The sequence below is a fragment of the Bacillus sp. AY2-1 genome (assembly GCF_008368965.1).
GTDB lineage: Bacteria > Bacillota > Bacilli > Bacillales > Bacillaceae_G > Bacillus_A > Bacillus_A thuringiensis_S.
In genome coordinates this window covers 1-41,518 of sequence record NZ_QPEL01000039.1, presented here as the reverse complement: position 1 = coordinate 41,518, position 41,518 = coordinate 1, and the positions used below count along the sequence as shown (strand labels likewise).

Genomic DNA, 41,518 nt, shown 5'->3' with positions numbered 1-41,518 from the left:
AAATGGATTGTTTTTTTATTGGAATAATATTATTTGATATGTTGAAAGCATGAATAGCAGAATAAACATTACCTGTTTTATTTCATGCAACTGAACAAATATGATGAAAACTATGTGTATAGTTTTTTGCTTGCTTTTTCAGTAACTCTAATGAAATCATGGTCTTCATTGTTTAAAGGCAGTATTTTTAACATTATTGCTATTCAGCATTAAGCACAAAAAGGGATATATAATATTGTTATGTAAACTTAAGGTTTTAAAAGGAAAATGTAATAATTAATAGAACATGTAGAAGGAGATGCTTAAATAGTTTGAAGGATGGGAGATTATTATGGAGCATTTACAATCAATAGCACAAGCTGTTATAAGTGGTCATAAGGAAAAAGTAGTGAAGTTTATAAAGGCGAGTCCAAGTATTGTTAACGAATGTAGTGAAGATGGCTGGACACCACTTCATTTAGCAGCTTATTTTGGACAAAAAGAAATAGCGAGTTTTCTTTTAGAAAGCGGTGCAGATATACATAGTAGAGCGAAAAACGAAAATGAAAATACGCCTTTGCAAGCAGCAATCGCGAACAAGCAAAGTGAACTTGTTGCTTTCTTAATTGAAAAAGGATCAGATGTAAATATTATGCAAAGTGGTGGCTGGACAGGACTTCACGAAGCGGCATTATTAGGAAATGAAGAAATAATTATGTTACTCCTTAAAAATGGAGCTAATAAGATGATAAAGAAAAATGATGGGAAAACAGCGTATGATATTGCATTAGAAAAAGGATATGATCACCTTTTACATCATTTGAAACAGGAAGTGAACTTATGATGAATAAATGGAGTGTTGGTATATTTTTATTTAATGAAGTAGAAGTGTTAGATTTTGCAGGACCATTTGAAGTTTTTTCTGTAACTGAGGTGAATGAAGAAAAACCATTTACTGTTTATACAGTTAGCGAGAATGGAGAAATGATTACAGCAAGGAATGGATTGAAGGTACAGCCAGATTATAGTATTGAAAATTTACCACCAGTGGATATTTTAATAATTCCGGGTGGGCTAGGTGCTAGAAAATATGAAATAAAAAATGAAATAGTAATAAAATGGATTCGCCAACAAATGAAAGAAGTAAAGCTGATGACTTCAGTTTGTACAGGAGCGTTATTACTGGCGAAAGCAGGTTTACTGGAAGGGTTAAAAGCAACAACACATTGGGCTAGTATTGAAAAGTTTAAAAATGAGTTTCAAAATGTTGAAGTTATAGAAAATGTAAAGTTTGTAGATGAAGGACATATTATAACATCTGCCGGAATTTCAGCTGGAATTAATATGGCATTTCATATTGTGAAAAACTTGTTAGGTGTGCATGTTGCGGAGGACACAGCGAAGCGAATGGAGTATGATATTAGTTTGCCAAATTAAAAAGCCCGGATTGGGCTTTTTATATTGAATGAATATAGTTAAGCTCTTCATCACTCAAAATAGGGCGAACAGATGCATTTGCATTTTCTTGTGCTTGCGTTCCTGACTTCGCACCAGGAATTACAACACTTACTGCCGGATGAGAGAGTACATAGCGAAGTGCAAGTTGCCCTAGGGTCTGATTTTTTTTTGAGAGCAACCGAAGTTTCTCTACGGTTTGTAAGTCTTCTTGAAACCAAGTTTCATTTGGCCAATCTTTGCGTAAATCTCCATCTGGAAAAATTGTTTTATTTGTAAATTTTCCAGTTAAAATGCCCATTTTTAATGGACCACGAATAACAGCCCCTAGATTTTTCTCTTGTAAGAATGGTAATATATCTTTTTCTGGTTTTCGATTTAATATATTGTAATCAAGTTGTACGATATCAATTTCGTTGTTGTTATTGAAATGATGAATGTATTGTAAATCATGAGTCGAAACACCGACTGCTCTTACTTTGCCATCACGTTTTAATATGTCAAATGCACGTAGAAATGCTTCTGTTTCTCTACGATTATGCCACCAAATATGACAAAAATAAAGATCAATATAATCTGTTTGAAGACGTTGTAAACTTGTTTCAAATACGGCGATGATTTTTTCAGGAGTATCATATACAGGAACGCCATTAGGGTCATAGTGATGTCCGATTAAACCACCTTTCGTTGATAGTATAATATCATTACGATGTCCTTTAATCGCGGTAGCCACCAACTTTTCACTATGTCCTAAACCATACACATCCGCAGTATCAATAAAATTCACACCACACTCAATGGCTTTTTTTATAGCAGTTATAGATTGTTTATCGTTAACAGGTCCCCATTCATCACCACCGATTGCCCATGCCCCAAAACCTATTTCAGAAACAGTTATTCCAGTGTTACCTAATGTGCGGTAATGCATATTTTCCCTCCTTGTAAGCATGTTATAACATGGATATGTAGGGAAGGAATTTTGTGTGTGAAAAAACTCTTCTACAATAGTAGAAAAAGAATTACAGAAACTACTATTTTATAGCAGCATGTATAAAAAAAATCGGTGTAAATATGGAAATGTCGTCGAATGCTATCTTTAATTGGTTAATTTATGGGATATTTTTGTGAAGGAGTTTATTTTATAAGAATAGAATTTAGTTTAGTAAGAAAACGTGCCGATGGTAGTGAAAAATATGGGTTAGGGGGATTTGAATGAGGAAACTCAAACGAGTAAATGTTCCTAATATACCAGAGCAGTTATCACAACCTAGTGACAAGCGTAGGATAAATAAAAAGAAGTTAAGGCGACTTATTTTAATGGTCCTTTTTATTGCAGCAACTACTCTGTACGTTCAATATATTTTAACGAAACAACAAGAAGTAATTGATAAGAAGAAAGGTACGATTACGGATCAAAAGGAACAATTAGTATCTTTAAAGAAAGATAAAGATTCTTTAAAGACTAACATAGAAAATTTAACAGACGATGAGGAAGAAATTTTGAAGTTTGCGAGAAAAGAGTATCAATTTTCTAAGTCAAATGAAACTATATTTGTGATGCCCAAGTAATGAAAAAAATAGTTAGCCGTCGCTAACTGTTTTTTTATGTATGAATGTAATGGTACAAGGAATAATCACATATTGTAAAAATGAAGAGTTTAAGCTATTTTCATAGATATGGAATATGCACTAAAATAAATGTTGTTAAAATTCTGTCAATTATATTATAATACAAGGTAAGCGGATACATTTTTTAATCAACGTTGAGTTCCTCGCTCATACGACTATTAAGAAACCCGTTATCCTCGTATACGAAAGGAAGATAGCTGTGTACGCTTCAAATACAATTTATATCGTAGGGGATGCGAAAGCACCTCAAAATAATCCCATTACTGAAAAGTTTAAAAGCTATTTCGTAGCATTTGTACTTGTTAAGGATACAGGGGAAATTGTAGATGCAGACTGCTCAGCGACAATTGCATTAACATCTCAATTTGTTAAATATTTATTTCTACATAAAAATATAAATGACCCGGCGTTAGTAATGGAAGTAAAGAACCGATATTTCGGCTCTTCTCAAAAAGCGTTACTTGTAGCGCTAAAAGATGCACAGAAAAAATATAATCAGATTGCTGCTTTGTCTACTCAATCATAGACAAAATCCAGCCGTAAGAATCATTCTTATGGCTGGATTTTTTTATTTCACATTATCATCCTACATCAAAAGTAAACGGAAACAAAGTAGAGAGATAGGAGAGTAAATGCCCAATAGGTTTACTTAATAATCTGTGGGTATAAATCTCCGGTGGATTAAAATTTCACTTCATTGGAGAACGAAAGGATGAACAAAATGAAAATTACAGATGTAAAAGTAAATCGTAGACGTGTAAAACTTCATACACCGTTTAAAACCGCGCTTCGTACTGTAACAGAAATTGAAAGTATAGATGTTTATATTCATACAGATGAAGGAGTGATTGGTAAGGGAGCTGCAGCCGCAACGCCAGTTATTACGGGTGATTTCACCAGTGGAATAGAAGAAGCGATTTTAGGACCGATGCGTTCATGTTTAATTGGTCAAGATATCATTCAGTTTCAGCAGTTACTACAGCGCATTCAAATGAGTTGTATTAGAAATTCAAGTGCGAAAGCAGCGGTAGATATCGCTTTATATGATGTATATTGCCAATATCAAAAGGTGCCGTTATATGCATTGTTAGGCGGGAAGAAAGAAATTTATACGGATATTACAGTGAGTGTGGATGAGCCTGTATTAATGGCAAAAGAAGCGAAGAAACATATAGAAAAAGGATTTCAAACATTAAAGATTAAAGTGGGTAAAGAGGCGCATTTAGATTTGGAACGTATTGAGGCAATTCGAAATGTGGTACCAAGAAATACGACATTACGTTTAGATGCGAATCAAGGTTGGAGTCCAAAAGAAGCGGTCTCTATCATTCAAGGGATGGAAAATCGTAATTTAAATATAGAATTTATTGAACAACCAGTACACGCGAAAGATTGGGATGGGTTAAAGTACGTCAAAGATCGTGTGCAAACGCCAATTATGGCCGATGAAAGTATATTTTCAGCAAGTGATGCATTAAAGCTCGTTCAAGGAAGATATGCAGACTTAATTAATATTAAATTAATGAAATGTGGTGGCATACGTGAAGCATGGCGTATTGCAGATATCGCAGAAACAGCTGGTGTGAAGTGTATGGTGGGAAGCATGATGGAATCTTCACTTTCCGTTAGTGCTGTTGCGCATTTAGCGGCAGCGCATCCTAATATTCATTATTTTGATCTTGATGCACCGCTTTGGTTAATGGAAGAGCCGGAAGGAATGACTTATTCTGGATCAAAGGTAAACCTTCAATCGACAGTGAATAGTAAGTCTTAGGAGAAGAGACTAGTAAACTATTTTTTTAAGGGGGATATATATGAAAAAAGTAGGAACTGCATTTTTAACAACTTTATTTATATTTTCATCGTTTACATCGGCAAATGCTGAAGAAAAGAAGGATAATAAAGCATTTATAGATGTATCTGCTGCAACGTTATGGACAGCACCTGATGCATTAAGGCCAATCGATACACCGAGTGCAACAAATCCAGTGGATCTATGGAAATGGACGAAATCAATGACACTTGACGAGAAACTATGGTTAACAAATGCAAATAAATTAGAAACACAAGCGTTACTCGGTCAAGAAGTAACTGTTATTGATAAGAAAGGCGAGTGGGTGAAGGTATTAGTGCATGGACAGCCAACGCCACGAAATGAAGAAGGTTATCCGGGCTGGATGCCTGAAAAGCAATTAACATATAATCAAGAATTTGCAGATAAAACAACTGAACCTTTTGTGTTAATAACAAAGCCAACAGCGATTTTATATATAAATCCTTCTGAAAAACATAAATCACTTGAAGTCAGTTATAATACAAGACTGCCGCTATTAAGTGAAGACACAATTTCATACCGTGTATTGTTGCCAAATGGTCAGAAAGCATGGCTACGAAAAAATGATGGAACAGTTTACCGCTCTCAAACTGATATTCCAAAACCGACCGCTGATGATTTAATTAACACAGGGAAAATGTTTTTAGGTTTACCGTATATATGGGCTGGTACAAGTGGTTTTGGATTTGATTGCTCTGGCTTCACGCATACGATCTATAAATCGCACGGCATTACAATTCCGCGAGATTCTGGACCGCAATCAAGAGCAGGGGTTGCAGTTGATAAAGAAAACTTACAAAAGGGAGATTTAATTTTCTTTGCACATGATCAAGGGAAAGGTAGTGTCCATCACGTTGCAATGTATATTGGTGATGGCAATATGATTCACTCACCAAGAGCTGAAAGGTCGGTAGAGATTATACCACTAAATACACCAGGATATATAGAAGAATACGCTGGTGCTCGTCGTTACTTACCTTAAAAATAGAGGGGGTTTTTAAATGAAAAAAGTTGTTCGTTACTCATTAGTTAGTACTCTATTAGTTTCTTCATTTTTAGTTGGCTGCGCAAAAGAAAAAACTACAACAAAGCCGAAAGATGAAAAGAAAGTATTACAGTTACTAGAAACGGGTGAAATTCCGTCGTTAAACTCAGTGAAAGTCACAGATGCAATCTCGTTTAACGTTTTGAATAACGTAATGGAAGGACTATTCCGTCTATCGAAAAATGATGAAGTAATTGAGGCAGGCGCACAAAAATATGAAGTGAGTAAAGATGGAAAGACATATACATTTCATTTGCGTGATGCGAAATGGTCAAACGGAGATCCAGTAACCGCTCATGATTACGTATACGCTTGGAAGCAATTGATTAATCCAGATACCGCTTCTCAATATGCATACATTGCGTACGATGTGAAAAACGCTGAGAAGATAAATAAAAAACAACTAGGTCTAGATGAATTAGGAGTAAAAGCGAAGGATGATAAAACGTTCGTCGTAGAGCTAGAACATCCTGTACCGTATTTTACGAAATTATTAATTTTACCATCCTTCTATCCAATTAACGAAAAATATGCGAAAGAGCAAGGTGATAAATACGGATTAGAAGCAAATAAAGCGGTATATAATGGACCATTTACATTATCAGAGTGGAAGCATGAAGCTAGCTTTACAATGAAGAAAAACGATAAGTATTGGGATAAAAAAGAAGTGAAGTTAGATGAAGTAAACTATCAAATTGTAAAAGAAATTTCAACTGCGGTAAATTTATATGAAACAGATAAAGTTGATAGAGCTGTTATTTCTACAGAATTCGTGGATAAATATAAAAATAATAAAGAGCTAAAACAATATACAGATCCAGTTATGTACTTCTTCCGATTTAATGAAAATGTACCGATTCTTAAAAATAAAAATGCACGTCTTGCGCTAAGTACAGTTTTTGATAAGAAAGGACTTGCGGATTCATTTTTAAATGATGGTTCGGTTGCTGCAAACTATTACGTACCAAAAGGATTTTTAAAGGGACCAGATAAAAAAGATTTTAGAAGTACGGCAGGTGAGTTTAATAAAACTGATGTAAAAAAAGCGAAAGAATATTGGGAAAAGGCAAAGCAAGAAACAGGTACAGATGAAGTGACGTTAGAACTATTAAATTATGACTTAGAAAACTTTAAAAAAGTTGGAGAGTACATTAAAGAGCAGCTTGAGAAAAATTTACCAGGTTTAAAAGTGAATGTGAAATTGCAACCACATACGCAAAAATTAGCACTAGAGAAGAAGAAAGAATATGAAATGTCGTTATCACGCTGGTTACCGGATTATCCAGATCCAATGACTTACTTAGAAGTATTCCTTTCTGGAAGTAGTGTTAATAATACAGAATATGCAAACCCAGAATATGATGCGTTAATTAAGAAGATTAAAACAGAATTAGGTAATGATGAAAAGGCTCGCTGGAAAGCAATGCAGGATGCTGAAAAAATGCTACTTGATGATGCAGTAATTGCACCGGTATTCCAGCGCGGATTATCTTACTTACAAAAACCATATGTGAAAGATTTATATGTACATCAATTTGGTCCAGCTACAAGTTTAAAATGGGCAGATGTACAAAAATAAAAGAATGGGGAAACAGACTTCACGTATGTGATAGTCTGTTTTTTTGTACAGTTCCGAATGAAATATAGACATTTCATATGTTTTTTTACGACTTAAAAATAAAATTATTACTAAAATTCCAGTGTGAAATTTATGTAGAATCTTGTATAATTAACGTGTTTCTATGGAAACATTTTCTTGCGCTATTTCTATAGGATTTAATAGAACAAGGAAGGAAATACATACATGTATATAATAGACAAATAGAATGGAACATGTATAGAGAAAAAGGAGAGAAAAGATGGCGTGTCAAAGACAAGGGTTACAAGTTAATAACGATAGAAAGAGGGACAGAAGATGAAAATGAAGCATGCTTTTGGTCCTATAATTTTAGCGTGTGTGCTTTTTTTCATTATCATTCTAATCCCATCGAAAAGTTTAGTATCGCTTATTAGTGATAAGAAGGTAGAAGATGCGGCTACTTCTTTACAAAAAGAGAAATTACAAAGTGTTTTCTTACAGCAAAAAATGTTAGATAATTCACAGTATTTACCGATGTACGGTTCATCAGAATTTTTACGAATGGATGCATATCATCCGTCTAATTATTTCAAAGTAAATCCAGCTGGTTTTACACCGTTTTTAATTGGAACTGGCGGTACACAAAGTTTAGCTCATATTTTAAATATGACATCTACTATGGATGAATTAGAAGGTGAAAAAGTAGTCTTTGTTCTTTCACCACAATGGTTTACAAAGACTGGTGTATCACAAGGGGATTTCACTAATAATTTCTCCAAACAACAAGCATATCATTTTATTTTTAATGATGAGATAAATCCAGAAATGAAGAAGCAAATCGCGAAACGGCTATTAGATTATAAAGTTGTTCAAGAAGATGATATATTAAAAAATTCATTAGAAGGTATTGTATATAATGATACGAAACATAACATAAAAGCAGGTTTAGTTAAACCACTTGCTTATATGCATCGAAATATTTTAGATCATAGAGATTTATTTAACTCTTTATTTAAAATCGAACCGATGAAAGAGAAAACAAATAGCGGACTTCGTTCAATTTCTTGGGAAGACGCACGTAAACACGCAGAACAAGAAGGGAAAGCTGAGTCTACTACAAATACATTTGGAATTGAAAATCCGTATTATCATAAGAATAATCTGAAGAAAAAACTTAAAGGTTTAAAAAACTTTAGAGCAAATGAAACATATGATGAATCACCAGAATATAATGATTTACAAATTATTTTAGATTTATTTAAAGAGAAAAATGTCAAACCGCTCTTTATTTCTGTACCTGTAAATGGGCCTTGGTATGATTATACTGGATTCCCGAAAGAACGCCGTGAAGTGTATTATAAAAAAGTTCGAGAACAGGTTGAGAAAGCAGGATATCCAGTAGTTGATTTCTCTGGCCATGAATATGATAAGTATTTCTTAAAAGATACGATTCATTTGGGCTGGAAAGGTTGGATTTATTTTGATGAAGCAGTGCAGAAATTTTATTCTGAGAAATAAAGTATAGAAATCGGAATGGCTATGAGCCGTTCCGATTTTTTTAGTATAGAGGATTTTGGTGAGGACAATTTGGGAATGCATGTATATCTTGAACCTGTCTATAATCATAATGTTTCATTGCGAACTGAGCTTGATAAAGGTATTCATACACATATAATTGACCATCATGCGCTGAACATAATACGCCGGAAGTTCCTTGCCCATTTATGAAGGAAATACCGATAGGGCGTCCGATTAAGTATGGTATTTTTTGCTGCCAATGCATAGGGGAATCACTCCTTTTTGAGATAATATACGAAAAGAATGATCGAATGGTTGCTTATCCATGTAAATGTAGATGGAAAGGTGTTATATAATTCCTGAAGATTAATTCATATATAAATAAAAAACCGCTATAACTTCGAATGAATTTATAGCGGTTTTTATTATATTCTTAAGCAAGATTTTTGCGCTTTTTTGTCCATTTTTTTATAACGAAGTATAAAAGTATAAGTACGACGCCACCAATTGCAAATGATTTCACATACGGACCAGCAATATCGTTTATATTCTCCCAATTTTCACCTAGTTTTTCACCTAAATAAATGAAAATAATAGACCAAGGGATAATCGCAAGTGCTGTTAATGTAGTGAAACGTAGTAAAGGCATTTTTGTAATACCAGCAGGAATTGAAATCGCATGACGCACTACTGGAATGAAGCGTGCTGTAAAAATGACGCCAGTTCCGTAACGATTAAACCAATCTTCTGCAGCATCTATTTGTTTTTTATGTATGAAAATATATTTTCCATAACGTTCTAATATAGGGCGTCCGCCGTATCGTCCAAGCCAATAAATAAAGATTTGGGCAATAACACCGCCAATTGTACCGAATACAACTGCGCCTATAAATGAGATACTACCATTGAATACTAAGTATCCTGCATAAGCAAGGACAATTTCACTTGGGATAATCTCAATCATAAGTCCAAGCATAATGCCCCAATAACCTAATCCTTCAAAAAACGTTAATACTGAATGAATAAAACTACTTAACATTGTTGCACCTTCTAATTTATGGATTTTTGAATATATGCCCCTTTACTTAATAATATAAAAGGTTCACTATATGTATATTATACCTTATTCATATAGGGGATTGCTATTTCAATTCTTTTATGTCTCCCATAAGTATTATAGTAAAGGATATAAGCCACGTTTTCATGAAGGGTTAATGAAAAGATTATTAAAAATTTCTTATATATCAATGATAATAAACTGAAAATTAAGTATAATGGTATAGGTCTTTCATTTACAAAAATAGGAGGGAAACGTATGTATATTACAGATCCGATTTATGGACCAATCTCTATTCGTGATAGAGATATCCTTCGTTTGATAGATACAAAAGCATTTCAAAGGTTGGCGAATATTAAACAACAAGGACATACTTATTTTTTACATAAGAACGCAATACATACGAGGGAAGAACATTCGATAGGTGTATATGTGCTAGTAAATAAAGTAATAGAACATCTTACTGAGATTGGTGACATACATTTATCGAAATATGAACGAAAGCTAGTATCTACTGTAGCCCTTCTACACGATGTTGGACATGGGCCATATTCACATTGTTTTCAGCAAATATCGGGTGAAGATCATGGTGAGTGGACGGTACGAATCATTCAAGAGGACGAAGAAATACGTACGATTTTAAATCAAACACCTAGATTATTAGATGATGTAACGAAAGCTTTAACAGAAGATGGATTTTTTCCAATTATAGATGAGCTCTTATTTAATTCATTAGGAATGGATCAATTAGATTTTTGGAATAGAGATTTATATTACTCATCGCTTGAATTAGAAGGTTTACAGATAGAAGAATTGATTGCTAACATGCGTTTAATTAACGGTAAACTTGTTATTGAAGAATCGGGAATCCCCTTCATCGAACAATTAATGAAAATGAAAGAAGGGCTTTACAATAATGGATTTGGCCATCCGTTTGTGATAGGAAAAGACATATTGCTGCAAACAATTTTTAAAATGATAGAGGAGAAAAATCTTTCGTTCTATACTCCTGAACTTCAAAACTTCTTTCATAAAGGAGAGAAGTTAGAAGTAGAAGACTTTCTTCCGTTACAAGATGAAATGATTTTATATGAAATACAGTGCTTTGCAAAATCAGATGATGTTGAAATAGTATCTTTAATTCAACTTTATATTTCACCAACCAAAAGTTTATCATTTCAAAAAAGACTGGAGGGTGATTTTAAAAAGGAAAATAACAGTTTAACGATAATAACTGAGAAAAAGGCGTACAGTTCATACGTAGGGGGGATTTACGTTTATAGTGAGGGGCAGTTAGAGGATATTATAGAAAAATCCCCTTTTATTCAACAGATAGTGAGATTACCTAAAAAAGAATATGCATATTCTTTTTAAATTGGTTTGAAAACATAAAATAGATGGGGTGGAAATGTGAACTGGGAAGAACGTCTTCTAGAATTGGATGATTTACCAATTATATTAGAATGGTATAACGACGAAGAATTACATAACATAGCAGATGTGAAACCATTTAAGCGATATACAATAGAAGAACTTCGGGAGTATTGGACTAAAAAATTAGCGCGGTCTTATGCAAGTTATCATGTAATAATAGTGAGAGATGAAGTAATAGGAAGAGTCGGATTAAAAAAGACGAAATATGATGATACCTATGTGATGGAATACTCTATTCTTATTGGCGTTTCGAATTTATATTCAAAAGGACTTGGAACAGAAATTACAAAGTATTTCATAAGTAAATCGTTTTTAGATTCCGATATACAAGCAGTTGTATTACAGGTAAGGGAAGATAACAAAAGGGCAATTCGTTGTTATGAGAAAGCTGAATTTAAAAAAGTAAAATCATATATAGAGAATGAAGTGAAAGTGTATGATATGCATAGAATTAAGAATGAGAAAATAGCACGGTAAAAAAACAGTTAATTCTGAATGTAATGAGGGTTAGAGGGATATTCGGAACCTTAAATGACACTACTTGTAGATATGCGTAATACTACGGCTTTATATGAAATGAAACTTAAATTTAAATAAATCAAGCAAGCATTTGTTGTATATTTGGAACAGATGCTTGCTTGTTTCCGTTATAAAAAAATAGAAGCATTTCTGCTCCTATTTTTTAAGGCTTCACATCTAAGTTCTGTAAAAATAACGTTGCTGTTACGTAACGTTTTGCTAACATTTGTACATAAGCGGTATGTACAGAAAGGGTCGCAATAATAATAGCGTTACGAATTGCTTCGCGTTGTTCGTTATTAATTTGATCGAACTTGCTTGCGATTTTATCAGCTTTTTCTTTTACGATGTTTTCAATTGTATGAACTGTATCTGTTGCATTTAGTTGTAAGCAATTCCCTTGATTGAGTTCTTCAAATAGAGAAGAGTATGCTACATATAAATGAACAGGATTGATTAAATCATCACTTCGATCGGCTGGGTCATTAACGATAAGGCGTAATAGCTTACGAATTGATTCAAAATCAAGTGCTGTTTTTAAATCTTCGACAATGAACAGTAAGGCTGCTTGTTCAATCGAATATTTTTTCCCTTTTTGAGGAGAGCCAATCATTTCTTTTATATCTCGTTTCACCCAGTTTTGCATAGCAGTTACAGAGAAACTTGTGTTTTCAATCTGATTGCCAAGCGCAACTATTTCATTTAAAGAAAAACCGACATCAGTATCGTCAATTTTAATCAGCTTTTCAAAAATAGGTGAAAGTGCGGTAGTAATAAAAGCTGTAACGCTTTGTCCGCTTTCAATATCTTTTTTATGTGACTTTGCCCAAGCTTCTTGTAAAATACCGAGAGGCTTTTTCGTATTCCATCCTCTTAGTGATAGAAGAAGGGTAGCCATTTCGTTTCGTGTGAGATGAAATGTTTCCATCTTTTCACCTCCAAAATAATAAAAAGTTCTTATGAACTTATAATATGTTTTGTTTCATTTAAAGTCAATTCTGTTTTGCTTAATTTTTCCTTTGTCACCAAACTGTCGGAAGTAAATAATACTTGCATATTTCGACAAAAGTTCATATAATAAGTTCATAAGAACCTTTAAAATGTTCTTAAAAACAAATCTATCATTCTGAATTTACTAGAAAGATAGATTTCACATATATCTATATAAAAGGAGAATGGATATAATATGTTGAAAAAACTTGTAGCAGTAATGACAGCATTTATGGTTATCTTTGGGGCTAGCAGCTTTATGTTCGTAGATCATGCGGCAGCGAAAAGTTACAAATCTGGTAAAAAATCATTTACACCAAGTTCAGGTCAAAAGTCAAAAGTTGATTTAAACAAAAAAGACTCAAATGTAAATTCTCAAAAAACGACTCCAGATTCAAAAACGAAAGCAACAAACACAGCACCAAAAAGTAATAAAGGAAGCTTTATGAAAGGTTTATTACTAGGTGGTCTTGGTGGTTTACTAATGGGTAGCTTATTTGCAAATATGGGAGCTCTTGGTTCTGTATTAGCGTTTATGGTAAATATGTTAGTAATGGCTGGTATCGTAATGTTAGCAGTTCGTGCATTTAAATACTTCAAAGACCAACGTAAAAAGAAGGCAGATGAAGTAGCATGGAAACAATAAAAATTTCTGAACAAGAATTAATAAATGCGCTTTGCGTATATATAGCTGAAAAAAGACAAGTGGGTCCAGAAGAAGTGTTAGTTGAACTCATGTATGACGATGACTACGGTTTCTCTGCGGAAGTAGAGGTAAATGGTCGCCAGCAAATTTTAATTCAAGCAAACTTAATCGAAGCATTACGCTTATTGCTTGACAGAGAATATAATGTCAATTCATTCGCAGCGAGATTACAGCTTGAATTAGATGATGAAGAAGGTATTTACGCATTAGCGAAATTTAATAACTCGGATGAGTAGAGAAAAGAGCTGTTGAGAATAATCTCAGCAGCTCTTTTTAGTATGTGCATATGTAGAAGAATAATCACGCCAAATTTCATTCATCTTTCGTCTACCGATATCTACCATCGGATTAAACTGAATTGCAGCTTTCTGACGAACAGAGTGAACGTTTTGAATGGCGTGATATAATTGTTGGTCGACTATATCATGTTGTTCACCTGCATATTTAGCAATTGATAGACCTGCAACAGTTCCTTGCGCCATCGCAATTTTTCCGCTTTCAATGCCTGTAATATTGCCAGCTACAAATAAACCTGGAAGAGGGGTTTCCATTGTTTCGGAATGGAGAGGAACGTGTCCACCTAATTCTGAAATGTAATGGAAGGGACAACCAGCTACAGCTGCAAGTTCGGCAAGTGGGTATAATCCCCCGGCAATACAAACAAAATCTGCTTCATATATTTTCTCTGATCCATTAATAACATTTCCTTTAGAGTCAATATTAGCAATACGTACACCTTCAACTTGATCTGTTCCGATAATTTCAAGAGCTGCTTTCCGAAGGTGAAGTGGCGTTCCGTTTATTTTCATTCCGCTGTTTGGATAGAATGTTAATCCAGCTTTTCGAATCCAATCATATTTCATAAAGTGGCTACCTATTCGTAAAATAGCAGAAGGAGCGAGATGTGCTGCATTTAAAAGAGAGTTTAAAACTTCTTCAGGTTCACCAGCTTTTTGACTTAACTCGCTTTTTTCAGGGAGTACAATATGATCTACTTTAATTCCCGCTAATTGCAATTCACTTAAAATGGCGAAAGACAAAATGTTAGCACCAATAATGATTCCTTTTTTTCCAACTTGCACGCGATGAACATTTGTCATAACTTGAGCTGCTCCAATTGACATCACTCCTGGAAGTGTCCAGCCTGGAAGGGGAATAGAATATTCCGCAGCACCAGTAGCAAGTAGTACGAACGGTGCTTCTAACGTACCGATATTAGTATGTACAAACCAATTGTTTTCATCTTTATCTAAATTATAGACCGAAACACCGCACCTGATATGTACTGAAAGTGATTCTGCTTCTTCATGAAGTCGCTTCGATTCTTCTATTCCGTTCCACCATTCTCCAGTAGGCTCTTGATGCAACTGTCCTAACAATCTCCCGCCCGGCTTCATAAATTCATCAATAACGAGCACTTTTAGTCCGAAACGAGCACAAGAGATAGAAGCAGATAATCCCGCTGGTCCTGCACCAATGATAATTACATCACTCATCGTTTTTTCACCATCTCTCTCACGATATTCGGATGCTGTTTCCCGCTTTCAACAACCATGTTTTCTTCTACAACAGTTAAGCATGCGCGTACATTTGTTTGATTATTTACTGTCACGCGGCATTCGGAACAGTGCCCGATATTACAATAAATACCTCGCGGTGTCCCGCTATCTTCATGAACTCTTAATGTCCGTATTTCATTTGCTAACAGGGCAGCAGCTATCGTTTCATGTTCATATGCTTCGTATTGATGACCGTTAAATTGAAAAGTAATACGCTCACTACTTTGTAAAGTACCTAAAATAGGGTGATGTGTAATTCTATTCATTTACTTTCACCTACCGATCCAAAAGTAACTGCACGTATTGGTGGTTGATATTTTAACGGTAGTTCATTAAGAGTTACGTCAGGATTCGCATTTTCTATCATTCGATCTATCATTATTCTGCATGTGCGACCACCGCAAAATCCCATGCCAGCACGTGTTCTTAGTTTTAATTCTCTTGCCGAGCAGTTATATTCAGCAATTGTCGATTGAAGTTGTCCATATGTAACCTCTTCACAACGACAAACGATTAAGTTGTTTTTATTTGTCATATGTATTCCTCCTCTAGTTCGGTTTGCACAAATTATATATGCAAAAATCATGCCAATATAGAGGGGAGAGGGCTACCTATAAACGCCTGATTGGTGCATACTGATTCTTTATTGAAGTCCGAGTTTCTTTAAACGGTTATATAAAGTAGCCCTTGTTACGCCAAGTTGTTTTGCGCATTCTAATTTATTCCCATTTAAAATTCGTAAAGCCCTTTCAATAACTTTTTTCTCATGCTCATCCATCTCTTCTTGTAAAGAAAGGATTGTATTATTGTTGCTGAGTAATAGGGAATGAGCTGTATGGTTGTCTAAAGTTTCAGTCGTATGAAATGGTAAATATTCTTGTTTTATAATTCCGTCTGTTGCGAATACCACAAGCCGTTCAACAACGTTTCGAAGTTCGCGAATATTACCTGGCCAATTGTAATGAAGCAGTTCATGCATAATGCTTGAAGGTAGGTCACGAATTGGTCGGTTATAGTTGATCGAAAAATCGTTTAAGAATGAGTATGTGAGTTCGATAATATCCTCTCGTCTTTCACGCAGCGGTGGAATATGCAGGCTAACTACATTTAAACGATAATATAAATCTTCTCGGAAAGTTCCTTTTCTCATTTCTTCTTGTAAATCCCGATTTGTAGCAGCGATAATGCGGAAATCAATATTAATTTCTTTTTCTCCGCCAACTCGGTAATACTTTCGTTCTTGTAGTACACGTAACAGTTTTACTTGCATATCGAGCGGCATTTCGCCAATCTCATCGAGGAATAAAGTACCGCCTTGTGCGAGTTCGATTTTACCTTTTTTCCCTTTACTATTCGCTCCAGAAAAGGCCCCACGCTCGTAACCGAATAATTCACTTTCAAATAAAGCTTCTGGAATTGCCCCGCAGTTAATCGAAATGAAAGGCGCCTTCGCTGCTTCACTTGCTTCATGAATTGCTTTCGCAAATACTTCTTTTCCAACTCCGCTTTCCCCAAGTATTAAAACAGTTGATTTCACCGAACAAACTTTTCTAGCTAATTGTATCGTTCTTTGTATAACAGGACTTTTCCCATTCATCGCAAGGAATGGATCGGATTCATCTTTATACTTTGCCACTTCTTGTTCTAAACGGTGCATTTCATGTGACATATTAAATAGTTTTTCATTTAAAGCGACTTGATTTGTAACATCTGTTTCTGAAACGACTGCTCCTATAATTTCATCATTACAATAAACTGGATTTGAATTAATTAATACGAATAAATCGGGACGAGGCTGATGGAACTGAGCGACTATATTTTTTCCATCATGTAAAGATTGTAAAATTTCCAAGTCTTTATAATCAAAAAAACGAGTAATCGGTTGCCCAATAATCTCATTATGGTTGACTGAAAATATTTTTTCAGCACCATCTGTCCAAGTTCGAACGCATTCTTTACTATCAATGACTGTAACAGAAGAGTCAGTTGTTTGTATTACGGTGTTATAAAATGACTGTAGTTCATTGTAGGACTTATAAAGAAATGGAATCATTTGCTGAGAGGTTATACAGAATATCGGCTCATCGTTTTCGTTAAGGATGATAACAGCTAATTCATAAGAAAAAGCGTCAATTAATGCAGTGAATGAGTCATCTACATAAATAATGGCGCAATTATATTCTTCTGTAGTAGAAGGGAGATAATAAAACCTTCCGTTTACTTGCTTAATGTGATTAAGGCTACATGTATGATCGATTAAAATACTTTCCAAAAACTCTTGTATAGTCGGAAATGAAAATGCCATAATATCCTCCCGTTATGTATAAAAAATTTGACAGTGATAAAAAAATAATACACCTATTTACTATAAATTTGAATTATTTTTACAAATAAAAATATTGTTTATGGAAATTGTATATGTGCAGAATTGGCACGTCAATTGCATAAAAGAAAGTGAGAGGTTTAGGGAAAGGAGGAGTATATTGTGAGGCACTGCGACGTTTTAATTATAGGTGGTGGAATAATAGGGTGTTCTATCGCTTATTACACTTCAAAATACGGAAGAGACGTAACAATCATTGAAAAAGGAGAATTTGTCAGCGGGACGTCTTCACGGTGTGATGGGAATATTTTGGCCATTGATAAAGACCCAGGGTTTGATAGTCAAATGTCTTTAGTAAGTCAAAAATTAGTAACTGATTTAAGTGAAAAATTAGAGCATTCATTTGAATATAGGGCACCAGGAAGTATTCTCGTATGTGAGTCAGACGAAGAGATGGAAGCTGCGCAGCAATGGGTAGATCGGCAAAAAGAAGCTGGATTACCGTTTCGAATGCTTGATAGGCAAGATATAAGAGAAGAGTCGCCTTTTTTTGCTGATGATTTATTAGGCGGTTTAGAATGTGCGACGGATTCAACTGTGAATCCATATCTCCTTGCTTTCTCGCTTCTGTCAGAGGCACAAAAGTTTGGCGCAAAAGCCTTTAAGCAGACCGAAGTAAAGAGTATGAAAATAGAGACGAATGGTTCATTTGTTGTAGAAACTACGAATGGTACTTTTACAGCAAAACAAGTTGTAAATGCAGCCGGTGTGTGGGCTCCTAAGATTGGTCAGATGTTAAATGTAAATATACCAATTGAACCGAGAAAAGGGCATATTATAGTAGCATCAAGGCAACAACATGTAGGATGCCGTAAAGTAATGGAATTCGGTTATTTAATTTCTAAATTTGGCGGAAAAAGAAAAGTAGATGCTTTAACTGAAAAATACGGGGTTGCGCTCGTATTTGAGCCTACTGAAAGTCAAAATTTCTTAATTGGAAGTAGTCGTGAATTTGTAGGGTTTCATACGAGAATAAACAATGAAGTCATTAAATGTATCGCAAATAGAGCGATTCGCTTTTATCCGAAAATGGCAGATATGATGGTAATTCGTTCTTACGCTGGTTTACGTCCGTGGACAGAAGATCATTTGCCGATTATTTCACGAGTGGAACATATTCCGAATTATTTCATTGCCGCTGGACATGAAGGGGATGGGATTAGTCTTGCAGCAGTTACTGGGAAAGTAATTGAAGAGTTATTAAATGAAAAAGAGACAATTATTCCTATTGAACCACTTCGTTTGAGTCGTTTTACAGAAAGGGTGTTAAACGGATGAGGTCACAAAGAGTCTTTACGACTATTGATACACATACGGGCGGGAATCCAACGAGGACATTAATTAGCGGACTTCCAAAGTTGATTGGAGAGACGATGGCAGAGAAGATGTTACATATGAAAAAGGAATATGATTGGATTCGAAAATTGTTAATGAATGAACCGCGTGGTCATGATGTAATGTCAGGGGCATTATTAACAGACCCGTGTCATCCTGAGGCTGATATAGGTGTTATATACATAGAGACAGGTGGATACTTACCAATGTGCGGTCACGATACAATCGGTGTATGTACAGCGTTAGTTGAATCAGGTTTAATTCCAGTAGTTGAACCGATTACTTCTTTAAAACTAGATACCCCGGCTGGCTTAGTGGAAGTAGATATTGCTGTTCAAGATGGAAAAGCAAAAGAGGTATCTTTCTGTAACATACCAGCTTTTTTATTGAAAAATATTACTGTACACGTCAAAGACATTGGAACTGTAGAGGCTGATATTGCGTATGGAGGGAATTTTTATGCCATTATTGATGCGAAGTCAGTAGGCCTAGAATTAGTACCAGAAAATGCATCTACAATCATCGATAAGGCGATTCATATAAGAAACACAATTAATGAGAAGTTTGAAATCATTCATCCAGAGTATTCGTTTATTAGAGGATTAACACATGTTGAATTTTATACAGATGCTACTCATGAATGTGCGCATGTGAAAAATACAGTTGTTGTACCACCAGGCGGAATAGATCGATCCCCATGCGGTACAGGAACATCTGCGAAGCTAGCTGTATTATACGCTCAGAAAGAAATCAAAATTGGTGAAGAGTTCATTCATGAGAGTATCGTTGGTTCTTTATTTAAAGGATATGTCGTGAATACGACACATGTTGAAAATATTGAAGCTGTCATAACGAAAATTACGGGATCAGCTTGGCTTATGGGTATGCATAAATTTTTTTACAATGAAATGGATCCACTCAAAGAAGGATTTTTGCTAATTCCGCCGATGGAACATGAAACGGAGGATATAAAATGAACATTCAAAAAATGTATACAGCAGTAGACGTACATGTAAATGGCGAGGCATTTCGTGTAATGAAGGACGTACCATGCAAATACTATTACAGTTTGGAGCAATTAAATGAACAATTTTCAGGTGAATTAGCAGAAGAGATGAAGCTTTTATTAAATGAACCACGTGGTTTTATTGGTTTGAATGGGTGTATTGTCGTTCCATCTATCCATAATGAAGTAGATGCAGCTGTATTATTTTTTAATCATGAAGGTTCGATTCCGCTTCATTATGGGGGCATTGTTGCGGTAATAACGATGTTACTCGAAAGTGGGTATTTAAAAAAGAGAGAGTCCAATCAATATAAAATTGAAACGTTATCTGGAATATTTTTAGTTCATGCGTATGTAGAGAATGATGAAGTTATATCTGTTTCGTTTGAAAGCAAACTTTGCTATTTGATTGAGGAAAATTTACAGGTTGGTAATGTAAGTTATTCTCTCATACAAGCAGATAAAGTATATGCAGTTGTAGAAAAAGGTGCGTATTCGCCAGAAATTCGTGTTGAAAACATTCCAGAATTGAAAAGATGGGGAGAAGCTACACTGCAGGCTATACAAAAACAGTCGCTAATAAAAAGGCTTATTTTAGTAGATCCTTCGCAAAAAGAAAAGAACCATATAAAGTCGATTACATTTCATGAAGATAACTTTATCGTACGTTCGCCAGGTTTTGTTTCTACTATCGTTTCCTATGTTCATGCGTTATTTAAAAATGATTATACGGCGGATAAACCTTTTAAAAATGAAAGTATATTTAATAGTTTTATAACTGTGGAAAAAGTGAAGAAGGAGGAGCTAGGATACATTTTCCGTTTTGAAAGTAGAGGATTTATTACAGGAATGCAGACGTTTCTATTAGACCCTACGGATCCATTTCCGGCAGGGTTCTTATTAAAATAAAATGTGATAAGGAGAGATAAATATGCAAAAAATTAAAGGGGCATTTCCAGTATTAATAACACCGATGGATGAATTTCAGGAAATTAATTGGGATGGGGTAAAACAAAATGTAAATTACTTTATCGAACAAAAGGTTGCAGGTGTCATCATTAATGGAAGTACAGGAGAGTTTGTAAGTTTATCAAAAGAAGAGCGATTTAAAATGGTAGAAACCGTGTTGAAAGAAATTGATGGCCGTATTCCAGTCATTGTTGGAACTGCAGCAGAGACGACGAAAGAAACAATTGAATATACGAAACATGCAGAAGCACACGGAGCGGATTGTGCATTAATTATAAACTCTTACTATTGTAAACCGAAGGAAGAGGAGATTTATTTTCATTTTAAAGAAATCTCAAACTCTGTAAATATACCAATTATGTTATACAATAATCCATTTACTTCTGGTGTTGATATGAGTACAGAGCTAATGCTCCGTATTGGAAAAAATTGTGAAAATGTTACACGTATTAAAGAATCTAGCGGAGATATTCGAAAAGCGAGAGATTTAGTAAGACAAAGTGAAGGGGCTTTCCAAGTCTTCTGTGGTTCTGAAGATTTAGTTATGGAATCATATTTAGTTGGTGCCTCGGGATGGGTTTCAGTAGCAGGAAATATCGTTCCTGGTCTCGTTACAAAAATGTATGAGCATTTTCAAAATGGTGAATTAGAAAAAGCATGGGAAATAAACGATGCTATTTTACCACTTTGCGAGTTTCTTGAAGGGTCAGGGAAATATGTTCAAATCGTTAAACGTTCCATGGAATTACATGGGCAAGCGGGAGGACCTTCTCGCTATCCAAGACTAGGATTAACTGTTAACGAAGATCAAAAGCTTCAAACGATTTTATCAAATATTGCAGCTCATGCAGCTGTTTAAATAAGGAGGAGAACATAATGTTAAAGACAAATATTGAGCTGAAACCAAAAGTGGAAGCGTTTTTAAATGAAGAAATTAAAATGTTTATTAATGGCGAATTTGTTTCTGCTATTGGCGGAAAGACGTTTGAAACGTACAATCCAGCAACAGAAGATGTTCTAGCAGTCGTATGTGAAGCGCAAGAAGAGGATATTGATGCTGCAGTAAAAGCAGCAAGATCTGCATTTGAATCTGGTCCGTGGGCAGAAATGACTACTGCTGAAAGAGCACATCTTATTTATAAATTAGCAGATTTAATTGAAGAACATAGAGAAGAATTAGCGCAACTAGAAGCTTTAGATAATGGGAAGCCGTATCAAGTAGCACTTGAGGATGATATTTCAGCGACTGTAGAAAATTATCGTTATTACGCAGGATGGGCTACAAAAATTATTGGGCAAACAATCCCGATTTCAAAAGATTACTTAAACTATACGAGACATGAACCTGTAGGTGTTGTAGGTCAGATTATTCCGTGGAACTTTCCGCTCGTTATGTCTTCTTGGAAAATGGGAGCTGCACTGGCGACAGGTTGTACGATCGTATTAAAACCAGCAGAGCAAACACCTTTATCCTTACTATATACAGCAAAACTCTTTAAAGAGGCTGGATTTCCAAACGGTGTTGTAAACTTTGTACCAGGCTTTGGTCCTGAAGCAGGAGCGGCAATTGTAAATCATCATGACATTGATAAAGTTGCTTTTACAGGATCTACTGTTACAGGAAAGTATATTATGCGTCAGTCTGCAGAAATGATTAAGCATGTAACGTTAGAGCTTGGCGGCAAATCACCAAATATCATTTTAGAAGATGCGGACTTGGAAGAAGCAATTAGTGGTGCATTCCAAGGTATTATGTATAATCACGGTCAAAATTGTAGCGCAGGATCACGTGTATTTGTTCATCGTAAACATTATGAAACTGTAGTAGATGCACTTGTGAAAATGGCGAACAACGTAAAACTTGGAGCAGGTATGGAGAAAGGAACGGAGATGGGTCCACTCGTATCTAAGAAACAACAAGAGCGTGTGTTAAATTACATTGAGCAAGGGAAGAAAGAAGGTGCTACAGTTGCGGCTGGTGGTGAACGTGCGCTTGAAAAAGGTTATTTCGTTAAGCCAACTGTATTCACAGACGTTACAGACGATATGACAATCGTTAAGGAAGAAATATTTGGACCAGTTGTTGTTGTACTTCCATTTGATTCGACAGAAGAAGTAATTGAACGAGCGAACAACTCATCTTATGGCCTTGCTGCGGGTGTATGGACGCAAAATATCAAAACGGGTCATCAAGTGGCAAATAAATTAAAAGCAGGAACAGTGTGGATTAATGATTATAACTTAGAAAATGCAGCTGCACCATTTGGTGGATACAAACAATCTGGTATTGGCCGCGAATTAGGTTCATATGCGCTTGATAATTATACAGAAGTGAAAAGTGTTTGGGTAAATATAAAGTAATAGGGCGTTTTACTGACAAAAATTGAGGGATGAAATAATGAAAGATGCGGACAACTAGAAAGTTTGATAATAGTTGTCCGTTTTCTTATATACAAAATTGTTTTTCAAAAGAATGATAAGGGGGATTTGGATGGAGAATTTAGTAGAATGGTTAGTAGGGCAAGTGTGGAGTATCGGTTTAGTTGTTTTTGCATTAGGGGCAGGCGTATATTTCACGATTGCAACACGCTTTTTGCAAATTCGTTATTTTAAAGAGATGATTAAACTATTATTTGAAGGAAAGAGTTCAGAGACGGGAATATCATCTTTTCAGGCATTTTGTTTAGCCTTATCAGGAAGAGTTGGAATTGGTAATATCGCAGGGGTAGCGACAGCAATCGCTTTCGGCGGGCCTGGAGCTGTATTTTGGATGTGGGTAATGGCTTTGTTAGGGGCAGCGAGCGCGTTTGTTGAATCAACATTATCTCAAGTATACAAAAGTAAAGTAGGGAATGAATATCGCGGCGGTACTCCATATTTCATTGAGAAAGGTTTAAAAATGAAATGGTTTGCAGTCATTGTAGCGGTAGTTGTAACACTTTCATATGGCGTGTTATTACCAGGTATTCAATCTAGTAGTATCGCAGTTGGATTTGAAAACTCTAATGGTATTAACAAATATATAACTGGTATATTTTTAGTCGTGTTACTAGCAGCAATTATTTTTGGTGGTGTAAAGAGAATAGCTGGCGTTTCTCAAATGCTTGTTCCATTTATGGCAATTGGTTATGTAATTGTTACATGTATCATATTAATTGCGAATGTAACGGAGATTCCAAGTATGTTTGCTTTAATTTTCTCTAGCGCATTTGGTGTAAATGAAATGTTTGGTGGAATTGTTGGTGCAGCTATTGCATGGGGCGTAAAACGCGCTGTATTTTCAAACGTTGCTGGTGTCGGAGAAGCGACGTATAGTTCGGCTGCTGCTGAAGTATCGCATCCTGCAAAACAAGGATTAGTTCAAGCGTTTTCCGTATATATCGATACAATTGTCGTATGTACAGCGACAGCTCTTATGATATTAATTACAGGTATGTATAATGTTATACCTGAAGGGAAACGCGCTATTGTAAAAAACATAGGAAATGTGGAAGCAGGTCCAATTTATACGCAACAAGCAGTTGAAACTGTGATGACAGGGTTTGGTCCAATATTTATTTCAATTGCAATTTTCTTTTTTGCATTTACAACGTTACTCGCTTATTACTATATCGCTGAAACGACGCTTACTTATTTAGATCGTCAATTGAAGTATGGCTGGTTAAAACCAGTTTTAAAATTTGGATTTTTAATTATGGTTTACATCGGTAGTGTTGAATCAGCGTCGCTTTTATGGAATCTCGGAGATTTAGGAATCGGTAGTATGGCATGGTTAAACTTAATCGCGATTCTATTATTAAGTAAAATCGCATTAAAAGTGTTAAAAGACTATGAAACGCAGAAAAAAGAAGGGAAAGATCCAGTATTTAATCCTAAAAATGTGGGGATTGAAGGATTAACATTTTGGGAAGAAAGAAGTAAAGAGGTTGAAAGAAAAAGTTCTAGAGAAAAAGTTATTGTAGATGATAATTTAAAATTATAACGTAAATTAACTGAAAATTCTTAATTTAAAAGAAGGTATATTGCCTCCATTTCATCGCATACTACAATAGGTATGGATAATATGACTGGAGGGAATAAGATGGAACATGAGCAACATAGTTCGATAAATGATATTCTACATCATTATAAAGAAGGTATAGGTAGTTTTACAAATCAAATTCCTGAAATCGCTGAGACATATAATGCGTTTACGCAAGCTTGTTTTCAAGAGGGTGCTTTAACAAAAAGAGAAAAACAACTTATTGCATTAGGAATTAGTTTAGCAACGCAAGATGAGTATTGTACAATTTATCATACAAAAGGTTGTCTTGATCAAGGATGTTCGGATAAAGAGATTCTGGAAGCATGTGGTGTTTCAGCAGCATTTGCTGGCGGAGCTGCGATGAGTCAAGCGGTAACTTTAGTGCAAGAGTGTTTAACAGAACTGAAAAATCAAAAGCATTGAATAAAAAAACGTTTTAAACTTTATGTTTAAAACGTTTTTTTATGTGAAATTAAATTTGTATTCACTTTAGTATTCTATATCTTCATAAATCGAATTCTCTACATCAGGAAGAACTGTGTATATACTCTTACCGATTAAAGCTTCTAATTCTTTCTTAATTGCATAAAACCCTTTCCAATGTAAAGATGTATGAGATGTTGTACCATGACGCAAACCAACGGAAATTAATCTTCTTTCCAGCGTAGTAAAGCCATCCGCGTCAGCAAGAGCGTCACAAAGAGTAATTACTTTATTGTATAAGTCGTAGTTACTATGTTCATTCAATATTGCAACCAACCGGCTTTTCATATGGTCAGGAACGAGATGCCATTCCGCTGCGATATCTATATGTTCATTTTTACAGGGAAATGAGTGTGTCACACAAATAATGGCGTTTCCTGCATATCCTAAATCATTCATATACATATAACCATCATAGGAATGAATGACCGATTTGGTAAAACCTTTGTATCTTCCGATATCATGCAAAAGGGCAGCGTTATATGCTATGTCAGCATCTAGGTCATACCCTTTTTTTATAAGTTCTATAATTATGTTTTCAGTTGCATGAGCAACATGTAGTGAATGTTCAAACCAAGGGCCCGGGTTTTGTTCATATGCCCATTCGAGTAGTTCTTTTGCGTACGTTCTATCTAATATATATTTCATATCGTTATCCTCTCACAAAAAATCATATCTTAATATAAATTCATCTTATTATTTCATTATTCCTTCTTTAAAAATTGTTACAATGAAACAAAAGGGGGAAAAGTAATGCGAAATTTAGTAATTGAAGAAATTAAGCAACTAGAAAATGATATGGAAGAACTTTCGAAACTTTTGAAAACGGTTGTAAATGATGGGGCATCAATTGGTTTTTTGCCTCCACTGGAACAAAAAGACGCAACAAAGTATTGGCAAACAGTCATAGCGCCAGAAGTGATATTGTATGTAGCTAAAATAAACAACGAAGTAGCAGGGAGTATTCAAATACAATTAGTTACAAAGCCTAACGGAATTCATAGAGCCGAGATTTGCAAATTAATGACTCATCCAAACTTTAGACGTAACGGTATTGGACGATTGCTTATGCAAAAAGCAGAGGAACGAGCGAAGCAAGAAAACAGGTCTCTTTTAGTATTAGATACTAGAGAAGGAGATCCATCCAATAAATTGTACAAATCATTAGACTACCAAGAAGTTGGAACAATACCAGGATATGCAATTTCTCCGAATGGAAAGTTAGATGCTACGGTTCTTTATTATAAATGCATATAAATTGTGATTAAAAGGTTATCATACTGAATAATAAGAAACTATTTTAACACCGTCTATATTTTTCTGGCGGTGTTAAATAAATTTATTGATATAATCCATTTGCACTAAATGAATTTGAGAAAGTTTTTAGAGGGTTCTTTTAGTAATGATTCTCGTCTTATAATAAATGTAGAGAAGATGACTAGCCAACTATAGTTATTTTCGCTTTATTATCGGAAGGGGATGAAAGAATGAAAAAGAATAGTTTACAAAAGATGAAGAAAGTTATTTTAAGTGGTGGCGTATTACTTACGGGATTATTAACATTTGGATTTTCAGAAAAGGCTTCAGCTCATGGTTATGTAGAATCACCAGCGAGCCGATCTTATTTATGTAAGCAAGGGGTAAATGTAAATTGTGGACCGATTCAATATGAACCACAAAGTGTAGAAGGGATAGGGGGATTTCCGCAACTAGGACCTTCTGATGGACAAATTGCAGGGGCTGGTCATTTTCCTGCTTTAGATGTTCAAACTGTGGATAGGTGGAAGAAAGTTACGTTAAATGGCGGGACGAATACATTCAAGTGGAAACTAACTGCTCCTCATAGTACGAAAGAGTGGAAATATTATATTACGAAAAAAGGCTGGAATCCAAATAAACCTTTAACGCGATCAGATTTAGATTTAGTGCCATTCTATGTGAAAAATGACGGTGGGGCTAGACCAGGGACAACAGTAACGCATGAAGCAAATGTACCAACTGATCGTAGTGGATACCATCTTATTTTAGCTGTTTGGGAAATTGCAGACACTGGAAATGCGTTTTATCAAGTTATAGATGTAAACCTTGTGAATAATGGCTTAGCTTCAAATTTCGCTTTTAACAACGTAGTGCAAGCTCCTACACTATTTTAATTGAAACATATATTTCGATCATCTAATTCATTTTAGATGATTTTTTTTATGAAAATGATGAAAAATATAGAAGAAAGTGCAATTATTTATAAAAAAATATGCTTTAAATATTGTCATATTTGCTTCTTTAAGATATCCTTTTCATGAAGAGGTGGAAAACATGGAAAAAGTACTAGTTTTCGGGCATAAAAACCCAGATACAGATGCAATTTGTTCTGCAATTGCTTATGCAGAATTGAAAAAAGAATTAGGAATGAATGCTGAGCCTGTACGTTTAGGCGAAATCAGCGGTGAAACTCAATTTGCGTTAGACTATTTTAAAGTAGAAGGACCGCGTTTTGTTGAGACAGTAGCAAGCGAAGTGGACAACGTTATTTTAGTTGACCATAACGAGCGTCAACAAAGTGCTAACGATATCGAATCAGTTCGTGTGTTAGAAGTTATTGACCATCACCGTATTGCTAACTTTGAAACAAGCGATCCTATATACTATCGTTGTGAGCCAGTTGGATGTACAGCTACAATCTTAAACAAAATGTACAAAGAAAATGGCGTTACAATTCGTAAAGAAGTTGCAGGTTTAATGTTATCTGCAATTATTTCAGATTCTTTACTATTCAAATCTCCAACTTGCACAGAACAAGACGTAGCAGCTGCTCGTGAATTAGCGGAAATCGCTGGTGTAGATGCTGATAGCTACGGCTTAGAAATGTTAAAAGCTGGTGCTGACTTAAGCGGAAAAACAATGGAGCAATTAATCTCTCTTGACGCTAAAGAATTCCAAATGGGTAATGCGAAAGTTGAAATCGCACAAGTAAACGCTGTTGATACAAACGACGTTCTTGTACACCAAGCGGAACTTGAAAAAGTAATTTCTGCAGTAGTAGAAGAAAAAGGTTTAGACCTATTCTTATTCGTTGTAACTGATATCTTAACTAACGATTCTGTCGGTCTTGCGATCGGTAAAGCAGCAAACGTTGTTGAGAAAGCATACAACGTATCACTAGAAAACAACACAGCTACATTAAAAGGTGTTGTATCTCGTAAAAAACAAATCGTACCAGTATTAACAGAAGCATTCCAAGCTTAATTTTATTGAGTACACATAAACAGCAAGGACAAGTAGTCAGATTGGCTACTTGTCCTTTTTTATCTCTAAAAAACAGAAAATTAAATGCAGGGTTTAATAATTATAGTGAGTATGCCTTTAAACAAAAAAATAGAGATTACAGTATTGAAGATTGTTTTAAGTTTCATGAGTCGATAGAAAAGTGTGTTGTATCAATTTGGAAACAGTTAGGAAGTTTTCTTAAAAAGAATCTTGATGTAAAAACGTATCGTCCCTGGGATCTTGCTCCTTGTAATTTGCAAAAATATCCATTTGAAAATTACATTGATTTATTGGATGGAATTGAAGAAATGTTGCGGAAGACAGATTCATGTTTTCATGAGGAATTTACTCGTATAAAGGAAAGCGGGATTAATTGACGTACAAGAACGGAAAAATAAAGCACCAGGAGCTGCTTGCTTTACCTTATCTCATAGTAAAGACGTTTTTGTTTATTCTAATTTTAGTTCTTCATTTTATGCGATTCATGCATTAATACATGAATTGGGGCATGCATTTCACTTTTATAAACAATTTAACAATGAAAGTAGTATGCAGGAAAGATACCTTCGTGAAGAGGTGGCGGAACTTTATTCCCTTAGTCTTGAATTACTATTAATGGATAAGCTTAATATTTTTTATACGCAAGAGGATGATTATAAAGAAGTACAGCAAGCTCAATTATATCGTACTTTATCGTTATTAATATCGTCAGTTTCAGGAGATGTATTCCAGCACTGGCTTTATACAAATCCAAACCATTCACCAGAAGAGCGAGATGAGAAATATATTGAACTATGTAAAAGGTATCAATATTCATCAGTTGATATTGCAGGAGTAGAGAATGAAATTGGTTCGAGTCATTTCACTTTGTTCAGTTTCCTTTTTATAAAATTGAATATGCAATTGCGCAAATAGGAGCGATGCAATTGTTTCAAATTTATCGAGAGAATCAGGAACAAGCGATTGCTTTCTTTAAAGAGGGAGCGAGTTCAGATTGGAATTTACCTATACAGGAAATATATATAAATACAGGTGTTGCGTTTGACTTTTCGGAAGAAAGGATACAAAGTACTGCAAGGGCTATTTTAGATTTGATTAACGAATTAAAATAAGGATAGCGTTAGCTATCCTTATAATCGTTTATTCGTAAGATTTTTTCTTGTTTATATAAAATGTGATTATCGCAGTAATGAAGAAAATAGGTATCGCATACACTTGCCCAACAAATAACTTCCAGCCGACATAATTATAGCCTTCAGATGCTGGGATGATAACGGAAATAACGCAAACGATAAAATAGACTAATAGTGCAGGGATAATATTTTTCATTTTTATGAACCTCCTTTTTAATTATATCTATACATCCTTATGTTAAAATTTATATTTAATATTTTGAAGAAAAAAAGCAAAAATTTTTATGGTATTATAATATTTGCAATGAGAGTGATCCATAGTACGTATATGGTAAAATGTGTAATTTTAGCTTTCGGAATTATTATATAGTATTTCGAGAGAAAAATGTACAAAATAACGAATTTTATTTACAGAAGTAAAGGGAGTAGAAATATATATGAAAAGGCTATGTATAATTCCTTGTGGAAAAAAGAAAATTTGGGATAAGCATTCAAACTACGGACCGATGGAAGCAAAAGATGTATATATTAGTCCGTTCGGAAAAGCATGTCAGGCGTACGCAACTATGTTTTTCGAAAACTGGGTTATATTATCAGCGAAACATGGATTTTTAAGACCAAATGATATTGTATTAGAAAACTATGATCTTGCATTTGATTCAAAAAGCGATGAGGTAATAAGTATAGAGCAATTACAAAAACAGATGGTAGATAAAAGTTTATTACAGTTTGACGAAATCGTCTTACTAGCAGGAAAAAAGCATGAAAAAGTAGTGACAAAGTTATATCCAGAAGAAATGATTACATATCCGCTAGAGGGGTGTAAAGGGATTGGGTATATGTTGCAGAGGTTAATAGAAGCTGTGAAGGAAGGGGAGGAAATATAGGTGAAGTTTCAGTGATTTTAAACTCTATTTATTTAGGGAGCTTAGGCATCGCCGAAAGGGTGATGCTTTTTTGTTCGTACCGTCAATTTTAGAAAATGTAGGGTGTATGGGTACAGTTAAGATTGTAAGTGGGAATAGCAATAAGACAAGTTTTGAATAGAATATTAAGAAAGGAGATGTTGATGAATAATGGCTAGATATAGTTTGCACGGAGGACATAATAGTATTGTTCAAGGTGCTAATTTCGGGAATCGGAAAGAACACGTTCTGGATAGGCAAGTTAAAGATGCCGTGGCGGCTAAGTTAAGAGCCTTAGGACACACGGTTTATGACGATACGGACGAGGTAGGGACAACTCAATCACAAAATTTAAATAATATCATTCGTAAAAGCAATTCCCATGCTGTGGATTTAGTTATTTCTTTTCATCTTAATGCAAGCGATGGAAATGGACAGGGTGTTGAGGTTCTGTATTATGATCAGAAAGACTTGGCGGCTAAAATCTCAGCTCAACTAGCAAAAGATATTGGATGGCGTGATCGAGGTGCAAAACAGCGTACAGATTTAGCGGTATTAAATGGGACGAAAGCACCTGCCATTCTTATAGAATTAGGATTTATTGATAATGAATCTGACATGGCAAAATGGAATGTTGATAAAATTGCTAATTCTATTGTGTTTGCTCTTACAGGACAAACTGGAGGAGGTACAGTGGATTTGCTCAAAGTAAAAACTGGCGGTGTAGCATTTAGTAATTTACAAGCTTTGGCTCAAGCGATGGTTGATGCGGGTATTGATGGACAAATTGTCGTTCAGAAAGATGGCATTGGTTATGCTATAACGAATGGCTATCCAGCTGGAAATATCGATAAATTTACAGCTTGGTTAGATGCGCGTAAATGGTACTATGAGTACGTGAGATAAAACGAAAATTGGTTTGATTAAAAACTAAAAATTGTCTTATTTTTAGTTAACAAGTATATTAAGTAACTATAAAAATATGGACAATTTATATGTAAATTAGTACACAAAACCACCTGTCAGAAAGGTGGTTTTATTTATCAAGCTATTTGCGGGAAGTAAAATTCTCACCTCAAAATTCGAATGAAGCTAAGAAATTAGGTGGGAATTACACTGCTCGTAGCCTCCTACTAATTATCGTTCCACTTTATATAGTTTAGAGTTTTGTAAATCTTTACTTATTAAACCCGTAATAATATTTTGTTTTCTCAATACATAAGCCGAATTTTAAATTATTACCCAATAATATAATACCTCTCATACTATTTATTAGTTGATAATAACAAAAAAACAAGCTTTGAATATAATAATGAAAAAGGAGATGTTAAATAATGGGTTATATTATAGATATTTCTAAATGGAATGGCGACATTAACTGGGATATCGCAGCACCACAATTAGATTTCGTAATTGCACGTGTGCAAGATGGTTCAAACTATGTAGATCCTTTATATAAAAATTATGTACAAGCAATGAAAGCAAGGAATATTCCGTTTGGTAATTATGCGTTCTGTCGTTTCGTTTCAGTAGAGGATGCACGGATAGAAGCGAGAGACTTTTGGAACCGTGGTGATAAAAATGCAACAGTTTGGGTAGCTGACGTAGAAGTAAGAACAATGAAAGATATGAGAGCGGGTGCACAAGCTTTTATTGATGAATTACGCAGATTAGGAGCTAAGAAAGTCGGTTTATATATTGCTCATCATATGTATGCTCCATTTGGAATGGCAAATGTCAATTGTGATTTTGTATGGATTCCTCGTTATGGTGGTAACAAACCGGCGTATCCATGTGATATTTGGCAATACACAGAGACAGGCAATGTGGCTGGTATCGGCAAATGTGATTTAAATAAGCTGATTGGAAATAAGCCGTTAGCTTGGTTTACAAATCAAATTGTTGAGCCGATAAAAAAACAAGAAGGGGTTGGAATTATAGTGAATAAATATAACAAAGTAGTTACTTATGAATTTGGTGTAAATTTAATTTCTGACATGATTCAAATGATGGATAAGCTTGGATATACTTCTAAAATAATATCTCGTGGAGATAACCAAGGGCTTGTGTATTTCGAAACAGATTATCGTCAAGGGAACGAACTGGACAAAGCAACTGTTTGGTTAGATACGAAAGGAATTAAATATTTTTATACAAAAGAGTAGTGTGCTAAATAAAGAGCCGTCATGTGACGGTTTTTATTTTTATTTAATCTTTTAACTCTACTTATAATATGGAGAAAATAGACTAATAAATAAGCCTTTGTATACTTTCAAACATAGAATATGATGAATTCTATTAAGGAGGAAGCATATTTATGAGAAATACTTGTCATTGTGGACATTTTCAAGATTGTAATAAATTTTGGGATGATTTAATGTTTGGGAGATGTAGATGTAAGCGCAATGATTTTCACGAGTGTTGTTGCAAAGAGAAACCGAAGTGTGAGTGTGAAAAATGTCATTGTAAAACAAAAGCGAAATGCCATTGTAGGCATGAAGAGGAAGGGTATTAATAATAAAAAAGAGTACGATGCGTACTCTTTTTTGGGGTGATTATATTCCATCTTGAACAGATTTCTTTACAATTACCCATGTGTCTTTCTTTTTAACCGTTATAGCTACATTAGTTCCATTAGATTCCTTATAAAAGATATATCCATTGTTTGAGTTTACATATGTAACTGGTTCACCTATGCAATCTCGCGAGCAGGATTTGTTGACTAGTTCAATTAAGGATAGTTCACTTGGATCGGTTTTACTGGCTTCTATAACAGCATCAAGGGTTGTTTTTCGATAACCTTGCAAGTTTATATGAAAAAGCTGCTCTATTTCTCCTGTAATGCTAGTGTTCATTACTTCTACTGAATTCTTTTTTTCTTGAAGAAAGCCGTTTTCATAAAGTAATTTTGTATAGCCAATCCATGCTATTAACACTAGCATGAAAAACATACCCGTCATTTTAAGTATTCGAAGTCGTTTGCTTATAGTTGTTTCTGAGTATTTCATTCACTCTAATCCTCCAATGTTTTTAATTTAAAATATGCTTGGATACATACTTTTAGAAGAGGATGAAAGTTAATGAGTTTTTAATAAAAAAGAAAACATCCAGGGTTAGATGCTTTCTTTTTTTGGTATTTTTGGCTATCTGTTAGTTACTTGTTTCATAAGTGGTCTTATTTCTTTAACTGGTGGTTTCTTATCATAGGCATCAACGTAAGAAAAGTAGTAGTTTAAGTTTCTTAGAAGACCTTTTCCTATTTTTGCACTTAAGAAAGGAAAGACTTGTCCGGTATAATCATCGAGAGATTTACAGTAATATTTTTCATCTAAATATATACTGTATTTACATGTTAGTTCTACTAAAGGATTCCCTTCATCATCAAATACTTCTTTAGAATCAATAATATCTATTAGTGCAAATTTTTCATTTAAGTAAACTTTCTTTTTTTTCTCGTGTTTATTTGTAAGTATAAAAACGAGACCAATCGCGTTAATCAAACTATTTCCTCCTATAAAAAACGGATATTAATAAAATATATCGATATAAGCTAAATGTAAAGAGGAGAGGTGAAATATCATGGAGAGAAAACTAAATAAGCCGATTGGTGAGAGCTGATAATCAGTGGGGGATGAACAAACCCCTCACTGATTAAAGTTTCACTTTATTGAAATACTTGCGGGAATTGTTTTACGATTGCGTTTGTTATCATGTCAGCCATTTCTAATGCTTCTTTTTCAATTTTATCGTAAAGTTTTACTCCTGCTTCATAATCTTTATTTAGGAAGGCAAGTGCTTCTGCTTTCGTTAGTGCTAAATGTTCATAAAACATTTTTCGAAATTCTTCTTTTCCTATATATGGGTTGATGTTATTAAGAAACTCAACGATTTCATCACCATTAGCGTACCATTTTTTCTCTATAGCGGCAGCTGCATTTTGATCACCAGTTTTTGCGGCTTTAACAAGATCTGCTGCAATGACTAAGTGATCCTTAATTAATGCACTATATTTTTTTACTGCATCTTCACCGTAAAATGGTTCAAGTGATAGTCCCATATGTGTTGCGTTTTGTAGAAGTCGTCCAACAGTAACGTTAACATCGGGTAAATTAAATACAATACTTATAATAGCCAATCTCGTCCAAGCGACGTGTTGTTCCCATAAAGAACGCATATACCCTTTTAAAAAATTCTCGTTTTTACTAATTCGGTAGTTACGTACGGATAAATCATAGTTTACATAAGGGTTATGGTAGGGGGAGTAATACGATTGCCAATAAGAATACATAAATAGTAACACTCCTTTGAACATGTATAACTCAAAGTATGATATAGATTTATGTTTAGTTACGTGTCCTAGATTATTTTTAGGGAATTTGAATTGGAGAAATTAGGTGAATGATCTTGTGGTATATATGAATAAATTGAATATAAAGTAAAAGAGGGTCTGCAAGGGAAGTTACAGACCCTCAAAAGGGTATTGCCGAGATGTCGGACTCGACTACGTAATGTTATCATAAAATTCTTTTGAAAAAACCTGGTAAATGTGTCCAAATGAAATTGGGACCTTAATAAAGTCAAAGAGACCTGCTTCCCGCGGCAGGCCCCATTAACTAGATAATGTCGATGAGCAAAAACTCATCTGGAGTACTTTCATAGTAACAAGTAAAATGTGTTTTGTGTATTGAGAAAGAAGAATTGCATAATTATATGTGAACAATTAAAATCCCAACAATTTATGATTATCATTAATTGTTGGGATTTAAATATGGTTATAAAATGGAAAAAAGACTTGGAAGTGAGATTGAGGTGTAGAAGTAAGTAATCATGAAAAAGACCTGCTAATATAAGCAGGTCAACTTAAGGGGTTTATCCAACAGATTATTATATATGGTAACAACTGAATTGTAGTAAGTCTATACATTTAATATTGAGAAAAATTCTGCGAATGATATATTTTTTGCGCATATATTAACATCTAAAAAGTTGAGAAAGAAAATTAAAAAGCTTTTTATAAGAGAATAATGGTTGGTACTTATAGTATGATTCATATTTCCACGCATCATTATTAGAGAATTGGAGTTGTGTTGTTTTCTTTTTTGCCGTGATGGAACTCATATTATGATGTTTCATATAGAAACCTCCTGAATTTATATGTATACGATTAGTAGTATTCAAGAAAGGGAAATAAAATGAATATTTAAATTGAAACTCTTTCTTCATGTTTACTGGATTTACGTTATAAATGTTGTAAAACATATAAAACATGGATGCTAATTCATATTAAATAGGTGGAGAAACATAGAATAATGAAAAAATAATAAGCATCTATTCATCTCTTTCAAGTCGCATAAGTGATTGATATAATAGAAGTAGATGAAAGATAAAGAAAAGCAGGTGACTCTTTTTTGTTTACTAAAGCACAAGAACTTTTAGCGTCCTACTTTGGTTATTCTTCGTTTCGAAGAGGACAAGATGAAACAATTAAAAATGTACTAGATGGGAAAGATACAGTATGTATTATGCCAACGGGTGGCGGTAAGTCGATTTGTTATCAAATTCCGGCATTAGTATTTGAAGGAACGACGTTGGTTATATCGCCTTTAATATCACTTATGAAGGATCAAGTAGATACATTGGTACAGAATGGCATTTCAGCTACATATATTAATAGTTCTATTTCTATTGCCGAAGCAAATCAGCGAATTCAATTAGCGAAACAAGGACATTACAAATTACTTTATGTCGCGCCTGAGCGTCTTGATTCGATGGAGTTTGTTGACCAACTTATCGATATGAAAATCCCTATGATTGCGATTGATGAAGCACACTGTATTTCACAGTGGGGACATGATTTCCGTCCAAGTTATTTACATATACATCGCATATTAGATTATCTTCCAGAAAAACCGCTCGTATTAGCATTAACAGCAACAGCAACACCGCAAGTACGTGAGGACATTTGTAACACACTTGAAATTAATCAAGAAAATACAATTATGACAACGTTTGAGCGTGAGAACTTATCGTTTTCTGTCATTAAAGGGCAAGATCGAAATGCATATTTGGCGGATTATATTCGTCAAAATCAAAAGGAATCTGGGATTATATATGCAGCTACTAGAAAAGTAGTCGATCAGTTATATGAAGATTTAATGAAGGCTGGAGTTTCTGTATCAAAATATCATGCTGGTATGAGTGATAGTGATCGAAATGAGCAACAAGAACTCTTTTTACGAGATGAAGTAAGTGTAATGGTAGCAACATCTGCATTCGGGATGGGTATTGATAAATCGAATATTCGTTACGTAATTCATTATCAGCTTCCAAAAAATATGGAAAGTTACTATCAAGAAGCAGGACGTGCTGGTCGTGACGGATTAGATAGTACATGTATATTGTTATATTCTTCTCAAGATGTACAAGTACAGCGTTTTTTAATTGATCAATCAACTGGAGAATCACGTTTTTCAAATGAACTTGAAAAATTGCAAAATATGACCGATTACTGTCATACAGAACAATGCTTACAATCATTCATTTTGCAATACTTTGGAGAAGAACCGAAAGAAGATTGTGGACGCTGTGGTAATTGTACAGACGATCGCGAGAGCATTGATGTGACAAGGGAATCACAAATGGTTTTATCATGCATGATTAGAACGAACCAACGCTTTGGGAAGCAAATGATAGCGCAAGTATTAACGGGGTCGAAAAATAAGAAAGTTATTGAATTTAATTTTCATACTTTACCAACGTATGGGCTTTTATCGAACCGTAGTGTAAAAGAGGTCAGTGAGTTTATTGAGTTTTTAATTTCAGATGAGTTAATTGCAGTTGAACATGGCACTTATCCGACGTTAAAAGTAACAGAAAAAGGGAAAGAAGTATTACTTGGTAAAGAGAATGTTTTACGAAAAGAACGAGTAGAGACAAGACAAATTGTACAAGACCATCCTTTATTTGAAGTGCTTCGTGAAGTACGTAAAGAAATTGCACAAGGAGAAGGTGTACCTCCGTTCGTTATTTTCTCTGACCAAACATTAAAAGATATGTGCGTGAAAATGCCGCAAAGTGATTCCGAATTGTTGACGGTAAAAGGTATCGGAGAACACAAACTTGTGAAATATGGCTCGCACTTCTTACAAGCAGTTCAGCATTTTATTGAGGAAAATCCAAATTACGCTGAAACGATTAAGACAGAAGTAGTTGCAGAGCGTAAAAAGTCAGGAAAAGCGTCCGCAAATTCTCATTTAGAAACGTATGAAATGTATAAACAAGGTATTGATTTGAATGAGATTGCAAAAGAACGTAACTTATCAAGACAAACAATTGAAAACCATTTAATTCGCTGCTATGAGGATGGAATGGAAGTAGATTGGCAAAGCTTTGTTCCAGCAGAGTATGAATCTCTTATTGAAACTGCCGTTCAAAATGCAGAGGGTGGGCTGAAATCTATTAAAGAACAGCTTCCGAATGAAGTGAGTTACTTTATGATTCGTGCTTATTTACAAATAAGAAAGTAGAGACATATAAAGGGGATAAGAATTTATGTATCATGTGTTCGTTTATGGCACATTAAGAAGAGGACAAACGAATGCTCATTATATGCAAGGTGCAACATGCATTGCAGACAGAGCTTGGACATATGGAAAATTATTTGATACGAATGAAGGATATCCGGCTATGACTTATTCGATTGAAGAAAAGGTGTATGGAGAAGTTTATGTAGTAAATGATGAGATATTGTGTAAGTTAGATGAACTAGAAGAATATACAGGTAATGCGGAGACTGATTTATATGATCGAATCACGCAAACAGTATATGTTGCTGATAGGGAAATTGAGGCATATGTGTATATCGCTCAGAATAAAAAGATGTTAAAGAAAGTGATAGACTCTGGTGACTGGCTTATGTATCAAAAAATATAATAAGGTAGTTTTAAAAATTGGAAAGCAGATAATGACGAATTCATTATCTGCTTTTTATTGTGTGAATAATTGTCGTTCTCTTTTTATTCTTATAGTTCTTAGTACGATTCCAATTCCGAGAAATAAAACAGTAGCAGCGACCCCGCTAGTAGGATTTAACCAAAAATCACTACTGTTTGTAAGAGTAATAATCCCTGTTATTGTAACTAAAACAGTAGGAACAGCATCCTCGATTGCATGCATGATAACACATGGCCGGACGGATTTTGTAAGTCTATATATTTCAACATACATAATTGACCAACAAACCATAAGGATACAGCCAGATAGAAGCATATTTAATCTTGAGATAGATTCAAAATATTCATTTGAAGAGCCTCCTTTACTTTTATTTATCCTACTATTTGTGGGCAGTAAAACGCCCATTGATTAAAGTCTTTAATTTTTACAATATTTGTTAATAGATAAATTAAATAGGAGACAAATAGAAAGTAGTATCTTTTGTATGCATCACTATACTATATGTGTATTTGTGTGATTTAAATGTTGCATATTCTTTTTAAATTAGAAAGATGAAAAGTAAGTTTTTTCGGAAAATTTAAATAGAAACTATTGACTTTATGATTGGATTTTTAATACAATGATACTTCGACTGAAAAATTAGAACGGACAGGAGGGAATCGTCGAAATGAGCAACATATTTGAAGATGAGTTACAAAAAATGAAGGATACTTTGCATACGATGGATGAGCAATTGGATAAGCTTGAAAAAATCCCAGTTTATTATGGAGAAGATTTTAAGGAGCAAATTCTTGAAAGTATGAGAGAGTCTAATAGACAAAATTTACGTATTGGTGTGCAAGAGCCGTACTTTGGAAGGTTAGATTTTCAGGAAGATGGAAAAGAAGAAGTTATGCCGATTTATATCGGAAAAGTAGGGGTTTCGGATATGGACACGATGAAGCCAATCATTATTGATTGGCGGGCACCTGTCGCAAGTATGTTTTATTCATTTACCGGTGGAGAAGAATTAGCATTTTATCAATCACCAGATGGGTTAGTAGAAGGTGATGTGTATTTAAAACGAAACATTTCTATTCGAAAAAGAGAACTTGAACGTGTTGTTGATACATATGTAAAAGGAAATGAAGATGTATCACATGCCGATGATTTTCTTCTATATCGATTAGGTGAGAATAAAGATAATAAACTAAAGGATATTGTTTCAACGATTCAATCGGAACAAAATGATATTATTCGTGCGGAAAGAAACTTGCCATTATTAATTCAAGGGGTTGCAGGGAGCGGAAAGACAACAATTGCTTTACATCGCCTTGCTTTTTTGATTTATGAATATCGTGAGCAGCTAGAAGCTGAGAGAATGATCGTATTTGCGCCGAATAGTCTGTTTTTAGACTATATTTCGAGTGTACTTCCTGAATTAGGTGTAGGGAATATTAGTCAAACAACGTTTCCGGATTGGGCATTACGTACGTTAGATGATTCAGTGAAACTAAAGCAGACAGAAGAAAAATTGAAAGAAGCATTTTCAATTAATCGTGATGAAGAAAAGGTTATGCTCGGTAAATTGAAAGGTACACTGGAATTTAAGTTCTTTATTGAAGAGAGAATGATTCAATTTGAAAATGAATTAATACCAACAAGTGATTTTGAGGCATGGGACAAAGCTATTATTCCAGTAGAAGACATAAAAAAATGGATGCAAGTTGAATATAAACATTATCCATTAAAGAAAAGAAGAGAAAGATTAGTCGGCCGAATGAAGCGCTGGATTGAAATTGAACTGAAAAAGTATGGAGAAACAAACGAGAAGAAATTGTTAAAAAAAGAAGCGACAAAGAGATTGAACACTTATATGAAGTTTTGGCCGAAAATGAGCCCACTTTCACTATATAGTTCAATATTGAAAAGTAAAGAAATACTCGAAGTATTGCCTGAAGAACTTGTGAAAGAAACTGAAAAGAGTTGTCGTAAAAAAGAAGTGTATGTAGAAGATTTACCAGCTTTAATTTACATACATCACCGCATAACAGGTATTGAAATCGGACAGAAATTCCATCACGTCGTTATTGATGAAGCGCAAGATTTTCCACCATTCCAAGTTTATGTATTAAAAGAAATTACACTAGGTAATTCTTTTACTATATTAGGTGATTTATCTCAAGCAATTTATGATTATCAAGGAATTGAAGATTGGAGTGCTTTTAAAGAAGTATTCCAAGAAACAGGTTATTATGAACTGACGAGAAGTTATCGTTCTACAAAAGAAATTATAGAATTTGCGAACGAAATAATTAAAAATGCAGAGATTCCAGTTGGGCTCGCAACACCAGTTTTTCGCAGTGGTGAAGATGTTAAGGTAATCCATGCAGAAGATCAATTTAATGAGATTATGAAGACGTTAAAACATCTACAAAACGAAGATGTGAAAACCATTGCGGTAATAGGAAGAACAGACGATGAATGCCGCGATATATATGAGAAATTAACAAAAGCAGGATTGGCTGTAAACGTTATTGAAGCAGATCAAAGTAAATATGAAGGTGGTATTTCAGTAGTACCTGTCTATTTAGCGAAAGGTTTAGAATTTGATGCGGTGCTTTTAATTGATGTGGATGAAGAACATTACAAAAACACAAAACATGATGCAAAGTTACTATATGTCGGATGTACGAGATCACTTCATGACTTATGGATTTTCCATAGTGGGGAAGCGTCACCTTTAATTAAAGGATTAAAATAAAGTGAAACTATAATCA

General features: G+C 34.5%; 42 protein-coding genes and 2 pseudogenes. 30 read left to right on the top strand and 14 right to left on the bottom strand.

Translation table 11 applies throughout. The features are described 5' to 3' along the window. The first annotated feature begins 331 nt into the window (after window positions 1-331). Both DN403_RS10720 and DN403_RS10715 read left to right on the top strand, forming a co-directional pair. Window positions 332-823 (top strand): ankyrin repeat domain-containing protein, encoded by a 492-nt coding sequence (locus DN403_RS10720; RefSeq protein ID WP_000400675.1) that lies wholly within the window; start codon window positions 332-334, stop codon window positions 821-823. Continuing rightward, on the top strand, window positions 820-1,416 hold the full coding sequence (locus DN403_RS10715; protein ID WP_000981426.1) for a DJ-1/PfpI family protein: 597 nt from the start codon (window positions 820-822) through the stop codon (window positions 1,414-1,416). Before DN403_RS10720 ends, DN403_RS10715 begins: the two co-directional genes overlap by 4 nt. A 19-nt stretch (window positions 1,417-1,435) precedes the next feature. Here DN403_RS10715 and DN403_RS10710 read toward each other — a convergent pair whose 3' ends face one another. Next, window positions 1,436-2,362: an aldo/keto reductase gene (locus tag DN403_RS10710; protein WP_000559370.1), complete on the bottom strand. Its 927-nt coding sequence runs from the start codon at window positions 2,360-2,362 to the stop codon at window positions 1,436-1,438. A gap of 284 nt (window positions 2,363-2,646) precedes the next feature. Between DN403_RS10710 and DN403_RS10705 the strand changes: the two genes are divergently transcribed. The 6 genes from DN403_RS10705 (at window position 2,647) to dltD (ending at window position 9,039) form a co-directional block, all read left to right on the top strand. After that, window positions 2,647-3,003 carry an FtsB family cell division protein gene (locus tag DN403_RS10705; protein WP_001228728.1) on the top strand — a complete coding sequence of 119 codons (357 nt, stop codon included), beginning with the start codon at window positions 2,647-2,649 and terminating at the stop codon, window positions 3,001-3,003. Between the two features lie 259 nt (window positions 3,004-3,262). Beyond that, window positions 3,263-3,589: a DUF3870 domain-containing protein gene (locus DN403_RS10700; protein WP_000271314.1), complete on the top strand. Its 327-nt coding sequence runs from the start codon at window positions 3,263-3,265 to the stop codon at window positions 3,587-3,589. 186 nt (window positions 3,590-3,775) lie between these two features. Further along, a complete protein-coding gene (locus DN403_RS10695; RefSeq protein ID WP_001038454.1) occupies window positions 3,776-4,837 on the top strand; it encodes a dipeptide epimerase in 1,062 nt (353 codons plus the stop codon). 40 nt (window positions 4,838-4,877) lie between these two features. After that, window positions 4,878-5,879, top strand: a complete 1,002-nt coding sequence (locus DN403_RS10690) for a C40 family peptidase (RefSeq protein WP_000755415.1) — start codon at window positions 4,878-4,880, stop codon at window positions 5,877-5,879. A 19-nt stretch (window positions 5,880-5,898) separates the two neighbouring features. Continuing rightward, on the top strand, window positions 5,899-7,521 hold the full coding sequence (locus tag DN403_RS10685) for a peptide ABC transporter substrate-binding protein (protein WP_000758265.1): 1,623 nt from the start codon (window positions 5,899-5,901) through the stop codon (window positions 7,519-7,521). A 336-nt stretch (window positions 7,522-7,857) separates the two neighbouring features. Next, window positions 7,858-9,039: a D-alanyl-lipoteichoic acid biosynthesis protein DltD gene (dltD, locus tag DN403_RS10680; RefSeq protein WP_149185456.1), complete on the top strand. Its 1,182-nt coding sequence runs from the start codon at window positions 7,858-7,860 to the stop codon at window positions 9,037-9,039. A gap of 40 nt (window positions 9,040-9,079) precedes the next feature. Here dltD and DN403_RS10675 read toward each other — a convergent pair whose 3' ends face one another. Next, window positions 9,080-9,304 carry a hypothetical protein gene (locus tag DN403_RS10675; RefSeq protein WP_000558692.1) on the bottom strand — a complete coding sequence of 75 codons (225 nt, stop codon included), beginning with the start codon at window positions 9,302-9,304 and terminating at the stop codon, window positions 9,080-9,082. A 168-nt stretch (window positions 9,305-9,472) separates the two neighbouring features. Continuing rightward, window positions 9,473-10,078 carry an undecaprenyl phosphate transporter UptA gene (gene uptA / locus DN403_RS10670; protein ID WP_000952913.1) on the bottom strand — a complete coding sequence of 202 codons (606 nt, stop codon included), beginning with the start codon at window positions 10,076-10,078 and terminating at the stop codon, window positions 9,473-9,475. Window positions 10,079-10,354: 276 nt separating this feature from the next. Between uptA and DN403_RS10665 the strand changes: the two genes are divergently transcribed. Both DN403_RS10665 and DN403_RS10660 read left to right on the top strand, forming a co-directional pair. Further along, on the top strand, window positions 10,355-11,470 hold the full coding sequence (locus DN403_RS10665; protein ID WP_044782796.1) for an HD domain-containing protein: 1,116 nt from the start codon (window positions 10,355-10,357) through the stop codon (window positions 11,468-11,470). Between the two features lie 36 nt (window positions 11,471-11,506). Next, window positions 11,507-12,007: a GNAT family N-acetyltransferase gene (locus DN403_RS10660; protein WP_016081261.1), complete on the top strand. Its 501-nt coding sequence runs from the start codon at window positions 11,507-11,509 to the stop codon at window positions 12,005-12,007. Window positions 12,008-12,212: 205 nt separating this feature from the next. Here the strand turns inward: DN403_RS10660 and DN403_RS10655 are convergent, their stop codons facing one another. After that, window positions 12,213-12,977 carry a DUF1836 domain-containing protein gene (locus DN403_RS10655; protein WP_000447231.1) on the bottom strand — a complete coding sequence of 255 codons (765 nt, stop codon included), beginning with the start codon at window positions 12,975-12,977 and terminating at the stop codon, window positions 12,213-12,215. 258 nt (window positions 12,978-13,235) lie between these two features. Here DN403_RS10655 and DN403_RS10650 point away from each other — a divergent pair, with 258 nt between their 5' ends. Beyond that, window positions 13,236-13,685 (top strand): hypothetical protein, encoded by a 450-nt coding sequence (locus DN403_RS10650; protein ID WP_000914478.1) that lies wholly within the window; start codon window positions 13,236-13,238, stop codon window positions 13,683-13,685. Continuing rightward, on the top strand, window positions 13,673-13,981 hold the full coding sequence (locus tag DN403_RS10645) for a YxcD family protein (RefSeq protein ID WP_000447759.1): 309 nt from the start codon (window positions 13,673-13,675) through the stop codon (window positions 13,979-13,981). The genes DN403_RS10650 and DN403_RS10645 overlap by 13 nt, the downstream gene beginning before the upstream one ends. A 24-nt stretch (window positions 13,982-14,005) precedes the next feature. On the opposite strand, the gene DN403_RS10640 is transcribed toward DN403_RS10645, so the two are convergent. From DN403_RS10640 to DN403_RS10625, 4 genes are all read right to left on the bottom strand, one after another. Further along, window positions 14,006-15,241, bottom strand: a complete 1,236-nt coding sequence (locus tag DN403_RS10640) for an NAD(P)/FAD-dependent oxidoreductase (RefSeq protein ID WP_001286085.1) — start codon at window positions 15,239-15,241, stop codon at window positions 14,006-14,008. After that, window positions 15,238-15,570: a (2Fe-2S)-binding protein gene (locus DN403_RS10635; RefSeq protein ID WP_001080019.1), complete on the bottom strand. Its 333-nt coding sequence runs from the start codon at window positions 15,568-15,570 to the stop codon at window positions 15,238-15,240. Before DN403_RS10635 ends, DN403_RS10640 begins: the two co-directional genes overlap by 4 nt. Beyond that, window positions 15,567-15,839 (bottom strand): (2Fe-2S)-binding protein, encoded by a 273-nt coding sequence (locus DN403_RS10630; RefSeq protein WP_000182619.1) that lies wholly within the window; start codon window positions 15,837-15,839, stop codon window positions 15,567-15,569. The genes DN403_RS10635 and DN403_RS10630 overlap by 4 nt, the downstream gene beginning before the upstream one ends. Window positions 15,840-15,947: 108 nt before the next feature. After that, window positions 15,948-17,609, bottom strand: a complete 1,662-nt coding sequence (locus DN403_RS10625) for a sigma-54 interaction domain-containing protein (protein ID WP_000885737.1) — start codon at window positions 17,607-17,609, stop codon at window positions 15,948-15,950. Between the two features lie 180 nt (window positions 17,610-17,789). Between DN403_RS10625 and DN403_RS10620 the strand changes: the two genes are divergently transcribed. The 7 genes from DN403_RS10620 to DN403_RS10590 all read left to right on the top strand — a co-directional run bounded on the left by DN403_RS10620 (window position 17,790) and on the right by DN403_RS10590 (window position 25,444). Continuing rightward, window positions 17,790-18,965, top strand: a complete 1,176-nt coding sequence (locus DN403_RS10620; protein WP_001215272.1) for an NAD(P)/FAD-dependent oxidoreductase — start codon at window positions 17,790-17,792, stop codon at window positions 18,963-18,965. Next, window positions 18,962-19,999 carry a proline racemase family protein gene (locus DN403_RS10615; RefSeq protein WP_001257537.1) on the top strand — a complete coding sequence of 346 codons (1,038 nt, stop codon included), beginning with the start codon at window positions 18,962-18,964 and terminating at the stop codon, window positions 19,997-19,999. The genes DN403_RS10620 and DN403_RS10615 overlap by 4 nt, the downstream gene beginning before the upstream one ends. After that, window positions 19,996-20,937 carry a proline racemase family protein gene (locus DN403_RS10610; RefSeq protein WP_001025559.1) on the top strand — a complete coding sequence of 314 codons (942 nt, stop codon included), beginning with the start codon at window positions 19,996-19,998 and terminating at the stop codon, window positions 20,935-20,937. The genes DN403_RS10615 and DN403_RS10610 overlap by 4 nt, the downstream gene beginning before the upstream one ends. 22 nt (window positions 20,938-20,959) lie before the next feature. Beyond that, window positions 20,960-21,856 carry a 4-hydroxy-tetrahydrodipicolinate synthase gene (gene dapA, locus DN403_RS10605; protein ID WP_001169453.1) on the top strand — a complete coding sequence of 299 codons (897 nt, stop codon included), beginning with the start codon at window positions 20,960-20,962 and terminating at the stop codon, window positions 21,854-21,856. 17 nt (window positions 21,857-21,873) lie between these two features. Beyond that, on the top strand, window positions 21,874-23,358 hold the full coding sequence (locus DN403_RS10600) for an aldehyde dehydrogenase family protein (protein ID WP_000920977.1): 1,485 nt from the start codon (window positions 21,874-21,876) through the stop codon (window positions 23,356-23,358). Window positions 23,359-23,488: 130 nt separating this feature from the next. Beyond that, entirely contained in the window at window positions 23,489-24,979 is a 1,491-nt protein-coding gene (locus DN403_RS10595; protein WP_000429519.1) for an alanine/glycine:cation symporter family protein, read from the top strand. Between the two features lie 72 nt (window positions 24,980-25,051). Continuing rightward, entirely contained in the window at window positions 25,052-25,444 is a 393-nt protein-coding gene (locus tag DN403_RS10590) for a carboxymuconolactone decarboxylase family protein (RefSeq protein ID WP_001999958.1), read from the top strand. Window positions 25,445-25,510: 66 nt separating this feature from the next. On the opposite strand, the gene DN403_RS10585 is transcribed toward DN403_RS10590, so the two are convergent. Next, window positions 25,511-26,152 carry an HD domain-containing protein gene (locus tag DN403_RS10585; protein ID WP_000874108.1) on the bottom strand — a complete coding sequence of 214 codons (642 nt, stop codon included), beginning with the start codon at window positions 26,150-26,152 and terminating at the stop codon, window positions 25,511-25,513. Between the two features lie 105 nt (window positions 26,153-26,257). Here DN403_RS10585 and DN403_RS10580 point away from each other — a divergent pair, with 105 nt between their 5' ends. From DN403_RS10580 to DN403_RS10565, 4 genes and pseudogenes are all read left to right on the top strand, one after another. Further along, a complete protein-coding gene (locus tag DN403_RS10580) occupies window positions 26,258-26,761 on the top strand; it encodes a GNAT family N-acetyltransferase (RefSeq protein ID WP_001245260.1) in 504 nt (167 codons plus the stop codon). A 230-nt stretch (window positions 26,762-26,991) separates the two neighbouring features. Continuing rightward, window positions 26,992-27,657 carry a lytic polysaccharide monooxygenase gene (locus DN403_RS10575; RefSeq protein WP_000742282.1) on the top strand — a complete coding sequence of 222 codons (666 nt, stop codon included), beginning with the start codon at window positions 26,992-26,994 and terminating at the stop codon, window positions 27,655-27,657. A gap of 160 nt (window positions 27,658-27,817) precedes the next feature. Next, a complete protein-coding gene (gene ppaC, locus DN403_RS10570; RefSeq protein WP_000416871.1) occupies window positions 27,818-28,747 on the top strand; it encodes a manganese-dependent inorganic pyrophosphatase in 930 nt (309 codons plus the stop codon). Between the two features lie 71 nt (window positions 28,748-28,818). After that, a pseudogene (locus DN403_RS10565) lies at window positions 28,819-29,880 on the top strand (M3 family oligoendopeptidase); the annotation flags it as partial. A 28-nt stretch (window positions 29,881-29,908) separates the two neighbouring features. Here DN403_RS10565 and DN403_RS10560 read toward each other — a convergent pair. Beyond that, a complete protein-coding gene (locus DN403_RS10560; protein WP_000789485.1) occupies window positions 29,909-30,097 on the bottom strand; it encodes a DUF4017 family protein in 189 nt (62 codons plus the stop codon). A gap of 241 nt (window positions 30,098-30,338) precedes the next feature. On the opposite strand from DN403_RS10560, the gene DN403_RS10555 reads away from it, so the two are divergent. The 4 genes from DN403_RS10555 (at window position 30,339) to DN403_RS31100 (ending at window position 33,361) form a co-directional block, all read left to right on the top strand. Next, a complete protein-coding gene (locus tag DN403_RS10555) occupies window positions 30,339-30,788 on the top strand; it encodes a DUF6884 domain-containing protein (RefSeq protein ID WP_000824879.1) in 450 nt (149 codons plus the stop codon). A 189-nt stretch (window positions 30,789-30,977) separates the two neighbouring features. After that, a complete protein-coding gene (locus DN403_RS10550) occupies window positions 30,978-31,712 on the top strand; it encodes an N-acetylmuramoyl-L-alanine amidase (protein WP_000135285.1) in 735 nt (244 codons plus the stop codon). A 428-nt stretch (window positions 31,713-32,140) separates the two neighbouring features. Continuing rightward, window positions 32,141-32,971, top strand: coding sequence for a GH25 family lysozyme (locus DN403_RS10545; protein ID WP_000540542.1), 831 nt, complete (start codon window positions 32,141-32,143; stop codon window positions 32,969-32,971). Window positions 32,972-33,187: 216 nt separating this feature from the next. Continuing rightward, window positions 33,188-33,361 carry a hypothetical protein gene (locus DN403_RS31100; RefSeq protein WP_000503012.1) on the top strand — a complete coding sequence of 58 codons (174 nt, stop codon included), beginning with the start codon at window positions 33,188-33,190 and terminating at the stop codon, window positions 33,359-33,361. On the opposite strand, the gene DN403_RS10540 is transcribed toward DN403_RS31100, so the two are convergent. From DN403_RS10540 to DN403_RS10530, 3 genes are all read right to left on the bottom strand, one after another. Continuing rightward, window positions 33,362-33,814 carry a hypothetical protein gene (locus DN403_RS10540; RefSeq protein WP_149185455.1) on the bottom strand — a complete coding sequence of 151 codons (453 nt, stop codon included), beginning with the start codon at window positions 33,812-33,814 and terminating at the stop codon, window positions 33,362-33,364. Window positions 33,815-33,949: 135 nt separating this feature from the next. Next, window positions 33,950-34,306, bottom strand: coding sequence for a hypothetical protein (locus tag DN403_RS10535; protein WP_000606231.1), 357 nt, complete (start codon window positions 34,304-34,306; stop codon window positions 33,950-33,952). A 164-nt stretch (window positions 34,307-34,470) separates the two neighbouring features. Beyond that, window positions 34,471-35,094: a hypothetical protein gene (locus DN403_RS10530; RefSeq protein WP_000287733.1), complete on the bottom strand. Its 624-nt coding sequence runs from the start codon at window positions 35,092-35,094 to the stop codon at window positions 34,471-34,473. 1,120 nt (window positions 35,095-36,214) lie between these two features. Between DN403_RS10530 and recQ the strand changes: the two genes are divergently transcribed. Both recQ and DN403_RS10520 read left to right on the top strand, forming a co-directional pair. Next, a complete protein-coding gene (recQ, locus tag DN403_RS10525) occupies window positions 36,215-38,332 on the top strand; it encodes a DNA helicase RecQ (protein ID WP_000494274.1) in 2,118 nt (705 codons plus the stop codon). 25 nt (window positions 38,333-38,357) lie between these two features. Further along, complete coding sequence (locus tag DN403_RS10520) at window positions 38,358-38,738, top strand: gamma-glutamylcyclotransferase family protein (RefSeq protein WP_000274913.1); 381 nt, start codon at window positions 38,358-38,360, stop codon at window positions 38,736-38,738. A gap of 54 nt (window positions 38,739-38,792) precedes the next feature. Here DN403_RS10520 and DN403_RS10515 read toward each other — a convergent pair. Next, window positions 38,793-39,107 (bottom strand): annotated as a pseudogene (locus DN403_RS10515) (CPBP family intramembrane glutamate endopeptidase); the annotation flags it as partial. Window positions 39,108-39,426: 319 nt separating this feature from the next. On the opposite strand from DN403_RS10515, the gene DN403_RS10510 reads away from it, so the two are divergent. After that, the gene (locus tag DN403_RS10510; RefSeq protein WP_016077564.1) at window positions 39,427-41,502 is read left to right on the top strand and encodes a HelD family protein; all 2,076 of its coding nucleotides are present in this window, start codon (window positions 39,427-39,429) and stop codon (window positions 41,500-41,502) included. The last annotated feature ends 16 nt before the right edge of the window (window positions 41,503-41,518 follow it).

What these genes read in the sequence shown, in the direction of transcription:
- DN403_RS10720 (WP_000400675.1), top strand. Translation starts at nt 332, where the DNA reads ATGGAGCATTTACAATCAATAGCACAAGCTGTTATAAGTGGTCATAAG.
- DN403_RS10715 (WP_000981426.1), top strand. Translation starts at nt 820, where the DNA reads ATGATGAATAAATGGAGTGTTGGTATATTTTTATTTAATGAAGTAGAA.
- DN403_RS10710 (WP_000559370.1), bottom strand. Translation starts at nt 2,362, where the DNA reads ATGCATTACCGCACATTAGGTAACACTGGAATAACTGTTTCTGAAATA.
- DN403_RS10705 (WP_001228728.1), top strand. Translation starts at nt 2,647, where the DNA reads ATGAGGAAACTCAAACGAGTAAATGTTCCTAATATACCAGAGCAGTTA.
- DN403_RS10695 (WP_001038454.1), top strand. Translation starts at nt 3,776, where the DNA reads ATGAACAAAATGAAAATTACAGATGTAAAAGTAAATCGTAGACGTGTA.
- DN403_RS10690 (WP_000755415.1), top strand. Translation starts at nt 4,878, where the DNA reads ATGAAAAAAGTAGGAACTGCATTTTTAACAACTTTATTTATATTTTCA.
- DN403_RS10685 (WP_000758265.1), top strand. Translation starts at nt 5,899, where the DNA reads ATGAAAAAAGTTGTTCGTTACTCATTAGTTAGTACTCTATTAGTTTCT.
- dltD (WP_149185456.1), top strand. Translation starts at nt 7,858, where the DNA reads ATGAAAATGAAGCATGCTTTTGGTCCTATAATTTTAGCGTGTGTGCTT.
- DN403_RS10675 (WP_000558692.1), bottom strand. Translation starts at nt 9,304, where the DNA reads ATGCATTGGCAGCAAAAAATACCATACTTAATCGGACGCCCTATCGGT.
- uptA (WP_000952913.1), bottom strand. Translation starts at nt 10,078, where the DNA reads ATGTTAAGTAGTTTTATTCATTCAGTATTAACGTTTTTTGAAGGATTA.
- DN403_RS10665 (WP_044782796.1), top strand. Translation starts at nt 10,355, where the DNA reads ATGTATATTACAGATCCGATTTATGGACCAATCTCTATTCGTGATAGA.
- DN403_RS10655 (WP_000447231.1), bottom strand. Translation starts at nt 12,977, where the DNA reads ATGGAAACATTTCATCTCACACGAAACGAAATGGCTACCCTTCTTCTA.
- DN403_RS10650 (WP_000914478.1), top strand. Translation starts at nt 13,236, where the DNA reads ATGTTGAAAAAACTTGTAGCAGTAATGACAGCATTTATGGTTATCTTT.
- DN403_RS10645 (WP_000447759.1), top strand. Translation starts at nt 13,673, where the DNA reads ATGGAAACAATAAAAATTTCTGAACAAGAATTAATAAATGCGCTTTGC.
- DN403_RS10640 (WP_001286085.1), bottom strand. Translation starts at nt 15,241, where the DNA reads ATGAGTGATGTAATTATCATTGGTGCAGGACCAGCGGGATTATCTGCT.
- DN403_RS10635 (WP_001080019.1), bottom strand. Translation starts at nt 15,570, where the DNA reads ATGAATAGAATTACACATCACCCTATTTTAGGTACTTTACAAAGTAGT.
- DN403_RS10630 (WP_000182619.1), bottom strand. Translation starts at nt 15,839, where the DNA reads ATGACAAATAAAAACAACTTAATCGTTTGTCGTTGTGAAGAGGTTACA.
- DN403_RS10625 (WP_000885737.1), bottom strand. Translation starts at nt 17,609, where the DNA reads ATGGCATTTTCATTTCCGACTATACAAGAGTTTTTGGAAAGTATTTTA.
- DN403_RS10615 (WP_001257537.1), top strand. Translation starts at nt 18,962, where the DNA reads ATGAGGTCACAAAGAGTCTTTACGACTATTGATACACATACGGGCGGG.
- DN403_RS10610 (WP_001025559.1), top strand. Translation starts at nt 19,996, where the DNA reads ATGAACATTCAAAAAATGTATACAGCAGTAGACGTACATGTAAATGGC.
- dapA (WP_001169453.1), top strand. Translation starts at nt 20,960, where the DNA reads ATGCAAAAAATTAAAGGGGCATTTCCAGTATTAATAACACCGATGGAT.
- DN403_RS10600 (WP_000920977.1), top strand. Translation starts at nt 21,874, where the DNA reads ATGTTAAAGACAAATATTGAGCTGAAACCAAAAGTGGAAGCGTTTTTA.
- DN403_RS10595 (WP_000429519.1), top strand. Translation starts at nt 23,489, where the DNA reads ATGGAGAATTTAGTAGAATGGTTAGTAGGGCAAGTGTGGAGTATCGGT.
- DN403_RS10590 (WP_001999958.1), top strand. Translation starts at nt 25,052, where the DNA reads ATGGATAATATGACTGGAGGGAATAAGATGGAACATGAGCAACATAGT.
- DN403_RS10585 (WP_000874108.1), bottom strand. Translation starts at nt 26,152, where the DNA reads ATGAAATATATATTAGATAGAACGTACGCAAAAGAACTACTCGAATGG.
- DN403_RS10580 (WP_001245260.1), top strand. Translation starts at nt 26,258, where the DNA reads ATGCGAAATTTAGTAATTGAAGAAATTAAGCAACTAGAAAATGATATG.
- DN403_RS10575 (WP_000742282.1), top strand. Translation starts at nt 26,992, where the DNA reads ATGAAAAAGAATAGTTTACAAAAGATGAAGAAAGTTATTTTAAGTGGT.
- ppaC (WP_000416871.1), top strand. Translation starts at nt 27,818, where the DNA reads ATGGAAAAAGTACTAGTTTTCGGGCATAAAAACCCAGATACAGATGCA.
- DN403_RS10560 (WP_000789485.1), bottom strand. Translation starts at nt 30,097, where the DNA reads ATGAAAAATATTATCCCTGCACTATTAGTCTATTTTATCGTTTGCGTT.
- DN403_RS10555 (WP_000824879.1), top strand. Translation starts at nt 30,339, where the DNA reads ATGAAAAGGCTATGTATAATTCCTTGTGGAAAAAAGAAAATTTGGGAT.
- DN403_RS10550 (WP_000135285.1), top strand. Translation starts at nt 30,978, where the DNA reads ATGGCTAGATATAGTTTGCACGGAGGACATAATAGTATTGTTCAAGGT.
- DN403_RS10545 (WP_000540542.1), top strand. Translation starts at nt 32,141, where the DNA reads ATGGGTTATATTATAGATATTTCTAAATGGAATGGCGACATTAACTGG.
- DN403_RS10540 (WP_149185455.1), bottom strand. Translation starts at nt 33,814, where the DNA reads ATGAAATACTCAGAAACAACTATAAGCAAACGACTTCGAATACTTAAA.
- DN403_RS10530 (WP_000287733.1), bottom strand. Translation starts at nt 35,094, where the DNA reads ATGTATTCTTATTGGCAATCGTATTACTCCCCCTACCATAACCCTTAT.
- DN403_RS10520 (WP_000274913.1), top strand. Translation starts at nt 38,358, where the DNA reads ATGTATCATGTGTTCGTTTATGGCACATTAAGAAGAGGACAAACGAAT.
- DN403_RS10510 (WP_016077564.1), top strand. Translation starts at nt 39,427, where the DNA reads ATGAGCAACATATTTGAAGATGAGTTACAAAAAATGAAGGATACTTTG.